Raw genomic sequence first — 52368 nt, forward strand, 5'->3', positions numbered from 1 at the left:
GGGCGGGGGGGGGGGGGGCGGCGCCCCCCCCCCCCCCCCCTACGGCTGCCGGCTTACCACATCAGATCGTCAGGAATCTTGTAAGCCGCGTAAGGATCGTCCTCCTCGACCGCCTGGCTGGGCTTCTTCACCTGCACCACCAGCGAGGCATCGCGTTCCGCGATCTTCTCGGCGATCACGCGCGGCACCAGTTCGAAGCCGCCCTTGTTGCCAACATTCGTGCCGACGATGACCAGGCGGCCGGCGACCAGGTGTTCCTGCACCTGGGGCGACACGTAGATGCGCTCGATCTTGGTGCCGAAGGTGAAGTTGTAAGGCACGTCGTCCTTGCCGTTCTTCGTCTTCGGCTGCTTGTTCTGCTGCACCATCTGCACGATTTGCGCCATGATGGCCTTCTGCGTCGCGGCCGCGTCGCGCTGGGCGTTCAGCTCGCGCGCACGCTCGGCGTTCTTGCGCTGCAATTCCAGAGCCGCCTCGCGCGACTCGTTCTTCGCTTCCGCGCCGGTGCGCAGTTCGATCTTGTGCTGCTTGCTCTTGTCCTGGTGAACCTGCTTGACCTTCTTCTTGTCGACCAGGCCCGCTTTCAATAATTGATCAGCCAGCGAAACCATGTTGTTATCCCTAGGGTGGTTGCATTCAAACCGCTAGCATAGCAAAGCCTCACTGCGCAGAGGAAGCCCAGGCATCCCAGGTGCCGACATGCCACACATGGCCTTCCGGATCGCGGCAGGCGAAGGTGCGGCCGCCGAAGGGCGCGTCGTCGATTTCCTGGACCACCGTGGCGCCGCTGTCGACCACGCGCGCGTAGACGTCGTCGGCGTCCGCCACCTGAACCCAGGTGGTCTGGGTCTGCACGCCGCCAACGCGATCCGGCGGAACGATGACCCCGGCCAGCCGGTCGTCCATGTGCGAACCGAGCATGACCATGCCGTCGCCGAGCACGAGCTCCGCATGCGCCACGCCGCCGCTCTTGTTCGGGATGACGGTGCGTTTCTGGAAGCCAAAATTCCGGCACAGCCAGTCGATGGCGGCATGCGCGTCCTGGTAACGCAGGCAGGGAATCAGGGTCGAACCCATGGCGGTCTCCTCGTGGTGGCGGCCTGGACATGGTACCGCAACGGGCTTGTCGAACTTGAATTTCGGGTCATGCACACAACATGATTCCTTATCGATGTCTAACGATGAGGAGCACCACCATGAGCCCATCCGATGCAAACATGCTTCACGATTTCCTGGGCCAGCTGGTCCAGGCCCGCGGTATCAAGAAAGACCCGCAAGCCGACGCCCTGATCCAGCGCGCCTTCGAGCAGCAGCCCGACGCGGCCTACCTGCTGGTGCAGCGCGCGCTGTTGATGGAACAGGCCCTGGACAGCGCCCGTGCCCGCATCGCGGCGCTGGAGAACCAGGTGAATTCCGCCCAGCAAAGCCGGGGTGGCGGTTTCCTCGATCACGTATGGGGACGCGGCCGGTCCCAGCCCACGCAGGCGCCGCAGCATTACCAGCATGCCTACCAGCCGAGCTATCAGCACGCGATGCCCGGCGGGATGAGCCGGGGAGGGGGCTTGCTGGGAACGATGGCGGCAACGGCGGCCGGCGTGGCGGCGGGCAGCTTCCTGTTCCATGGTCTCGATAACCTGTTCCATGACCACGACGGTGGAGGAGGCCAGCATCTGCTGTCGGATAACGATCAGTCCGGCAGTTCGCTGGCCGAACAGGCGGGACTCGGGGCGATCGGAGAGTCGGAAGGCTTTCTAGACAGCAACGACGACAGCCTGGGCGGTTTCTTCGATGGCGATGGCTCGGACGAAGGGCTGTTTGGGTAACGGAAGACCTCGTGGGGATGCGCGGACCATCCCCGTTCCTGCTCAACTCGCCAGGTGTCCGCTAGTATTGCGGCTCTGCCATTTCTGTAAAAGGCAGGGGTGCTTGCTCGGCTGGCCGGCCGGGTCGTCTGAACCTCCGCCGTTCGCGCTTGCGAAAGTGGTCCGGCGAGCACAGCACTCGAAGCGCGACGGGCCTGGGGACGCCGGCTTCTTCCAAAAAATCCAATGCGGGATTCACTCCATGCTGGCCGCAGATATGCAGCCCCGCGTCCACGATTTGTGCGGTTGCCCGGTCTTTGCGAGCGTCGTTCCTGCCGTGTTCACTCATGCGTCCCTCCAGAAGAAAAGGGATGCTATCAGACACGGTTTTGCACTTAAAGTAGTTTGTTAAGAGTTCATCCTAATGGGATGATTCTGTGCGGTTTATGCAAAGTTTACTACTTTGACATTGCACCATTTCTAATGTTTGGGGTAGGAAAAAGCCGGACGGAAATTTTTCCAGAGAGCGCTGCGGATTACATCTGCTGGAAGAGATAGGTGTGGTTGCGGCTCACCTCCAGCTCTCCCGCCCAGTTACGCAGGCGCAGCATTTGCCTTCCCCGCAAGTCGCGCGAGACTTCGCTGATCGCATCGACCCGCACCAGGGTCGAGCGGTGAATCCGCCAGAACTCATCCGGATCGAGTTCATCCGCCAGCTCCTTGAGCGTCTTGCGGATCAGCAGCTCGGCCGTGAGTGTCTGCACCCGTGTGTACTTGTCCTCGGACTGGAAGAACAGCACTTCGCGCGTGCTGATCATGCGCAGGCTGTTGCCCACCTGGGCCTGGATCCAGCGCAGGTAGTTCGGACGCGGTGCGCCAGCGCCGTCGCGCAGCAAGCCGCTCAGTTGCGCCAGCTGGGCGCCGATGTCCTGCGGCGGCCGGGCCAGCCGCTTGCCGAGCCGCGCGCGCGTGGTCGCCAGCCGTTCCGTCGTCACCGGCTTGAGCAGGTAATCGATCGCCCCCTGCTCGAAGGCGTCCACCGCATACTGGTCGTAGGCGGTGACGAACACGATATGGCAATGGCTGTAGAGCTGTTTGGCGGCGTCGATGCCCCCCATGCCCGGCATGCGGATGTCGAGGAAGACGATGTCCGGCTGCTGCACCTCGGCCATCGCCACCGCTTCCATGCCATTGGCCGCTTCCGCGACGATGCGCAGTTCGGGCCATGCTTCCTGCAGGCGCATGCGCAGCTGTTCGCGCATCGGCGCCTCGTCGTCCGCGATCAGTGCAGTCGGCGCGGCTGGACTCATCCTTCCTCCGTCATCTTGTAGGGCAGGCGGATCGAGGCGCAGGCGCCGCCGCCCAAGGGGGTCTCGATCACCAGCTCGGCCTGGGCGCCGTATAGCAGCGCCAGGCGTTCGCGGATGTTGGCCAGGCCCACGCCTTCGGGAGCATGCATGTCGATGCCGACGCCGTCGTCGCACACGTCCACGTGCAGGATGGCGCCGACCACGTGGGCGCGGATCACGATGGTGCCGCCCGCCACCTTGGGCTCCAGCCCGTGCTTGATCGAATTCTCGATCAGGGTCTGCAGCATCATCGGCGGGAAGGGCGAGCTGCCCAGGAAATCGGGAACTTCCCAGCGCACCATGAGCCTCTCCTTCATCCTGGCCTGCATGATGGCCAGATAGGCACGCGACAGTTCGACCTGCTTGCCCAGGGTGGCGCCGGTGCCGGCGCGCATCTGCGGCAGCGAAGAACGCAGGTACTCGACCAGGTGGGCGTGCACCCGCGCCGCTTCCTTCTGATCGGTCTCGATCAGCTGGCCGATCAGGGCCAGGGTGTTGAACAGGAAGTGCGGCTCGACCTGGGCCTGGAGCGCCGCCATCTTGGCTTCCATCAGGCGGCGTTCCAGGGTGGCGACGTTGGCCTTGTCCGAGGCTTCCTTGGCCATCAGCTCGGCGCGCCGCTTGCCGCCGGCCAGCACCTTGACGGCCAGCGAGATGACGACGAACCACACGGCTGCTTCGTTCAGGCGGAAGAAGACGCCGAAGGCCAGGACGAGGAACCAGATCAGGTAGAGCTGGCGCCACTCGACCATGGCCAGCCAGTCGAAGAAGCGCCACCACAGGGCGCTGGCCTCGCTGACGGCGTCGCGCACGAAGTCCACGGCGCGGTTGATCTGGGTGGCGGCCATGATTTACTCCACGTCGCGATGGGCGACCGGGCGCGGACGGCGGTCGAAGATGGCGTTGGCCACGTACTTGAACACCAGGAAGGCGATGAACAGGGTCACGGCCAGCGGAATGATGGTCAAGATACAAGCCAGCACGATGGCGGCAACGAGCAGGACCGGCCACGATTGCGCGGCCAGGGTGCGGCTGCCGGCGTTCACGGCGCGTGCGAAGCCGCGGCCTGCGACTTTGACGTCGGTGACGAAGGACTGGAAGCGGGTGTTGGTTTTCATGCGGTGCATTCCTTTCAGTGTGCGAATGGCTTTACTGTAGGCCCGCACAGGAGTGATCGCCAGCATCATCCGATGAAGTGCGCAAATGCCGGGATTAACGGTCGGGAGGGCGGATAAGCGGGAGTGCTGGAAAATAGGCCGCGAACTGCACGGTTGTAGCGCTGATAACGGTTAGTTAGCCGAATTACTACTCCAGCAACTTGAGCGCCTCGCGCCGCATCACATCCAGCATGCCTGCCTCGGGCGTGCGTGCGCAGGCCGCCACGGTGGCGTCCAGCACCGGCCCCATGCCGGGGAAGCTCTTGCTCTGGGTCTCGCGGTGCAGGGTGTAGATGAGCTTGCCGATCGACTCCACCATCACCGGCATGCCGCGCACGTCGCGTTCCGGGAAGGTGGCGGCCTGGTAGGCCGCGTCGACATTGAAATCGGCGCAGGTCTTGCCGGCGACCGTCGATGCGTGGTCCTTGCGGAACAGGACCTTCACCAGCCCGGTGCGCACACCCGCGACCGGGGTGGCGGCGTCGCTGCGTTCGGCGATGCGGGCGGCCAGGGTGTCCAGCTCGGCCGAACGCGACGAGGAACGCACCCGCGCCATGCGCCGGCCTTGCCCGTCCAGTGAGACTTCGACCAGGGCTTCGCCCTGCACGCCGCGCCGCGCCAGCTCGGCGGGATAGGCGCCGTCGGCCGGATAAATGACCAGCTCGCGCCATACCGGCACCGTGGCCTGGGCGGCTACCGACTGCTGGACACCCAGCAGGGCCAGCAGGGCAGTCACACCCGCAATGGCTTTCGGGTTCACGCAGCGCCTCCGCCCGCGCTGCGCTCCTCCCAGTAGCTGCGCAGGAGTCCGTAGTTCACCGTGTCGGCGTACTGGCCGTGCACCAGCCAGCGCTGCGGCATATAGCCTTCCTTGCGGAAGCCCAGCTTTTCCAGCACCTTGGCCGAGGCGCTGTTGCGCGGATCGATGTCGGCCTCCACCCGGTTCAGCTTGGCGGCGTGGAAGCCATGCTCGAGCGCGGCGGCGATCGCCTCGGTGGCGTAGCCCTTGCCCCAGTGCGGGCTGCCCAGCGCGTAACCGAGCTCGCAGCGGTTGTTCTGGTTGAAGAAGTGGTGCAGGTTGACCGTGCCGATCAGCTCACCCGTCTCCGCCAGTTCGATGGCGAAGCGGATGTCGGTTTCGTCGCGGTAGCTCTCCATCGCGCGCGCGATCGCGGTCTCGGCGAAGGAAATGTCGGTCCACGGGTCGGCGCTCCAGTAGCGCACCACGGCGGGGTCGGAAAAGACGGCGAACAGGGCGGGCGCATCCTGGTGGGTCAGCGGGCGCAGCACCAGGCGTTGGGTCGTGAGGACGGGAGTGGAATAGGTCGACATGTCTCAGTATTGTCAATGTTTTAACCGCAAGCATACCATTCCTGGCGCCAAAAGTCGGCGCGCCGCTCATGGTGATGCATAACAACATGCTATCGATATCACCGATTGATACTAATCAATATGGTCGTGTTCCGATTGCAAGGATGACCAAACTTGTTCACACTTTATCACCGCTCATCGCATGGGCCCATCAAGCCCCCGTTGCCGCGATGCCAAGGAGAAGCGCAATGAACGAGTCGAGACCCAGCTCGCTAGCGTCCTTTTGGATGCCTTTTACCAATAATCGCGATTACAAGAACGATCCGCGCCTGCTGGTCTCGGCCGAAGGCATGTATTACCGCGATGTGGACGGCAATCGCATCCTGGACGGCACCGCGGGACTGTGGTGCGTGCCCTGCGGCCATGCCCAGCCCCGGATCGTCGAGGCGATCGCCACCATGGCCGGCCAGCTCGACTTCGCCCCGACCTTCCAGATGGGCCACCCGGCCGCCTTCGAGCTGGCCGAGCAGCTGATGGAATTCAGCGGCCACAAGTTCGGCCACGTGTTCTACACCAGCTCGGGCTCGGAAGCCGTGGATACGGCCCTCAAGATGGCGCTGGCTTACCACAAGGCGCGCGGGGAGGGCGGGCGCACCCGCCTGATCGGGCGCGAGCGCGGCTACCATGGCGTCGGTTTCGGCGGGCTGACCGTGGGCGGCATCGGCCCCAACCGCAAGCAGTTCGGCCCGCTGCTGCCGGGCGCGGACCACCTGCCGCACACCCACAACCTGCTCAAGAACGCGTTCTCGCGCGGCGAGCCGGACTTCGGCGCAGAACTGGCCGACGAGCTGGAACGCCTGGTGGCGCTGCACGACGCGTCCACCATCGCCGCCGTCATCATCGAACCGGTATCCGGTTCCACCGGCGTGCTGGTGCCGCCGAAAGGCTACCTGAAGCGCCTGCGCGACATCTGCGACAAGCACGGCATCCTCCTGATCTTCGACGAAGTCATCACCGGCTTCGGGCGCCTGGCCACGCCCTTCGCGGCCGACTACTTCGGGGTCGAGCCGGACCTGATGACGGTCGCCAAGGGCATCACCAACGGCGCCGTGCCGATGGGGGCGGTGTTCTCCAGGCGCCACATCCACGACGCCTTCATGGACGCGCCGCCGGGCATCGAACTGTTCCACGGCTATACCTACTCGGGCCACCCGCTGGCCTGCGCCGCGGCCCAGGCCACCCTGCGCGTGTTCCGCGAGCAGGGCGTCATGGAGAACGCCAAGCAGATCCAGCCCTATTTCGAGGACGCCCTGCATTCGCTGCGCGGCCTGCCGCACGTGATCGACCTGCGCTCGGTCGGCGTGGTGGGCGCCATTGAACTTGAGCCGATATCGGGCAAGCCGGGCGCGCGCGCCTACAGCGCCCTCAAGAAAGCCTTTGCGGACGGCATCCTGATCCGCACCACGGGCGACATCATCGCGCTGTCGCCGCCCCTGATCCTGGAACGGCAGCACGTCGACGAACTGTTCGGCAAGCTGGCGACCCTCCTGAAAAACCTTGACTGAGCCGAGCGAAGCATGAGCGACACCCTGATTTCCCATTACATCGGCGGACAACTGGCGGAGCGCCCCGGCGCGCGCCACGCCGACGTCTACAACCCGGCGCGCGGCGAGCCCTGCGCGCGCGTGGCGCTGGCCGACCAGCAGGACGTGGACGCGGCGGTGGCCGCCGCCGCCGGCGCCTTCCCGGCCTGGGCCGCCACGCCGCCGCTGCAGCGGGCGCGGGTGCTGTTCAACTACCTGCAGCTGTGCCGCCAGCATGCCGACGAATTCGCGGCCATCGTCACGCGCGAGCACGGCAAGACCTTCCCTGACGCGAAGGGCGAGGTGGCGCGCGGCATCGAGGTGGTGGAGTTCGCGGTCGGCATTCCCCAGCTGCTCAAGGGCGAGTTCACCGACCAGGTGGCGCGCGGCATCGACGCCTGGTCGATGCGCCAGCCGCTGGGCGTGGTGGCCGGCATCACGCCCTTCAACTTCCCGGTGATGGTGCCGATGTGGATGTTCCCGGTCGCCATCGCCTGCGGCAATACCTTCGTGCTGAAACCCTCCGAGCGCGATCCCTCGGCTTCGCTGCTGCATGCGCGCCTGCTGAAGGAAGCAGGCCTGCCGGATGGCGTGTTCAACGTGATCCAGGGCGATAAGGTGGCGGTCGATGCGCTGCTCGACCATCCCGGGGTGGAAGCGATCAGCTTCGTCGGTTCGACCCCGATCGCCGAGTACATCTACGCACGCGGCTCGGCAAACGGCAAGCGCGTGCAGGCCCTGGGCGGCGCCAAGAACCACATGGTCGTCATGCCCGACGCCGACATGGAGATGGCGGTCGACGCCCTGGTCGGCGCCGCCTACGGTTCCGCCGGCGAGCGCTGCATGGCGATCTCGGTCGCGGTAGCCATCGGCGACGCGGGCGACCGCCTGGTGGCGGCGCTGGCCGAACGCACGGCAACGCTCAAGATCGGCGACGGCATGCAGGACGGCGCCGAGATGGGACCGGTGATCACCAGGGCCGCCAAGGAGCGCATCGAGCGCCTGATCGGCCAGGGCGTGGAGCAGGGCGCCACGCTGGTGGTGGACGGCCGTGGACACACGGTGGCGGGCTGCGAGAACGGCTTCTTCGTGGGCGGCACCCTGTTCGACCACGTGAAGCCCGAGATGACGATCTACAAGGAAGAGATCTTCGGCCCGGTGCTGTGCGTGGTGCGCCTGCCGGACGTGGGCAGCGCCGTGAAACTCATCAACGCCAACGAATACGGAAACGGCGTGGCCATCTTCACCCGCGACGGCGGCGTGGCGCGCGAGTTCGTGCGCCAGATCGAAGTCGGCATGGTGGGCGTGAACGTGCCGCTGCCGGTGCCGATGGCCTTCAACAGCTTCGGCGGCTGGAAGCGCAGCCTGTTCGGTGACCACCACACCTACGGCCCTGAAGGCGTGCGCTTCTACACGCGCCACAAGGCCGTGATGCAGCGCTGGCCGGACAGCGCCAGTTCCGGACCGCAGTTCGCGTTCCCGCAAATGACTTAGACGACCGGCAGCTTCGGTGGCGCCGCATCCCGCCCGAAGGATGCGAAACGGCTGCTCTAACGGAAGCAGCCGCGATGTCCAATACAACTATAAGAGAGTGGCATATGAAAGCACACTGCGTCGAGTCAGCAGTTACCGTGGCGGCGCCTGTCCTGCCGCGCGCACCGGCATCCTTCACCGGAAAGCACATCGCCGTGGTCGGCGCCGGACCGGCAGGCATGGCCTGCGCCCATCGCCTGGCCATGCTGGGCAATGCCGTCACCGTGTTCGAAGCGCGTTCGTACGAGCGCATGCAGTCGGCGCCGGTCCTGATGCTGGAGGAGGAGGGGGCGCAGCAGGAACTCGAGCGCCTGGCCGCCCTCGGGCGGGTGCGGATCGAGTACGGCTGCAAGCTGGGCCAGCACCGCGAGCTGTCGGCGCTGCACCTGTCGCACGACGCCGTCTTCCTGGGCGTGGGCCTGGCCTCGGGACGCGTGCTGGAGCTGACCGGCGCCGAGGCCCCCGGCCTGGTCGACGCCGGCAAGCACCTGGCGGCGGTGCACTCCACCGAAGACCTGCTGGCGCTGCCGGTGCCGCACCGCGCGATCGTGATCGGCGCGGCGCGCGGCGCGGTCGAGATGGCCGCGCGCCTCAAGCGCCTCGGGACCCAGGACGTGACCCTGGTCTACCGCCACGGCCTGGAAGCGGACGGCTACGAAGAACAGACGGCGCGCGCCAGCTACGTGCGCCTGCGCGCCTGGGCCTCGCCGCTCGAGGTGCTGCGCGACGAGCGCGGCGGCGTGCAGGCGGTGCGCTTCGAGCAGACCCGCCTGCTCGACGGCCGCCTGGTCGACACCGGCGGCTTCACCGAGATCGCCGCCCATGCCGTGTTCAAGGCGGTGGGCCGCGCCAGCGATGACGCCTGCCAGCGCGACGAGAGCGCCTGCCGCCTGTCGCAGGAGGGCGACAGGGTGCGCGTCGATCCCTTCATGCGCACCGCGCTGCCGGGCGTCTACGCCGGCGGCGATTGCGTGGCGCCGGGACATGGCATCGCCCTGGCCCTGCGCCATGGCGCGCTGGCCGCGCAGACCATTCACGCCGACCTGCAGTCCTAGGGCGGCGTTCGTCACGCGGGGCTCGATTGCGCTACACTCGCGCGCAAACCAACAAGGAGAGCCGCCCGTGACCAGCCCATCCACCCACAACGACCTCTGGAACGAGGACCTTGCGCCCACCGGCGCGCACCAGCGCACCTGGCGCTGGTACCACTTCGCCGCATTGTGGGTCGGCATGGTGATGTGCATTCCGGCCTACACGCTGTCGGCCAGCCTGGTGGAGGCGGGCATGTCGGCCTGGCAGGCGGTGCTGACGGTCTTCCTGGCGAACGCCATCGTGCTGGTGCCGATGCTGCTGATCGGGCATGCGGGCGCCAAGTACGGGATTCCCTATGCGGTGCTGGCCCGCACCTCCTTCGGTACCAGCGGCGCCAAGCTGCCGGCGCTGATGCGCGCCATCGTCGCCTGCGGCTGGTACGGCATCCAGACCTGGTTCGGCGGCAGCACGATCTATACGCTGCTGGGCGTGATGAACGGCGCGCCGATCGGCGGCGAAGCGATCGCCGGCCTCGGGATCAATCTTGCCCAGTTGCTGTGCTTCCTGGCCTTCTGGGCGATCCAGCTGTATTTCATCGTGCACGGCATGGACTCGATCCGCAAGCTCGAGACCTGGACCGCGCCGCTCAAGATCGCGATCTGCTTCGTGCTGCTCTGGTGGGTCTACGACAAGGCGGGCGGCTTCGGTCCGCTGCTGGAAAAGCCCTCGCAGTTCGTCGCGGGCGGCCCGAAGGAAGGGCAGTTCTGGACCACCTTCTGGCCCTCGCTGACGGCCATGATCGGCTTCTGGGCCACCCTGGCGCTGAACATCCCCGACTTCACCCGCTTCGCCAAGTCGCAGCGCGACCAGGTGGTGGGCCAGACGGTCGGCCTGCCGGTGCCCATGGGACTGCTGGCCGCGCTGGCGGTGATCGTCACCTCGGCCACCGTGGTCCTGTACGGCAAGGCGCTGTGGGACCCGGTCGACCTGGCGGCGCGCATGACCGGCATCGCGGTGCTGGTGGCGCTGATCGTGCTGCTGATCGACACCGTCAGCGTGAACCTGGCGGCCAACCTGGTCGGCCCGGCCTACGACTTTTCCGCGCTGGCGCCGCGCCGCATCAGCTACCGTACCGGCGGCTACCTCACGGCCGGGCTGGCGCTGGTAATGATGCCCTGGAAGATCCTGGAGACCACCCAGAACTACATCTTCACCTGGCTGGTCGGCTACTCGGCCCTGCTCGGCCCGATCGCGGGCGTGCTGATGGTCGACTACTACCTGGTGCGCAAGACGCGGCTGGACGTGGAGCAGATGTACCGCCACGACGGCATCTACTCGTACAAGAACGGTTGGAACATGGCGGCCATCGCGGCCTTCGTGCTGGGCGTGCTGCCGAATATCCCGGGCTTCCTCAACGCGGCCTTCCCGAGCGCCTTCCCGGACGTGGGCGAGGCCTTCAAGACCATCTACACCTACGCCTGGTTCGTCGGCGTGGCGATTGCCGCCGTTGTCTACGGCGTCATGATGCGCTCTGGTTCCCGAGGCTAGCGGCCAGTTCGCGCAGCCAGCGGGGCGCGCGCAGCGGGTTCCACACCAGCCGCACCTGCTCGGTCGACGAAAAGCCCAGGTCGACCACGCGGATGCCGACCAGGCCGTGTTCGCCGGCGGCGAAATCGGGCAGGTAGGCCAAGGCCCGGCCTTCGCGCACGAAGCCGAGCAGCACCTGCAGGTCGTCGGCCCAGTAGCGGATGGTGCGCGGCAGCAGGTCGTCGCGCCATCCGTCCGAGCGGCTGCCGCGGGCGACGCCGCAGAACAGCGAGCGCGCCGGCGAGGCGAATGGGTATTCCAGTACGTCCACGGCCTGCACCGGCTTGCGGCCTCGTTGTCCCATTTGTGCCAGCGGGTGCCTGCTGGCGGCGATCACGTTCAGGGCCAGCTCGCCCAGGTCGGTCGCATCCCACTCGGGCGACCAGTGCGGGCTGTCCAATGCCTCCTGCGTGACCAGGGCCGCGTGCAGATCGCCGCGCGCCAGGGCGGCCAGCGCCTCGCCTTCGAACAGGGGCCGCAGATGCAGGCGTGCGCCGGTGTAGGACTGCAAGCCCTCCGCCAGGCCTTCGCCATGGCGCCACAGCAGCACGGCCGGGCCGCCGATGCGGCAATCCATCTCCGCCCGTTCACCCTGCACGTCGAGGCGCGCCTGCTCGGCGAGATCGAGCAGGGTACGCGCCCGGCCCAGCAGCATGGCGCCGCGCTCGTTCAGGACCAGCTGGCGTGTGCTGCGGTCGAACAGCGGCAGGCCGAGTTCTTCTTCGAGGCGCCTGAGGGCCTTGGAAATGGCGGACGGCGTCAAGTGCAGCTCTTCGGCGGCCGCATTCAGCGAATCGTGGCGCGCGACGACAGTGAAGACGCGCAGGTCGGGGAGGTTCATGTTTCCTGTTGGGACACGAAGAGTGAAAATTGGTTGCTTCACTGGAAACGAAGTCCGGCGTACTATGCCCGACATTCGATCAAGGAACAAGCATGGTGAATCTACTTAGACGCGGTCTGCTGCTGGCCGGCCTGGCTGCCGCACTTCCAGCGATGGCGCACGACGCCAGCTATGGCTCGCACGGCATGGCCCTGTTCGGGGACAAGGACGGGCTGTACGCCTCGCACCTGCCCCTGTTCCGCGCGCCGCACGATGTCCAGGCCGTGCTGCAGGTACGCCTGGCCGACCCGCGGCAGGACAGCGAACTGCGCGCCCGCATGCAGGGCACGACTGCCCTGTGGACCATCGACCCCGAACACTTCGAACTCTCGCGCCTCGATCCCGCCAGCACGTCGCCGCTGCGCGCCTTCGGGGCCGACGTCTACAGCGGCCACTTCGAGCGTGGTGGACAGCGCCAGCTCGCACGGGTGCAGTTCGTCGTCGACAAGGTCGTCTACTTCAAGCGGCTCGACCCGGCCATGCGGCAGCGTGCCGAGGCCGAGTATCTGCCGGCGGGGAAGTACCTGTTCAAGCGCCTGGACAGCCGGCCCGACTACGACCACATCGTGAAGCTGGCTGCGCCCGCGCCGGGGCCGCTCAGGGTCGGCAAGCCGGACTTGTCCAATCCCGAAGCGGTGCTGGGCCGGCTGGCGCCGGTGGTCGGCACCGTCTACTTCGAAACCGGCGACCTGCGCTGAGCTGGAGCCGGTTGCAAAATCCTCAGCCTGGCAGGGCGGCGGCAATCCGCGCGGCCAGCGCACGCAGCTGGTCCGGGTCCGCCTGCTCGGCCGCGTGCGGCCTGAGCGGCGTCGCTTCGGTGCGCGGGACGATGTGGAAGTGCACGTGCGGCACGGTCTGGCCGGCCGCGCGGCCGTTGAACTGGGCGATCAGGACGCCCGGCGGCTGCAGCGCAGTTTTGACCGCCTTCGCCACCCTCTGGGTGGTGCGGATGCAGGCCACGGCGCTTGCTTCGGACAGCTCGAAGATCTCGGCGGCGCCTTCCTTCGGCAGCACCAGCACATGGCCTTCGGCCTGCGGCATGATGTCCATGATCGCGAGGGTCATGTCGTCTTCATAGACTTTCACGCATGGCAGTTCGCCGCGCAGGATCTTGCCGAACGGGTTCTGGGGATCGTAGCTCATGAATCGTCCTGTCGAATAGGTGAAGGGTTCAGCCCAGGTTGCGCAGGAAGTCCAGCAGCACCTGGCCCGCGATCTCGGCGTCGTCCGCCGTCATGGTCTCCAGCGGATTATGGCTGATGCCGCCGTTGCCGCAGCGTGTGAACAGCATCGCCACCTCCGTGATCGCGGCCATGCGCATCGCATCGTGGCCGGCGCCGGAGGGCAGGTCGAAGCGCGGCAGGCCGGCGCGTTCGACCGCTTCGCCCAGCCTGTCCATCAGGCGCGGGGCGCAGGGCACGGCTTCGGCTTCCACCAGCTTCCACAGCTTTTCCTCGATGCCGCGGCGGGCGCAGATGGCGCTGATGCCGGCCAGGATGTCGTCCACCGCCGCCAGGCGCTGGGCGTCGTCGGCGGCGCGGATGTCGAGCGACAGGCGGCAGGCGCCCGGCACCACGTTCACCGAGCCGGAGGGCACCTCCAACTGGCCGACCGTGCCGACCAGGGCGCCGCGGTTGCCGCAGCGCTGCTCGACCAGCAGCACGATTTCAGCTGCGGCGGCGGCTGCGTCGCGCCGCATGCCCATCGGGGTGGTCCCGGCATGGCTGGATACCCCCGCCAGTTCCACCAGGTAGCGTGAGCTGCCGGCGATCGCCGTCACCACGCCCAGCGGCAGCCCGTGCTGCAGCAGCACCGGCCCCTGTTCGATGTGGACCTCGACGAAGCCGAGCAGGGAAGCCGGATCGCGCGCGATGGCGGGAATGGACGCCGGATCGTGGCCGGCGGCCGCCAGGGCCTCGCGCATGGTGATGCCTTCCGCATCCTCCTGGTCCAGCAAGGCCATGTCGAAACTGCCCGTGACCGCGCTGCTGCCCAGGAAGGTGCTGCGGAAACGCACGCCTTCCTCTTCGGCGAAACCGATCACTTCCAGGTGGAAGGGCAGGCGCTCGCCGCGTTCGTTCAGGTGGCGCACCAGGGCGATGGGCAGCAGGATGCCGAGCCGGCCGTCGTACTTGCCGCCGTTGCGCACGGTGTCGTAGTGGGAGCCGGTGATGAGGGTTTTGGCATCGCCCTGCGCGGCGGTGTAGCGGCCCACCACGTTACCGACGGCGTCGATGTGGACTTCCATGCCTGCCTCGCGCATCCAGTCCGCGATCTGCGCGGCGGTGGCTTGGTGGGCCGGCGTCATGTAGGCGCAGGTCAGGTTCGATTCGCTGTCGCTGATGGCGCCCAGCTGCTCGGCCCATTCCATTACCCGCGGCCCGAAGGCGAGCGTGACGCCGAGCAGTTCGTTGAGGCGGATTTCGGCGATGCGGTGCACCTGGCGCAGGCATTCGCGCAGCTCGTCGTCACGCTGGTTCTTGAGGCGCCGCGCGAAGGTGTCGATCACCGCGCGCCGGCTCAAGCCGCGTCCGGTCGGGCCCTTGACGGCGAGGATGAAGGGGAAGCCGAACTTGTCCTTGTACTGGGCGTTGAGGTCCTGCAGCGCCGTGTACTCTTCCGGCGTGCAGCGGTTCAGGCCCGAGCTGGCCTGCTCGCTGGTCGATTCCGCCGTCAGTTCCCCGGCGATGGCGGCCTTGCCGGCCAGCTCGGGGTGGGCGCGCAGCAGGGCGAGCCGGGCGTCTTCGCCGGCCGTGTCGACCACGGCCTGCAGCGCCAGCTTGAGCGCGGCCAGGCTGGCGAAGGGCCGCTGCGCGGCCGCCCGTTCGGCGATCCAGGGGGAGTGTTCGTAGATGCCGCGCAGGCGCTCGACAAAGGCGGGCGCGTCGCAGGCATTGAGTTCGGTGAGTGTGGTCATGGCCGTCCGTCGTTCGAGCATTGGATGATAAATCCTGCAAGTCGCGCCTTTCATATGCCGTACCGCATACCCCTTATTTTGGCACCAGGGCCTTGGCCGCGCTACTAACCTGGTCGCGCAGCCACTTGTGCTCGGACGACTGGTGCACGCGCTGGTGCCAGAGCTGGTAGAAGCGCATCGGCGGGAACTTGATCGGCACCGTAAAGCTCTTCAGCGGCAGCGTCTTTTCATAGAAGCGGATGAACTGGCGCCCGGTCGTCAGCACCAGGTCGCTCTGGGTCAGCATATAGGGAATCACGCCGAAGTAGGGCGACTCGACCGCGACCTTGCGCTGCATGCCCTGGCGCTCCAGGAAGGCATCGATCACCCCATGGTAGCCCGGCAGCATCTGGGTCGGGGCGACATGGGGCAAGCTCAGGTAATCCTCGACCGTCATCGCATCGGCGGCCGTGCGCTTCGCGTAGGGGCTGTCGGCGCGCATGGCGCAGATGATCGGGTCCTCGAACAGCTTGGAGATGTGCAGGTGGGGCGGCGGTTCGTCCCAGTTGGCGATCACCAGGTCCATGTCGCCGTCCGACAGCATGCGCAGGTAGTCCGTGCCCGGTCCCAGGCTGTGGATCACCACCTTGCTGTTGGGCGAGCCGCGGCGCAGGGCAGCCACCACGTTGGGCAGGAACTGGGTGTCGAGGTAGTCGGGCGCGGCGATGTGGAAGGTGCGCGCCGCCTGCTCGGGCACGAAGGGTGACTTCTTGACGAACAGGCTTTCGGCCTCGTCGAGGATGCGCTTGGCCGGGTTCAGCAGGCTTTCGCCATGCTGGGTGGGCACCATGCCGCGCGCCCCGCGCACCAGCAGCGGGTCGCCGGTCAGCTCGCGGAGTTTACGCAGCGAGGCCGAGATCGAGGGCTGCGGCTGGTTCAGCTTGAGCGCGACGCGCGACACATTCTTTTCTACCAGCAACAGATACAGGATGCGGATCAGGTGCAGGTCGAGGTGCTGGGGCAGGCTGGACATCGTTGCGTATATCAAGACGGATATGTCGAATATACGCTAGTTTTCATGTTGCTGAAAATGAAATCGGTTTATTGTCGAGGCATTCCATCAACAGGAAGCTCCATGGACGTGTTCGGCTATTTGACCCCGTATGCACTCGAGTGGCTGAACCTGCTCGTACGCTGGCTGCATATCATCACCGGCATCGCGTGGATCGGCGCGTCCTTCTATTTCGTCTGGCTCGACAACACCATCCGCCCGCCAGCGCCCGGCTCCGAACTGGCGAAGAAGGGCGTCTCGGGCGAGCTCTGGGCCGTGCACGGCGGCGGCTTCTACAACCCGCAGAAATACCTGGTGGCGCCCGCCGAACTGCCGAAGGAACTGCACTGGTTCAAATGGGAAGCCTATTCGACCTGGCTGTCGGGCTTCGCGTTGCTGTTCATCGTCTACTACTTCAACGCCCAGGCCATGATGGTCGACCGCAGCGTGGCCGATCTGTCGAGCTGGCAGGCGGTGGGCGTCGGCCTGGGCAGCCTGGTGGTCGGCTGGGTGGTCTACGACCTGCTGTGCCGCTCGCCGCTGGGCAAGCGCGACCTGCTGGTGGGCGTGCTGATCTTCCTGTTCCTGCTCGCCAGCAGCTGGGCGCTGACCCACCTGCTCAGCGGACGCGCCGCCTACCTGCACGTGGGCGCGATGATCGGCACCATGATGGTGGCCAACGTGGCGATGGTGATCATCCCCGGCCAGCGCACGATGGTGAACGCCATGCTGGCGGGGCAGAAGCCCGATCCCATTTACGGCATCAAGGCCAAGCAGCGCAGCGTCCACAACAACTACTTCACCTTGCCGGTGCTGTTCATCATGATCAGCAACCACTACGCGATGACCTACCGCCACGAGCACGCCTGGGCGGTGCTGGGCACGATCATGCTGGCCGGTGTGCTGATCCGCCACTTCTTCAACCTGCGCCACAAGGGGCGCATCGAATGGAAGTACCCGGCGGCCGGCGTGGCCCTGTTGCTCGGGCTGGCCGTGGCGATCGCGCCGAAGGCGCCGGTGCAATCCAGGACCGCGGCCGGAGAAGACGCGGCGGCCCGCTTCGCCGCCGTGCGCACCATCGTCGACCAGCGCTGCGTGGCCTGCCACGCCCAGCAGCCGACCCAGCCCGGCTTCGCGACCGCCCCAAGCGGCGTCATGCTGCATACCCCGGAACTCGTGCACCAGAATGCCGCGCGCATCTACCAGCAGACCGTGCAGACCAAGGCGATGCCGCTCGCGAACCTCACCAACATGACCGACGCCGAACGCGCCCAGATCGCCGCGTGGTTCGAGTCCGGCGCCAAGACAGGGAACAACTAATGGACACACAGCTGCGGGAGCGTCTGCTGCAATGGATCGACGCGCATTTCGACGAAGAGGTCGGCTTTCTCCAGCAGGTGGTGCGCATCCCGACCGATACGCCGCCGGGGAATAACGCGCCGCATGCGGAGCAGGTGGCCGCCCTGCTTGGCGGCTTCGGCTGGCAGGCCGAGAAGCACGCGGTGCCGGCGCAGGAAGTGCGCGACTACGGCATGGAGAGCATCACCAACCTGATCGTACGCCGTCCCTATGGCGCGGGCGGGCCGACCCTGGCGCTCAACGCCCACGGCGACGTAGTGCCGCCGGGCGAGGGCTGGACCCGGCCGCCCTACGACGCGGTGGTGGAAGACGGCTTCCTGTACGGGCGCGCCGCCGCGGTGTCCAAGAGCGACTTCGCTACCTATGTGTACGCGGTGCGCGCGCTGGAAGCGCTGGGCGTGCCGCTCAGGGGCGCGCTGGAGCTGCACTTCACCTACGACGAGGAATTCGGCGGGCTGCTGGGGCCGGGCTGGCTGCTGGAGCAGGGCCTGACCCGTCCGGACTACGTGATCGCGGCGGGCTTCGCCTACAACATCGTCACCGCCCACAACGCCTGCCTCCAGCTCGAGATCACCGTACACGGCAAGGCCGGCCACGGCGCCATGCCGGAGACGGCGGTCGACGCCCTGCAGGCCGCGACCCGCATCCTGAACGCGATCTACGGCCAGCTGCCGGAACTCAAGAAGATCAAGAGCAAGGTGCCGGGCATCGATTCCCCGACCATGCTGGTGGGCCGCATCGACGGCGGCACCAATACCAATGTGGTGCCGGGCAAGGTGGTCATGAAGATGGACCGGCGCATGATTCCGGAGGAAGACCCGGTGGCGGTGGAAGCCCAGGTGCGCGCCCTGGTCGAGGAGGCGGTGCGCGGCTTGCCCGGGATCCGCCTCGAGATCCGGCGCCTGCTGCTGTCGCATGCGCTGCGCCCGCTGCCGGGTTCCGAGAAGCTGGTGGCGAGCCTGCAGCAGCACGGCCGCGCCGTGATGGGCGAAGAGATCACGGCCCAGGGCACGCCGCTGTACGCCGATGCCCGCCTGTACGGCGAGCGCGGCATCCCGGCGGTGCTGTACGGCGCAGGGCCGCGCACGGTGCTGGAATCGAACGCCAAGAAGGCCGACGAACGCCTGCTGCTCGACGACCTGCGCAAGGCCACCAAGGTGGTGGCGCTGACCCTGCTCGACTTCCTCGGTCCGCAGGCCTGAACGCGGCTCTGAGCGTGGCTATTTTGTGCGCGGCACGATGGCGAACTGCGGACCGGCGCCGAAGTTCGGCTTGAAGCTGCGCGCCATGAACTGGCGCCATGCCTTCCAGCCCTCGTCCCCGAGGGTATCGGCGGCATAGGCCAGGGCGGGCTGCATGTTGGCGGGAGAGGCCGAGGTGCCGCTCGAGTAGCCCAGCATTTCGCCTGGCTTGCGCTTGAGCGCAGCCATCATGGCGTCGCTGGCGCAAGGCAGGTCTCTTGCCTGTTCCGGCAAGCTGGCGCGGACCATCTCGCCAATCGTCGGGTAGAAGGGTCCATCCGGCTTGTCGCGCACCATCCACGCATAGCTGGACGCGGCGATCCAGCAGCTTCCTTCGCCCACCATGCGCCTGGCCGGAAAGCGCGCTTTCCAGGCGAGCAGGGTCTTGGCCTTGCCGAAGCCGAGTTCCGCGGCGTGGCCGACGGCGGAGGTGAAGAAGTCGTCCTGCCAGGGCGCGATGCCGCGTCCGCGCTCGTAGACGATGGCATAGCCAAAGGTGAGGAAGCCCTGTTCGGGAGCGCGCGGGTTGTTGGTGTACTCGGTGTTGTACCAGTCGAGGTTATGGTCGAGCAGGGACAGGAAGTGCGGCTTGAGCGGATGCTTGTCCGGCGTGATGTAGGCCGCCTGGGCCAGTGTGCGCAGCGACCACGCCTGGCCCCTTACCTGGTCCCATTTCAGGACGCCTTTGCCGTAGAACCGGTAGGGAGGATTCGAGGCGAACACGTTGTACATGGCCCAGAACTGCAGTTCCTCGAGGTAGTAATGATCCCCTGTGAGCAGATAGGGAAGGTAGGCGAAGCCGGGTTGATGCGAGGTGTCGTGCAGATTCGGCGTGCGGCAGGCCTCCGGGCGCACGCAGTCGGGAAAGGCTTCGCTGCGCTTGGCCACCGGGTTGAACTTCACCGACGGACCTCCGAGCGTGGAGAGGTAAGGATAGTCGACCAGGCTGACCGGCAGATCGGTGCGCCGGTCGCGGTAATGCATGGACCAGCTGCCGGCCAGGTCGGCGGTCCCGAAGGTGATGTCGCGCGCGCGCGGATCCATGCCCAGCAGGTACATCACCGCCCATCCCGGCAGCAGGCCGATGTCCGGCCTCCCGCCGGTGGTGGGCATGGCCGGCAGCGCCGCGCCGACACCCATCGGTTCGGTCTTGGGGCCGGACCAGGCCTTGTGCATCGCCGTCAGCGCGCTGTCGTCGATCCGCACCGAAGCGTCGTAGTTCGGCAGCGCGCGCGAGGCCAGCAGCTGGGCGGTGTCGTGGCGCACGTGGATGGCGGGGGCTCCTCCCGTCCAGGCGAGCTTGCGCCAGCGCGCGTGATGGTAATGCACCAGCTCCGGCTGGCGGAACACGGTGTCCCCGTTCACGGCCAGTTCGGCGTCGTAGGTCAGGTTCGACGGGTTCGGTTCGAAGGCCCAGTCGTTTTCGACCGTCAGGTCGACCCGCGCCTTGCGCAGCTCGGGATACCAGCGCAGCGCGAAGCGGGCGCTCAGATGCGGGTGGGGGCGTCCCGCCGCGTCGGCAAGAGGGATCGCGGCCACCCATTCCTGGACCACGGGACCGGCGAGCCAGCTGCGCGGCTTGCCCTTGGCGAAAGCCCGCGCCAGCGTCGCGACCCAGGGCTTGCCGTCCAGCGTGGCGGTAAAGGTGGCGCTTACGCCTTCCGGCAGCGCCGGCGCGCCGCCGGCTTGCGGCGCGGCCCCCGAAGCAGGCAGCAGGCCCAGCGCAAGCGGATGCTTGCTTGGCACGGGCAGGATGGCGGAGACGACGGCATGACGCAGCGAGCCGTCGGGATGGCGGGCCTTGACGTCGACCTGCAGCGGGACGCGGCTGCCGTCGGCCAGCTTGCCCGCCAGTCCGGCCCCGCCCGCGACCGCGCCCGGAGCGAATACCTGTCCAACACTGACGGGCACGCGCTTGTCCTCGGTGGCGCCCGTGGATTCGATGCGCAAGGTGGCAAGCGCTCCTTCGATCGCAGCCGGCGCGGACCCGCTTTCGGCGGCCGCGGAAGCCTTCCCGTAGCGGGCGTCGAGCACGCGCTGCGGATCGAATCCGCCGCCGGCCGGCAGGCCCTGGAAGGCCTGCGCATGCAGCAGCGAGGAGGACGCGGCCGTGATGGCCAGCAGGAGAGTGCAGGCGAGTCTGGGAAGAATTGCGGCGGGAAGGGTCATACGCAGCCGGTGAGGAAGTTAGAAAGGCGCCCGGAGGCGCCTTTCATCTTACCGTTTTACTGCTTGAGGGTGCGCTCGAACAGCTTGTAGATGCGGCGGTACTGGTCGAACCAGGCTTCCGGCTGCACGTAGGCGTGGCGCTCCAGCGGATAGCTGGCCAGTTCCCAGTTGTCCTTTTTCAGTTCGATGAGTCGCTGGGCCATGCGCACCGAGTCCTGGTAGAACACGTTGTCGTCCACCATGCCGTGCGAGATCAGCAGGTTGCCCTTGAGGTTCTCGGCGTACTCGATCGGCGACGACACCTTGTAGGCCTGCGGGTCGATGTCCGGCGTGTTCAGGATGTTGGCGGTGTATTCGTGGTTGTAGGTGGTCCAGTCGGTCACCGGGCGCAGCGCCGCGCCGGACTTGAACACCTCGGGTGCGCGCATCAGGGCCATGAAGGTCATGAAGCCGCCGTAGCTGCCGCCGTACACGCCCACATTCGCGGCGTCGCCCTGGTGGTTCTTGACCATGTAATTCACGCCGTCGATGTAGTCCTGCAGTTCAGGATGGCCCATCTGGCGGTAGATCGCGTTGCGCCACTTGGCGCCGTAGCCTTTCGAGGCGCGGTAGTCCATGTCGAGCACCACGTAGCCCTTCTGCACCAGCAGGTTGTGGAACATCTGCTCGCGGAAGTAGTTCGGGTAGCGCTTGCTGACGTTCTGCAGGTAGCCGGCGCCGTGCACGAACATCACGACCGGGTACTTCTTGCCCGCTTCCAGCTGGGCCGGGCGGTACAGCTTGGCCCAGACCGGGTCGCCGCCGGCGCTCGAGGGCACGGCCACGTATTGCGGCTCGATCCAGGTGCGCGCCTTGAAGTCCGCCGTGCGGGTGTCGGTCAGCCTGGTGGCCGCGCCGCCGGAGACCGGAACGGTCGCGATCTGCACCGGGGTGTAGCTGGCCGACCAGTGCAGCAGCAGCTTGTCCTCGCCCGGCGATAAACGGAAGCGCTCGACGCCGTCGAGCTGGGTCACTTCGCGCACGGCGCCGGTCCTGGCGTTGACCGCGCAGACTTCGTAATCGCCCGGAGTGGCGCGGTTGCACATGACGTAGGCGGTGCCGCCGTCGCGGGTCCAGCGCACGTCCGAGGCTTCCCACTTGCCCTGGGTGAGGGCACGGATGCTGCCGGTCGCGGTGTCCGCCGTGTACAGGTGCGAGTAGCCGCTTTCCTCGGACAGGAACCACAGGCTGCGGTTGTCCGGCAGCCAGCCGAATTCGTTGTTGTCGTAGTTGACCCAGGCGTTGTCCGTCAGGCGGTGCAGCGGCTTGAGCTTGGCGCCGTCCAGGTCGACGGTGGCGATCCAGCGGTCCTTGTTGTCGACCGCGCGCAGCATCACGGCCACGCCGGCGCCGTTGGCGCTCCAGCTGATGCCGTCGACGCCGTCGATCACGCGCAGCGCGCGGTTGCCCTTGAGCGGATCGCGCTTGGCGGCGGCGCGCAGCTCGGCCAGCGGGTCCTGGTTCACGCCCGGCAGCACGTCGAAGGAGAGCTCCTGCACCTTGTTGGTGCGCAGGTCGACCAGCTTCAGTGCATGCGGCGCCGGCATGTTGCGTCCCACCCGGGTGCGCTGGTCGTCGAATTCCTCGTAGCCCGACTCGGTCACGTAGCGCGGCATCTTGCCGACGCGGCCCTTGTCGCTGCCCTTGGGCGCGGTGGCGACGATCAGCCAGCGGCCGTCCGGGGACAGGCTGCTGTTCTCGATCTCGACCTTGTCGCCGAAGTACACGGGAGCCGGCGCCATGCTCGGGTCGATGCGGCGCAGTTCTTCGGTACGCGCGCGCATGGCGTCGCGCTCGTCCTTCTGGCGCTTGAGGGTCGTGATCAGGCGCAGCTGCATGGTGCGCAGCGCGTCGTCGTCGGTAGCCGCCGGGTCCTTGGCGGCGCGCGGCAGCGCGGCCGGGCCGACCACCTTGGATGCGCGGTCCCACAGGTACCAGTCGTTGCCGATGCGGTACTGCACGCCGCGGCCGTCGGCCGTGAACTGGGCGGCGTCCAGCTTGCTCGCGCCGCGCGTGATCTGGACCAGGTCGCCGTTCTTCAGGCTGCGTTCGAACAGGTCGCCGTTGCGCAGCACCAGCATGCGGCTGCGGTCCGGGCTATAGAACACATCCGGGCTGTCGACCTTCGCCAGTTCGGTGTCGGCCACCAGGCGCGGCTTGGCGCCGGCCTGGAAGGTGTCGCGCAGGGGCGAACCGGTGCGCTTCTGCTTGTAGTAGACCTGCTTGCCGTCCCAGCTCCACCATGCGGCTTCCACCGGCGTGCCGATCCAGTCCGGGTGGTCCATGGCCTGGTCGAGGGTGATGGGCGTGGAGGCCGCCGCCGGCAGCGCGATCAGCGCCGCGAGAATCGTGGGGAAGAAGGGTGGTCGCATCGTAATCATGGTGAGGTGGGTGAACACATGCTTGCCTTGGTAAGGCGAGTGCATTCTAGCTCAGCCACTGCTGGCGACGGCGTCAATACAGGCAGGTTTTTTTGCCGTAACGACAAACGCCGATCACACATATGTATGACCGGCGTCGGGAAGATATCTATGCTGCACCGCAACGGTGCGCGGCGATCTCAGATCGCCTTGTAGGGACCTTTCGGTGCGCGCGGCAGGAGCATGGCGATGCGGCCGGCGACGGCCAGTGCGGCCAGGGCCACCAGTGCGTATTCGAACAAGTCCATGCTCAGCCTCGCACGGAGGGAGCCCAGCCGCCGTGTGCGGCGTAGAGTTCTTGCGAGAAGCTGCGGATGGCGGCCAGTGCGGCGGCGATGAAGCTGGTGGTAGCGGTCATGTCGAATCTCCGATAAATACTGCGATGTTGCGTTGCAGTATAGAACCGTTTTCGTCATAAACAAACTTTAGATTCGTGATTCCATCGATACATAGCGTGAATAATTGTCGCTCCGGCTCGAAAGCAGATATGTGTTGCGCGAATGTCTCGCCAGACGCGGCGTGAATAAGAGGGGCATGCCGGGGGCGTCGAAAAGCGAGGTGGTGCGAATCTTGCATGAACAGTTGGCATGAAATCGCCAGACAGTGCTTCATCCCCTTTGCGTATCGTCGTGGTGCTCCCCGCCACAGCGCCCGACGCCGGTTCGGACGCCATGCACGCCGAGCAGGCCCGGCGCAGCGCCGCGCTGCGCATCGGCTTGCTGGAATCGGGTTACGACCTGGTCGCTTCGCTGCCGGCCGACGTCTTCCTGCCCGAGCGCATCGCCCAGCTGCAGCCGGACCTGATCATCGCCGACAGCGAGCTCGATGCGCGCGACATCCTGGAGCACATCGTGATCGCCACCCGCGACGAGCGCCGTCCCATCGTCCTGTTCACCGAGGACGATGCGCCGGCCAGCATGGACGCGGCCATGGCGGCCGGGGTCTCCGCCTATATCGTGGCGGGGCTGCAGCCGGAGCGGGTCAAGCCGGTGCTGGACGTGGCGCTGGCGCGCTTCCGGCGCGAGCAGAAGCTCCTCGACGAACTCTCCGACACGCGCCAGAAGCTGGCCGAGCGCAAGCTGCTCGACCGCGCCAAGGGGCTCTTGATGACGCGCTACCGGCTGAGCGAGGAGCAGGCCTACCAGCGCCTGCGCAGCCTGGCCATGAACAAGAACATGAAGCTGGCGGAGATCGCCCAGCGCATCCTCGACGTGGAAGACCTGCTGGGCTGAGCGCGGCAGGCGGAAGGAAACTATGGAAAGCAAGCACGCATGGGCCGCGGGCTCGGACAAGCCCGAGATCGAGACGATCAGGATCGGCTTCATGCCGCTGGCCGACTGCGCGCCGGTGGTGATGGCCTCGGTGCTGGGACTGGACGAACGATACGGGATCAAGTTCGCGCTCAGCCGCGAACTGTCCTGGACCGGCATGCGCGAGCGCCTGCTGGGCGGTGAGCTGGACGCGGCCCATGTGCTGTACGGGCTGCTGTATGGGGTCCATACAGGCATCGGCAGCCAGCAGCGCGGCATGGCGGTGCTGATGAACCTGAACCAGAACGGCCAGAACATCACGCTCTCGCGGCGACTCGCGGCCTTCGCGCGGGAGCCCGCGCTGCTGGCGCGGCTGCTGCACGAGGAACGCCGCCGGCTCACGCTGGCCCACACCTTCCCGACCGGGAACCATGCGATGTTCCTCTATTACTGGCTGGCGGCGGCGGGCATCGATCCCTTGCGCGACTGCCAGATGGCGACCGTGCCGCCCGGCCAGATGGCGCCGAGCCTCGCGGCCGGCCACATCGACGGCTTCTGCGCCGGCGAGCCCTGGGGCCAGCGCGCGCTGCGCGAAGGGGCGGGCTTCCTGGCCGCCTCCAGCGAGCGGATCTGGCCGAACCATCCCGGCAAGGTGCTGGGCACGCGCGCCAGCTTCGCGGATGCGCATCCGAACGCCTGCCGCGCCATGGTCGCGGCCCTGCTGGATGCGGCGCGCTGGCTGGACGCGGCGCGCGCCAACCGCGAGGCGGCGGCCGAGGTGCTGGCCAGCCCGGCCTATGTCAACGCCGGGCGCGAGCTGCTGCAGTACTGCCTGGCCGGGCGGCAGCCGGAGGGCAGCGCCTGGCGCGGCCACAACGGCCTGCGCTTCTATGCGGACGGGGAGGCCACCTTCCCCTGGCTGTCGGACGGCATGTGGTTCATGACCCAGCACCGCCGCTGGGGACTGCTCAGGAGCGATCCCGACTACCTGGCCGTGGCGCGCGAGGTCAACCGCGTCCAGCTGTACCGCGAAGCGGCCGAGCGCACCGGCACACCGCTGCCCGCGGAGGAGATGCGCAGCTCGGTCCTGATCGACGGCGCGGTCTGGGACGGGCGCGTCGCCTTGGGCGCGCTGTAAAGACGCACGCGCATGCATCATTCTGGGGAATGGTGCACTGCAATGTAGCGTCACCGGCCCCGGTTCCGCGGCCTTCCCCTTGTAGCCGGGCTGGCACGGCTCTTGCAATTACCCCAAGCAGGATCAAAGGCGATCCTCTTCATTTCAACGCCGGCCTAACGAGGGGCCGGCACCTGGACAACGGCGTCCGCAGCTCCTGCCTCCGGCAGACAGCGCGGACGCCGTTTTGTTTTTCAAAGGGATAAAACATGGCCAGCAAAGCGGACAGCATCAAGCTCTTCTCGTTCACCGGCGCGCCGATGCGCGCCTTCCACCTGACCTGGGTGGCCTTCTTCGTCTGCTTCTTCGCCTGGTTCGCCTGCGCACCGCTCATGCCGGTGATCAAAGGCGAATTCGGGCTGTCGATGGAGCAGATCGCCAACATCAACATCGCCGCAGTCGCCATCACCATCTTCGTGCGCCTGCTCGTCGGCCCGCTGTGCGACCGCTTCGGCCCGCGCAAGACCTATACCGGCCTGCTGCTGCTGGGCTCCATCCCGGTGCTGGGCGTGGCGATGGCGCAGAGCTACGAAAGCTTCCTGCTGTTCCGCCTGGGAATCGGCGCGGTCGGCGCCAGCTTCGTGATCACCCAGTACCACACCTCGGTGATGTTCAGCTCCAGGGTGGTCGGCACCGCCAACGCGGCCGCCGCCGGCTGGGGCAATGCGGGCGGCGGTGCGGCCCAGGCCCTGATGCCGCTGCTGCTGGGCGCCGTGGTCATGCTGGGCGTGAGCGAGGCGCTGAGCTGGAGGGTGGCGCTGGTGGTGCCGGGCGTCCTGATGATCGTGATGGCCTTCGTCTACTGGCGCTATACCCAGGATTGCCCGGACGGTAACTTCGACGAACTGCGCAAGGCCGGCATGCTGCCGGAAGGTTCGGGCAAGGGCGGCTGGTCCAGCTTCGTCGCCGGCTGCAGGAACCACCGCGCCTGGCTGCTGTTCGTCACCTACGGCGCCTGCTTCGGCATCGAGATCTTCATCCACAACATCGCCGCCGTGTACTACGTCGAGCACTACGGCCTGTCGCTGGGCGCGGCCGGCCTGGCCGCCGGCAGCTTCGGCCTGCTGGCCCTGTTCGCCCGCGCCCTGGGCGGCTGGGTATCGGACCGCGCCGCCCGCGCCGGCACCCTGAACAGCCGCGTCACCGTGCTGTTCGTGCTGATGATCGGCGAGGGCCTGGGCCTGCTGTGGTTCGCCAACGCCGACGCCGTCACCTACGCCGTGATCGCCATGCTGATCTTCGGCCTGTTCACCCACATGGCCTGCGGCGCCACTTATGCGCTGGTGCCTTTCGTGGCGCCCAAGGCGCTGGGCGGCGTGGCCGGCATCGTCGGTGCGGGCGGCAACGTCGGCGCGGTGGCCGCCGGCTTCCTGATGAAAGGCACGGGCGACGTGCGCCAGACCCTGATGATCCTGAGCGTGCTGGTGCTGGTCTCGAGTATCTGCGCGATCGCCGCGCGCTTCACCATGACGGCCGCCGACAGCGCGCCCGCCGTCTCTGCAGCATAAAGGAGTCAGCAATGCATATCGTCGTCATCGGCCACGGCATGGTCGGCCACAAATTCGTTGAAACCCTGGCCCAGGAAGCGCGTCCGGGCGTGCGCGTCACGGTACTGGGCGAGGAGCCGCGCCCGGCCTACGACCGGGTTCACCTGTCGGAATTCTTCTCCGGGAAAAGCGCGGATGAGCTGTCGCTGGTCGAACCGGGCTTCTTCGAGCGCGAGGATGTGGTCCTGCGCCTGAACGCGAAGGTCGTGGCGGTCGACTGCGATGCGCGCACGGTTTCCCTGGCCAGCGGCGAACAAGTCTCGTACGACAAGCTGGTGCTGGCCACCGGCTCCTATCCCTTCGTGCCGCCCGTGCCCGGCGCGGACCGCAAGGATTGCTTCGTCTACCGCACCATTGAAGACCTGGAAGCGATGCAAGAGTGCGGTTCGCGCTCGCGCACCGGGGTGGTGGTCGGCGGCGGCCTGCTCGGCCTGGAATGCGCCAAGGCCCTGCGCGACATGGGCCTGGCCGCCCATGTGGTCGAATTTGCGCCGCGCCTGATGGCGGTGCAGGTCGATGATCCGGGCGCGCGTGTGCTGCGCGCCAAGATCGAAGAGCTGGGCGTGGGCGTGCACACGCAAAAGAACACCCTTGCCATCATCGACGGCGAAGACGGCACCCACCGCATGCAGTTCGCCGACGGCAGCCACCTGGACACCGACATGATCGTGTTCTCGGCCGGCATCCGTCCGCGCGACGAGCTGGCCCGCAAGGCCGGGCTGGCGATTGGCTCGCGCGGCGGCATCGTCATCGACAACAGCTGCCTCACCACTGACCCGCACGTCTACGCCATCGGCGAATGCGCGCTGTGGAACGGCCAGCTGTTCGGCCTGGTGGCGCCGGGCTACGACATGGCGCGCACCGCCGCGCGCCACATCCTCGGCACGGATGCAGCGTTTGCCGGCGCCGACATGAGCACCAAGCTGAAGCTGATGGGCGTGGACGTGGCCAGCATCGGCGACGCCCACGGCGCCACGCCGGGCTCTCGCAGCTATCAGTTCCTGGACGAGCGCAAGCAGGTCTACAGGAAGATCGTTACTTCGGATTGCGGCAAGTACCTGCTGGGCGCGGTGCTGGTCGGCGACGCCGCTTCCTACGGCTCATTGCTGCAGACGGCGCTCAACCGTATCGAGCTGCCCGAATCTCCGGAATTCCTGATCCTGCCGGATGGCGGTGGGGCCGAACGTCCCGCTATCGGCGTCGACAAGCTGCCCGCCGGCGCCCAGATCTGTTCCTGCAACGACGTCTCGAAAGGTGCGCTGTGCCAGGCGGTCGCGGATGGCGCGACCACGGTCGGCGCGCTCAAGAGCTGCACCAAGGCCGGCACCGCCTGCGGCGGCTGCGTGCCCCTGATGACCCAGGTGATGAACGCGGAGTTCAAGAAGCTGGGCGTGGCCGTCAACAACCACCTGTGCGAGCACTTCCCGTACTCGCGCCAGGAGCTCTACCACCTGGTGCGCGTGGAAGGCATCCAGAGCTTCGGCGCGCTGCTGGAGCGCCATGGCAAGGGCCTGGGCTGCGACATCTGCAAGCCCACGGCCGCCAACATCCTGGCCTCGGTCTGGAACGACTTCGTGCTGAAACCCAAACACGCGAGCCTGCAGGATTCGAACGACTACTTCCTCGGCAACATCCAGAAAGACGGCACCTATTCGGTGGTGCCGCGCATGCCGGGCGGCGAAGTCACGGCCGACGGCCTGATCGCCGTGGGCCAGGTGGCCAAGAAATACGGCCTGTACACCAAGATCACCGGCGGCCAGCGCGTCGACCTGTTCGGCGCCCGCGTGGAGCAGCTGCCGGCGATCTGGGAAGAGCTGATCGCGGCCGGCTTCGAATCCGGCCACGCCTACGGCAAGTCGCTGCGCACCGTGAAGTCCTGCGTCGGTTCGACCTGGTGCCGCTACGGCGTGGGCGACAGCGTCGGCTTCGCCATCGCGCTGGAGAACCGCTACAAGGGCTTGCGCGCCCCGCACAAGATCAAGTTCGGCGTCTCCGGCTGCACCCGCGAATGCGCGGAAGCCCAGGGCAAGGATGTGGGCCTGATCGCTACCGACAAGGGCTGGAACCTGTACGTGTGCGGCAACGGCGGCATGAAGCCGCGCCACGCGGAACTCATCGCCTCGGATCTCGACGACGCCACCGTGGTGCGCTATATCGACCGCTTCCTGATGTTCTACGTGCGCACCGCCGAGCGCCTGCAGCGCACCAGCGTGTGGCGCGAGAACCTCGAAGGCGGCCTGGATTACCTGAAGCAGGTCGTGATCGAGGACAAGCTGGGCATCGGTCACGAGCTCGAGGCCCAGATGCAGCACGTGATCGACACCTATGCCTGCGAATGGAAGGAAGCCGTCACCGATCCGGCCGTGCGCCGCCGCTTCCGCCACTTCGTCAACAGCGAGCAGGGCGACGACAACGTCGTGTTCGTGCCGGAGCGCGGCCAGATCCGCCCGGCCGACCCGATTGAGCGCCGCCGCGTCATTCCCATTGCCAGCGCAGCTTAAATAGGAGAACCATCATGCACCGTGATCTTCAACTGGATAACTGGACCGCCATCTGTGCCATCGACGAGATCGTCCCCGATACCGGCGTGGCCGCGCTGCTGAACGGCCGCCAGGTGGCCGTGTTCCGCCTCGGCGAAGAGCAGCCGCGCGTATTCGCCATCGACAACTACGATCCGAATTCGGAAGCCGCCGTGCTCTCGCGCGGCCTGGTGGGCAGCATCGGCGAGCGCATCGTGGTCGCTTCGCCGATCTACAAGCAGCACTTCGACCTGCAAAGCGGCGAATGCCTGGAAGCGCCCGAGCGCTCGGTAGCCAGCTACCCGGCGCGCCTCGAAGGGGGCAAGGTATGGATCGCAGCGTAAAACCTTCTCTCGTCGTGGTGGGCAACGGCATGGCCGGCATGCGCACCGTCGAGGAATTGCTGGCGCTCGCGCCAGGCATGTACGAGATCACCGTGTTCGGCGCGGAGCCGCGGGTGAATTACAACCGCATCATGCTCTCGCCCGTGCTGGCCGGCGAAAAGGCCTTCGACGAGATCGTGCTGCATACCCGCGAGTGGTATGCGGAGAACGGCATCACCCTGCATGCGGGCGACCCGGTGGTGGCGATCGACCGCCGGCGCCATCGCTGTACTGTGCGCGCGGCCAGCGGGCGCGAAGTCGCCTATGACCGCCTGCTGCTGGCGACCGGCTCCCAGCCTTTCATCGTGCCGGTGCCGGGCGCCCAGCTGCCGGGCGTGGTGGGCTTCCGCGACCTGGACGACGTCGAGACCATGCTGCAGGCAGCGCGCGATGGCGGCCGCGCGGTCGTGATCGGCGGCGGCCTGCTGGGCCTGGAGGCGGCCAGCGGCCTGCTGCGGCGCGGGATGGAAGTGACTGTGGTTCACCTGACCGGCAGCCTGCTCAACCAGCAGCTCGACAGCGACGCCTCGCTGCTGCTGAAGGGTGCACTGGAAAACCGTGGCCTGCACATCCTGCTCTCCAGCCAGACCGAGGCGATCCTGGGAAGCGAGAAGGTCGAGGGCGTGCGCTTCAAGGACGGCAGCGAGTGCGCGGCCGACCTGGTGGTCATGGCGGCCGGCGTGCGCCCGAACGTGGCGCTGGCGGTCGATGCCGGCCTGCACGTGGAGCGCGCCGTGGTGGTCGACGACACCCTGCAAACATACGACCCGCGCATCTACGCGGTGGGCGAATGCGTCCAGCACCGCAAGAACACCTTCGGCCTGGTGGCGCCGATCTGGGACCAGGCCCGCGTCTGCGCGGCCCACCTGGCGGGCCTGGGCCACCGCCGCTACGTGCAGCAGGCCACCGCGACCAAGCTCAAGGTCACCGGCATCGACTTGTACTCGGCGGGCGACATCGTCGGCGGCGCGGGCAGCGAAGACCTGGTGCTGCGCGACCGCCGCTCGGGCGTCTACAAGCGCCTGGTGCTGGCGGGGAACCGCGTCACCGGCGCGGTGCTGTACGGCGACGTCTCGGACGGCCCTTGGTACTTCGAGCTGATCCAGCGCGGGGCCGACATTACCGCTTTCCGCGACCGGCTGCTGTTCGGGCCCACACTCTGCGAAGCCGCCTGAAGGAATCAATGATGGAAATGCACCTCCAACCCGTCCGCACCACCTGTCCCTATTGCGGCGTCGGCTGCGGCGTCAAGGCCACGCCCGCCGGCGGGGCCGGAGCGCTGATCGAAGGCGACGTCCTGCACCCGGCGAGCCGCGGCCGCCTGTGCGTCAAGGGCTCGGCCCTGGGCGAGACCCTCGGGCTCGAGGGGCGCCTGCTGCATCCGGCGATCCGGGAGGGGGGCAAGCTGCGCCAGGCCAGCTGGGACGAGGCGCTCGACAGCGTGGCCGGCAAGCTGTCCGCCATCATCGCCGAGCATGGCCCGGACGCGGTCGCCCTGTACGTCTCCGGCCAGCTGCTGACCGAGGATTACTACATCGCCAACAAGTTCATGAAGGGCTACGTCGGCAGCGCCAACATCGACACCAATTCGCGCCTGTGCATGTCCTCCGCCGTGGCGGGACACAAGCGCGCCTTCGGCGAAGACGTGGTGCCGGGCTGCTACGAAGACTTCGAGCTGGCCGACCTGATCGTGCTGGTCGGTTCCAATGCCGCCTGGTGCCATCCGACCCTGTTCCAGCGCATCGCCAAGGCCAGGGAGACGCGACCTGGACTGCGCATCGTCGTGGTCGACCCGCGCCGCACCGCCACCTGCGAGCTGGCCGACCTGCACCTGCCGGTCAAGCCGGGCACCGACGTCTGGCTGTTCAATGGCTTGTTGAGCTACCTGGCGCAACATGGCCTGACCGATAAGGCCTACGTTGAGGCGCATACGGAAGGGCTGGACGGCGCCCTGGCCGCAGCGGGCGATCCCGAGCTCGCGGCGGTCGCATGCGGCCTCGATCCCGCGCTGGTGCGCGAGTTCTACGCCCTGTTCGCCGCGACATCCAGGACCGTCACCGCCTTCTCGATGGGCGTGAACCAGTCGACCAGCGGCACCGACAAGGTCAACAGCATCATCAACTGCCATCTGCTGACGGGCCGCATCGGCCAGCCCGGCATGGGCCCGTTTTCGCTGACCGGCCAGCCCAATGCGATGGGCGGACGCGAAGTCGGCGGCCTGGCCAATATGCTGGCGGCGCACCTCGATATCGACAACCCGGCGCACCGCGAGGCCGTGCGCAGCTTCTGGGACTCGCCCCGCATCGCAGCCAGGCAGGGCCTGAAGGCGGTCGACCTGTTCCGCGCGGTGGAGGAGGGGAAGGTCAAGGCGGTCTGGATCATGGCCACCAACCCCGTGGTCAGCCTGCCCGACGCGGACCAGGTGCGGCGCGCACTCGATGCGTGCGAACTGGTCGTGGTGTCCGACGTGGCCGGCGACACCGATACCGCCGCCCATGCCGATGTGCTGCTGCCGGCCCTGGCCTGGGGCGAGAAGGACGGCACTGTCACCAACTCGGAGCGCTGCATTTCGCGCCAGCGCGCCTTCCTGCCTGCGCCGGGGGAGGCGCGCGCGGACTGGCAGGCATTGTGCGGCGTGGCCCAGCGCATGGGCTACGCGGGCTTCGACTACCTGGGTGCGCACGAGATTTTCGACGAGCATGCCCGCCTCTCGGTGTGGCGCAACGAAGCGGACCAGCTGCCGCGCGCCTTCCGCCTCGATCCGCTGGTCGGCATGGACCGCAGCGCCTACGATGCGCTCGAACCGGTCCAGTGGCCCCTGGGCACGGTCCGCATGTTCTCCGAAGGCGGCTTCTCGCATCCTGGCGGCCGCGCGCGCTTCGTGCCGACCGCGCCACGCCTGCCCCGGAACGCGCCGGGCGGCGAATTCCCGCTGGCGCTCAACACCGGCCGCCTGCGCGACCAGTGGCACACCATGACGCGCACCGGCAAGTCGCCGCGCCTGGCCGGCCACGCACCGGAACCCTTCGTCGACCTGCATCCGCACGACGCGCTGCTGGCCGGCGTGCGCGAGGGCGAACTGGCGCGCGTCACCAGCCAGTGGGGCGCGATGGTCGCGCGCGTGGCCCACGGCGGCGGCATCGCGCGCGGCTCGGCCTTCGTGCCCATCCACTGGAACGGCCAGACTGCTTCGGATGCGCGGGTCGGCGCCCTGGTCAATCCGGAAGTCGACCCGGTCTCCGGCGAGCCGGAATTCAAGCACACCCCGGTGCGGGTGGAGCCCTTCGGCGTGGCCTGGCACGGCTTCATCCTCAGCCGCGAGGAGCTTGGCCTGGAACGCATCGCCAACTGGACCCGGGTGCGCGGCAGCGGCTTCGTGCGCTATGAGCTGGGCGGACGCGAGCCGGTGTCGCCGGCATGGGCGCGCGCCTTGTTGAACGCGGACGAGGACGCCGACTGGATCGACTACGAAGACAAGGCCGAAGGCATGCTGCGCGCCGCCCTGGTGGTCGACGGCCGCCTGCAGGCCTGCCTGTTCGTCTCGCGCCGGCCGGACCTGCCGTCGCGCGCCTGGCTGGGCGGCTTGTTCGCCCTGGAGCAACTGGGCGCCCTGGAACGCGCCACCTTGCTGGCGGCGCGGGCGCCCAGGCAGGGACCCGATCCGGGGCCGACCGTGTGTTCCTGCTTCGGCGTCGGCCGCAACACCATCGTGCTGGCGATCAGGGACAAGGACTTGAAGACCTCCGGCGAAGTCACCGCCTGCGTGCGTGCCGGCGGCAACTGCGGATCCTGTGTGCCGGAGATCCGCAAGCTGCTGGAGGAAGTCCGCTGCGCCGAAACTTGAGGGTCCGGCGCAGCGGACCGGCTCAGGCGGCCGCCTGCTTGCAGGCCTCGGAGCGCGCGCGGGTGACGACGGCTTCCGTGCCGAACAGCGGCAGCTCCAGGTAGGGCCGTTCGGTGGCGTGCACCGCGATGATATAGGCCTGGCGTTCCAGCTTGTGGCGCAGTCCGACCTGGGCCACGAACACGGGCGCCAGCAGGCGCTGGGTCTTGCGCCTGCCCGTGTCCAGGTAGCCGAACTGCATGGTGGCGCTCTCGATCACGTCGGGCGGCAGCGGATCTTTCGCCCGCCCGAGGAGGCTGAGCAGGCGCTCGACGACCTGGCGCGCCGCCTGTTCCTGGCTAACGATCGTTGCGTTGTCCAGGCTCTCGCCCAGCAGCGGGCGTACGTTCACCGACAAGCCGTCGACCCGGCCGTCGCCGGCCAAGGTCAGCGCCACCGAGGCCGCGCCCAGCACCGGAATCCCGGCGAGCGCATGGCGCCAGGCGCCGGTGGCGCGCACCAGCAGCTGCGGCGAAACGCGCTCCTCGCGGTCCGCGCCCTGCGCCTTGGTCTGCCACAGGCGCTCGAAGGCGAGGCTGCCGCCTTCCTCGCTCCAGGACGTGAGCTTCAGGCGCTGGGCCGCCTCGCCCAGCTGGCGCACCAGGAAGCCCGGTTCCTCCAGCCGCTCGAAGGGCGCCGCGAAGGGAGCCAGGCCGGAGCGGTACTCCAGCGCGCCCGAGGCGTGGTAGGCGACGGCGCGCGCGCCTTCCGGCAGGTGCACGACGCTGCGCTCGCCGCGTTCGAGCACGTGGGCGCGGTCCGTGGGACAGTGGCCGCTGTCCTGGAGCGTGTTCAGGAAGCGGCTGACGCGGGAGCGGGTCTCGTCCTGGGTCAGCTGGCGCAGCGCGACGATGTCGGCCCGCGCGGGCAGGGCGCCGGCACTGGCCTGTGATTGGCACAGGCTGTCGATCAGGTGTTGGTGGTTCATGCTCAGCCCTCCGTCCACATCCACAGGAGACATGCCTGCTGGGCAGGCGCCAGGTCGGGGTCGACATTGCCTTCGCCCCACAGGTGGTCGCGATTGAGGTAGGAACGGTCCCAGCGGATGTTGCCGCCGTTCCAAGTGGCGGCGTCTCCCACGCACACGGTGACCGGGTGGTTGTCGACCCACCAGTCGGCGACCCCGTTGTGCCAGGCGTGGCAGACGGTGTCGCCGTCGACCAGGTTGTCGGCCACGTCCTCGCCGCATTCGTCGGTGGTGATGCCGTCGTACATATTGCCCCAGGCGCCGCAGTAGATGTGCATGCGCGCGAAGATGTTCCACAGGCCGGTGACGCGGTTCAGGTCCACCGTCTCGCAGGAATAGGCCATCACCCATTCGTTGTTCCAGTCCTCGCCCAGCTGCCACTGGTTGGAATAGGTGCGCCAGTTGGTGTGGGCGGTGTCGTACAACATGCGCGCATTGCCATTGGTCTCGTGGCCGCCGTGGGTCTCGATCCAGAACAGGTCGACGTTGTCGACCCAGTTGCGGTCGTCGCCGCCCTGGTCGGTGTCGCGGATGTCGGTTTCCCAGACGTTGGTGTTGGCCCAGTAGAACGAGCGCGTATGCCCGGCGGAACGCAGCTTCGCATCGAAGCCGTTACTTCGGTTGAAGGTGTAGCTCAGGTCCCCCGCCGTGCTCACGCCGGCGGCGCGCGCATGATTGAAGTACCGGATCGCTTCCACTCCGAAACTTGCCATGGAGTTCTCCTTTCGTGTCGGTGGGCTACATTGACGTCCCGTCGCAGGCGCATCAGGCGGTAGCAGCCGATACAGTAGAGCGCGCCTGATGAGCGGACTCTGGCGTAGTTCAAGAAAGGCGGAAGTTGTGGGGGGCGGGGCAGGGCGGCGGCGCCGCGGCTTGCGTGGCGTCGAAAGGATGCGCCGCCCGGCGGGACTGCACGGGCGGCCGGAAAAGTGGATGCTTAGAAGGTTTCCCAGCCGTCGGCGGCGGCCGCAGCCAGTTGACGTTGCGGCGCGGGCCTGGGCGCCGGCTGCGGACGGGAAGGCCTGGACGCCTTGACGGTGGGCGGTGCGGACTCCTGCATGCCATCCAGGCGGAACACGCTGACGGCTTCGCTCAGGCGCCCGGCCTGCACCTGCATGGTTTCCGCGGCCGCGTCCATGCGCGGCTGCGCCAAATAATTCCGTGTGACAACATATAAATACTCTCCAAATCTATCCGTGTCGATGAGCTTTGCATAACGAACGGCAAAAAAAAGCCCATCTGCCGGCTTCGCGGGCGAACAAGCGGAAATTGCGCGGATAGTCTGTTGTGCCCTGGCGACGCCGCGCTCAATGCAAGGTGCGCGCAAAGAAGTCCTCGGTGCGGCTATTGGCCAGGCTGGCGGCGGCCGCATCGAAATGCTTGCCGCCGGGACGGGCGAAGGCGTGATGGCAGCCCGGATAGGTATGCACTTCGGCATGCGGCTTGCCGGCCAGGGCGGCATGGATGCGGTGGCGCGCCTCCTGGTTCATGTACTCGTCGGCGCCGGCCAGGTGGTAGAGCAGGGGTGCGCCGATGTTGTCGGCCTCGTCCAGGTAACGCTCGGTGCCGCCGCCATAGTAGGCGGCGAAGGCGTCGCCATCGGTGCGCGCGGCGCTCAGGAAGGTCATCAGGCCGCCCAGGCAATAGCCGGTGACGCCGACCTTGCCGCTGGAACCCTCCATGCTGCGCGCGGCGCCGATGGTGGCGGCGATGTCCTGCACCCCCCAGTCGAGATTGTAGGACTGGTAGAGCTGGGCGCCCCTGGCCCAGTCGCCGTCCTTGTCCTCGGACAGCGACAGGCCGGGCTCGGCGCGCCAGAACAGGTCGGGACAGAGCGCCAGGTAGCCCAGTGCGGCGTAGTGGTCGGCGATGCTGCGGATCCCGGCGTTCACGCCGAAGATTTCCTGCAACACGATGATGACGGGATGCGGGCCGGCCGCCGCGGGACGGGCGAGGTAGCAGTCGAAGTGGCCGGCGGGGGTATGGACGGAGTAGGTCTCGGACATGGTCTTCCTTTCGGCGAAAGGTGGAGGCAGTCCATGATACGGCTTTGAAGGCGGCGGCGGCACGCAGCACGGCGCCTGTTGCGCGGACGTTCGCTAAACAAGCGCAACAGCGCGTCCGACCGCGCCATGCATCCTGAATAGGCAATTTGTAAGTGATTGTATTTACTCGGGGAAATTGAAATTTAGCGCTAACTTTTTTGCTAAAAAGCCGGGCAAATCCGCCGCTTCTGATGTAAATGCGCAACAATCTTGTTTAGGAAAACGGGGCTAAACTGCGCGTGTTTATTGAAAGTTTGTTGAGTTCCCACCATCGAATTTGTATAACTCCCTCAGGCTGAAGCGCTATACCGAGGTGTCAGGAGTCGCCGGCAGGTCGTTTAGTAAATGTCGCCGCATCTGGACCCGTCGGCTTGCGCCAGAACCTCCCTGGTCGATCGGCCATGTTCGACCAGGAACAGTTCCAAGGCGGTTGGTGCCGGCCATTCATGTCCCAATCCAGGGCTGCCACCGAGTGCGCTTTGGCGGAAGACCCTCTGTAGCGCCATAAAAGAGCCCATCCATAGGGCACGATAAGGAGATCTCAAAATGATGTTCAGGAAAGTTCTTGCTTCGCGTCAGGTCGTGCGCACCACGCCGATTGCCACGGCGGTTGCCCTGGCCCTGTTGAGCATGAGCGCCGCTCACGCGCAGACCGCGCCCGCCGGCGAACAGGCCGGGCAGACGGCCGACGCCGGCCAGCCGGCCCAGGTGGTCGTGACCGGCTACCGTTACGCGATCGAGAAGAGCCTCGACCAGAAGCGCAACGCCAATTCGATCGTCGAGGTGATCACCGCCGAAGACGTCGGTAAATTCCCAGACAAGAACGTCGCCGACGCGCTGCAGCGCGTGCCGGGCGTGGTCGTCACCCGCAGCGGCGGCGAGGGCAAGAACGTCAGCGTCCGCGGCCTGTCCTCGGAACTGACCCTGACCCAGCTGAACGGCAACTACGTCGCCACCGCCGAATCGAACGGCGATCCGACCCGTTCGTTCAACTACATGCTGATGCCCTCGAACATGCTGTCGAGCGCCGAGCTGTACAAGACCCCGGAAGCGCGCCTCGACGAAGGCGGCATCGGCGGCACCGTCATCCTGAAGACCCGCCGTCCGCTGGACGTGCCGTCGGGAAGCGGCTTCGTCAACGCCGAAGGCACCTGGGCCGACACCACCAAGAAGGCCGACGGCCAGTTCTCCGGCCAGTACGCCTGGCACGACGAGAGCAACCGCTTCGGCGTGCTGGTCGGCCTGACCCAGCAGAAGCGCACCACCCGCACCATGGGCGCCGACACCGAAAACTGGCAGTGGTACGGCGACAACTACCGCACCAACCCGGCCACCGACGTCAACGGCAAGGAATCGGACCTGACTTCCTACTGGTGGGGCCAGTCGGGCTTCTACGACCAGAACGGCAAGTACTACACGAACTTCATGATGCCGACCTCGGTCAACCTGAACGTCAAGGAAGAAGAGCGCGTGCGCAAGGGCGGCCAGCTGACCCTGCAGTTCAAGCCGATGCGCAACCTGAACCTGACCGCGAACTACTTCCGCTTCGACCTGAAGCAGAACTCGCAGACCAATACGCTCAAGGTCCCGGAATGGAACCTGGCGCGCTATGACGGCGACGGCAACTGGCCGGGCGGCCGCCTGCTGGACGGCCTGACCTTCGACCCGAGCGGCACCATCGTCACCGGCGCGCAATACAGCGTCCATCCGAACAAGACTTACTACTGCAGCGGCGAACAGGCAGCAGCGGGCGGCCTGACCAATACCGGCGGCTTCGGTCCGGACGACTGCACCATCCCGACCCCGCAGATCACCGGCAGCTACAACCGCGAGAAGGCGCGCTCGCAAGTCTTCGACTTCACCGCCGAATGGAAGGGCGAATCGCTGGACGCGTCGTTCACCGCTGGCCGTACCTGGGCCACCGGCGGTCCGGAAATGCAGTTCGGTATGCCGATCAAGCCGCGCCGCCAGAACGCGGACGGCAGCTGGGCACTGGGCAACACCGCCAGCGCCTGGACCACCAACGGCACGCCGACCATGACCTTCGCGCCGCAGCTGATGACCAACCTGATGAACGGCATCGGCGAAATCGACCTGGGCTCGACCTCGTCCTCGTGGACCAAGAACAGCACCCAGCAGAAGTACGCCCAGGCCGACTTCGTCTGGCACACCGACAGCTCGTGGCTGGATTCGGTGCAGTTCGGCGCCAAGTACCGCGACGGCGGCACCAGCCGCAGCACCGGCAACAACTACTGGGTTTGCCAGGGCGCCGATCCGAGCGACTACGACAAGCGCTACCAGGCCGGCTGCGACCCGACCGCCAACCGCTTCCAGCCGTCCTTCCTGTATGGCGAATCGCTGGGCAACCTCACCGGCGGCATCAAGGCCAGCGCTTTCCCGGCGATTAACTATCCGGCCTATATCGCGCACCTGAATGCGACCTACGGCGACATGCAGACCCGTAACGAAGACAACTTCGTCTACCACGTCGACGAGAAGATCTCGGCGCTGTACTTCCAGGGTAACTTCAAGACCGACCGCATGCGCGGCAACGTGGGTGTGCGTTATGTGCGCACCAAGCAGCACGCGGATTCGACCGACCAGGTCGAGAGCTACAACGACTACTTCTACAACGTGAACGGCGCACCGGCGCCGTGCCAGGCGGGCGGCTTGCCGGCTGCCGGCGCACCGGCCGGCTCGGGCTGCACCAGCGGCTTCACCAGGCTGCCGGACAGCACCGCGCGCGTGTCCTCGTTCGAAGTCAGCTCGCTGGACCGCACCTACAACGATGTGCTGCCCAGCCTGAACATCGCCTACGACCTGAGCGACACCCTGCTGGTGCGTGCGGCGGCGTCGAAAGTGGTGGCGCGTCCAAGCTACGGCGACATCGCCTTCCCGGGCGGCCTGAACTACTACAGCCAGGAATACGTCAACGACCGCCGCCTGATCGGTGGCGGCGACCAGCAGGGCTGGTTCGGTTCGGGCAGCAACAAGAACCTGGAAGCGTACAAGGCCACCCAGTACGACCTGGGCCTGGAATGGTACTTCGACCGCGGTTCGGTGCTTGGCGCCGGCGTGTTCCGCAAGAACGTCAGCAACTTCGCCGTGCCGGTCGTGATGGACATGAACATGACCATCGGCGGCGAGAACGTGACGGTGCAGAACTACTCCACCAGCGCCGGCGGCCGCGACGCGGTGTCGGAAGGCGTCGAACTGTACGCGCAGCACACCCTGGATTCCGGCCTCGGCTTCCAGTTCAACTACACGTACAACAAGACCAACCAGGCAGCCATCACCCTGGAAGACGGCACCGAGATCGGCAAGTCGCCGCTGGTCGGCAGCGCCAAGAACCAGCTCAACCTGACTGTGTTCTACGAGACCGACAAGTTCCTGGCGCGCGCGTCGTACAACCGCCGCGGCGAAGTGGTGAACGGCCTGGTCAACGGCTTGAACGTGTATCAGGAGCCGTTCAGCCAGGTCGACGTGAACTTCGCGTACAACTTCTCCAAGCAGCTCAGCCTGACCGCGTCGGTGCTGAACCTGACCGAGGAAGAAAGCCGCTCGCACCTGGGTAACGACACCAAGGCGCGCTTCTACTCCAACAGCTACGCCGGCCGTGTCGTGTACGCGGGCCTGAACTACAAGTTCTAAGTTCGGGTCTTTCACGACCTTCCCCGATCCCTCCGGATCGGGGAGCTCTCTTCAAAAGGCTTTGTCCGGTCCTCGGACAAAGCCGTCTTTCGTTGGGCGACGCAATGGATACGCAAAACCGGATCCGCAACATCACGGTCGTCGGTGGAGGCAGCGCGGGCTGGATGGCCGCCGCGGCCCTGGCCACCTACCTGGGCAAGGGCGCCTCGATCCGCCTGGTCGAGTCCGAGGAAATCGGCATCGTCGGGGTCGGCGAGGCCAGTGTCCCGCACATCAAGATGTTCAACGGGCAGTGGCTGGGCATCGACGAGGCGGAATTCGTCAAGCGTACCCAGGGCACGATCAAGCTCGGCATCGAATTCAACAACTGGAGCCGCATCGGCGACAGCTACATCCACGGTTTCGGGGCCATCGGCCGTTCGCTGGGACCCCTGCCTTTCCACCAGTTCTGGCTCAAGCTGCACCAGTCGGGCCGCGCGGGTCCGATCGGCGACTATTCGCCGCAGACCGTGATGGCGCCGCAGGGCAAGTTCGCCCCCGGCGACAGGAACGCGCCGCCGGGCTCGCCCCTGGCCGACATCGCCTACGCCTACCACTTCGACGCCACCCTGTACGCGCGCTACCTGCGCGAGCTGGCGGAGCAGCGCGGCGTGCGCCGCATCGAAGGCAAGATCGTCGGCGTGCAGCAGCGCGCCGGCGACGGCTTCATCGAATCGGTGACCCTGGAAAACGGGGAAAGCGTCGGCGGCGACCTGTTCATCGACTGCTCGGGCTTCCGCGGCCTGCTGATCGAACAGACCCTCAAGACCGGCTACGAAGACTGGTCGCACTGGCTGCCCTGCGACCGCGCGATGGCCGTGCCCAGCGAAGGCGTCGATCCGATCACCCCTTACACGCGTTCGACCGCGCTGGCGGCGGGCTGGCAGTGGCGCATTCCGCTGCAGCACCGCGTCGGCAACGGCTATGTCTATTCCAGCCGCCATATCAGCGACGACGAAGCGGCGGCGACCCTGCTGGCCAACCTGGACGGGAAGGCGCTGGCCGAGCCGCGCTCCCTGCGCTTCGCCACCGGCATGCGCAAGAAGTTCTGGAACAAGAATGTGGTGGCACTGGGCCTCGCCAGCGGCTTCCTCGAGCCGCTCGAGTCCACCAGCATCTACCTGGCCCAGTCGGGCATCACCCGCCTGCTGGCGCTGTTCCCCCAGCGCGACTTCAGTCCGCTGCTGAGCGAGCGCTTCAACCGCGAATCCGCCTTCGAATACGAACGGATCCGCGATTTCCTGATCCTTCACTACAACGCGACCGAACGCGACGACACGCCGTTCTGGGACTACTGCCGCACGATGCCAATCCCGGACAGCCTGCGCAAGACGGTCGAGCTGTTCCGCGCCGACGGACGCTACTTCCGCAACGGCGAGGACTTCTTCGCGCTGCCGAGCTGGGTGCAGGTGATGCTGGGCCAGCGCATCGTCCCGCAGGGCTACCACCCGATCGTGGACGAGATGCCCGAGGACAGGCTGGTCGAGGTCGTCGAAGGCTTGCGCGCGAACCTGAAGCAGGCCGTCGCCACCATGCCGACCCACCAGGAGTGGATCAACCGATACTGGAAGGCTCCCGCACCATGAGCATGCAATCCCTGTTGCGCTTTTTCCTGGGGCTCTGCGCCGCCCTGGCGACGGGTGCGGCCATGGCGGCCGCGCCCGGGCAGTTCGTGATCGACAAGGGCTGGAGCTTCCGCCTCGCGCCCGGCAATGCGCAGCTTGATACGCATCCGGAAGCGGCGGCCTGGCGCGCCGCGGCGGTGCCTGGCACCGTGCACGGCGACCTGTTCGCGAACAAGCTGATTCCCGATCCCTACGTCGGCGCGCCGGAAGCGGCCCTGCAGTGGATCGGCCTGGCCGACTGGGAATACCGCACCCGCTTCGACGCGCCGCGCAGCGCCATGAGCGCCGCGCGCAGCGACCTGGTGTTCGCAGGGCTGGATACTTTCGCCGAGGTCTGGCTCAACGGCGAGAAGCTGCTCGACGCGAACAACGCCTTCCGCACCTGGCGCGTGCCCGTGCAGGGCAAGCTGCGCGCCAGGGACAATGCATTGCGCATCGTGCTGCGCTCGCCGATCGCCAAGCTGCTGCCGCAGGTGCAGGCGATGCCGAACAAGATCGCCGGCAACTATCCCTCGCCCTACGGCGACGAGCCGAAGGATGCGATGACCGGCAACTTCGCGCGCAAGCCGGGCTACCACTACGGCTGGGACTGGGGTCCGCGCTACGTCACCGCCGGCATCTGGAAGCCGGTCGTGCTGGAGAGCTGGGATGCGCTGCGCATCGACGACCTGCAGCTGCGCCAGGACCGCGTCGAGGAAGCGCGCGCCGACATCGCCGCCATCGTGACGGTGGACGCGGTGCGCGAGGGCGCGCAGGAAGTGCGCCTGTGGCAGACCGCGCCGGACGGCAAGCGCTCGCTGGCGGCCCAGCGCCGCGTCGAACTGCGCGCCGGCGCCAACCGCATCGAACTGCCGGTGCGGATCGAGCGCCCGCAGCGCTGGTTCCCGGCCGGCTACGGCGCCCAGCCGCTGTACCGTTACGAGGTCGAGCTCGGCGGCGTCAAGGCCGGCGCGCGCACCGGCCTGCGCAAGGTCGAACTGCGCCGCGACGCCGACGACAAAGGCAAGAGCTTCTATTTCGCCGTGAATGGCATTCCCGTGTTTGCCAAGGGCGCGAACTCCATCCCCTTCGACATGTTCCAGCCGCGCGTGAGCAAGGCCAAGCTGCGCCGCGTGCTGGAATCGGCGCGCGACGCCAACATGAACATGGTGCGCAGCTGGGGCGGCGGCTATTACGAGAGCGACGAATTCTTCGACCTGGCCGACGAGCTGGGCCTGATGGTCTGGCAGGACTTCATGTTCGGCGGCGGCATGCAGCCGGCTTATGACGACGCCTTCCGCGCCAATGTGGTCGCGGAGGCGCGCGACCAGGTGCGCCGCCTGCGCAACCATCCGAGCATCGTCCTGTGGTGCGGCAACAACGAGGAAGAGATCGCGTGGAAGTACTGGGGCCACGGCAAGACGCTGAAGGAGGCCGATCCGGCCTTCGCCGACAAGGTGTGGAAGGGCTATGTGCAGCTGTTCGGCACGGACCTGCGCAAGGTGGTGGCGGAAGAGGGCGGCGGCATCGCCTACTGGTCCAGCTCCCCCGGCGACGACCTCGCGGAAGTGGCGAATACGCCCGCCAGCGGCGACATGCATTACTGGGAAGTGTGGGGCAACCCGGCGCATCCGCCTTCGAAGTACCTGGAGATCACGCCGCGCTTCATGTCCGAGTACGGCCTGCAGGCCTGGCCGGTGCAGCGCACCATCGACGCCTTCGCGAAGCGCAGCGAGCAGGGCATCGCCAGCCCGGTGATCGAGGCGCACCAGAAATTCCTGGCCGGGAAGGGCAATGAGCGGCTGATGAAGTACGTGGACTATGAATTCGGCGAGACCAGGGACTTCGCCGATTTCGTCTACCTGGGCCAGGCCGCCCAGGCCGAGGGCATCGAGCTGGCCGCGCTGCATCACCGCGCCAGCCGTCCGTTCACGATGGGGTCGCTCTACTGGCAGCTCAACGATGTGTGGCCGGGCGCGTCCTGGTCGAGCGTGGACTGGTTCGGGCGCTGGAAGGCGCTGCACTTCCATGCGCGCCGCTTCTACGCGCCGGTGGCGGTGGCCGCGCTGCGCACTCCCGAAGGCAGGACCTCGGTCAGCCTGCTGAACGACCGCACCCGGCCGCTCAAGGGCGAGTTGCGCCTGCGGGTGATGAGCCTGGACGGCAAGCTGCTGCGCGACGAGCGCACGCCGGTCGAGCTGGCGCCGCTGTCGGCGGCCAGGGTGGCCGCCTACCAGGATGCCGATTTGCTGGGCCAGGCCGATCCGGCGGCCACGGTCGCCGTGTTCGAGCTGAAGGCCGAGGGCGAACCGGCTTCGCGCCGCGTGGTGTATTTCAAGGCCGCCAAGGACCTGCGCTGGCCGGAGCCCGCGCTGCGCGCGAGCCTGCGCCGCGACGGCAAGCACTATGTGGTCGACCTGCAGGCCGCGACGCTCGCGCGCGGCGTATGGGTGGATTTCGGCGACCTGGACGCCGAGGTCGCCGACAACGCCTTGACCCTGCTGCCGCAGGAGCGGGTCTCGCTGCGCGTGTCGTCCAAGGCAGGCCTGGCGGCGCTGCGCAAGGCCTTGAAGCTGCGCTCCGTGGCCGACTTGCTTGCCGCGCCGGCCAGCGCCAAACGCGCGTCCCAGGCCCTGCCGGCCGCCTGGCTGAGGCTGGATGCCCTGAGCGCCGGACGGCGCAGGGCAGGGGTGACGCCACCCTGAAAACCGCCCAGACGGCGCGGGAGTCTGTTTAGTAAAACACGCGAAAATGCACCCTGTTTGCGTGCCTTTGGTTGACTGCCCCGAAACGCGACTGATATAAAACTCAGCTATCGTCAGCTATGAAGCAGGCGCAGCCCGGCACCCGCCGGCAAGCGCCGGAAAACGCCGCCAGACGCGTTTATTAAAACGGAACTTTGGAGACTCTCATGCACTTGATTTCGAAGGGGCAACCGTGAGCCAGGTCACCCTGCGCGACATCGCGGAAACCACCGGCCTGTCCATCGGCACGGTTTCGCGCGCACTGAAGAATCAGGCCGGCATGACCGAGGTCACCCGCGACAAGGTGCGCGATGCCGCCATCCGGCTGGGCTATGACTTCGGCCAGCTGAAAAAAGGCCGCATCCGCCGCATCGCCTTCCTGCTGCACAGCCAGCACAACACCCTGTCGTCCAGCCCCTTCTTCTCGCCGGTGCTGCATGGCGCCGAGGAAGCCTGCCGCCGCGAGGGCATCGCCCTGTCCTTCATCGCGGTGGGCCCGGCGGAGCCGGTGCTGGGCCAGATCCGCCTGCACCAGCCGGATGCGATCCTGTGCGCCGGCTTCTTCGAGCCGGAAGTCCTGAGCGCCCTGCAGCAGGTCGGCAAGCCGATGGTGCTGGTCGACATGCACCGCCGCGGCTTCACCTCGGTCAATCCCGACAACATGCGCGGCGGCTACCTGGCCACCCAGCACCTGCTGCGCTGCGGCCGCAAGCGCATCGCCATGCTGTCCGGCTCCCTGGCCCACTACAGTATCCAGCAGCGCAACCGCGGTTTCCGCCAGGCGCTGTTCGACGCCAAGGTCCACGCCGACCCGGACCTGGAAGTCATCGTCCCGACCATGGGCGATGGCGACGAAGCCGTGGCGGAAGCCATGCGCACCCTGCTCAGCCTGCCGAAGCGGGCCGATGCCGTGTTTTGCTACAACGACAGCACCGCGCTGGCGGCCATGAAGTACTGCCTGAACGAAGGCATGAAGATCCCCTACGACATCGCCATCGTGGGCTTCGACGACATCGCCGCCGCCTCCGCCGCCATCCCCCCGCTCAGCACGATCCGCGTGGACAAGGAAGCGCTGGGCCGCGCCGGGGTCGAACTGCTGCTCCAGAAACCCGAAGACAACCCCTCCCAAATCACCCTGCCAGTCGAGATGATCGTGCGCGAAAGCAGCTGCGACGACTAATGCACTTCACCCTGCCCAACATGAACAATTTCCCGAACTTCCGCAGCCCGGCCGTCCTGCTCGACCATGCGCACCACACCATGCGCTTCTACCACCCGCGCGCAATCGACCCGGCCGGCGGCCTTTTCCATTATTTCAAGGACGACGGCGCGGTCTACGACGCCCAGCATCGCCACCTGGTGAGCAGCACGCGCTTCGTGTTCACCTATGCCATGGCCTACCGCCATTTCCAGGACCCGGCTTACCTGGAAGGCCTGAAGCACGCCCTGCGCTTCGTGCGCGATGCGCACCGCGCCCCCGACGGCAGCGGCTACGCCTGGATGCTGAATGGCGGCCAGATCGAAGACGGCACCAACCACGCCTATGGCCAGGCCTTCGTGCTGCTGGCCTACGCCCACGCCACCATGGCGGGCCTGGACGAGGCGCGTCCCTGGATCGAGGAAACCTTCAACCTGATGGAGCGCCGCTTCTGGGACGCCGAAGCCGGCCTGTATGCCGACGAGGCCAGCCAGGACTGGAGCGAGCGCTCGACCTACCGCGGCCAGAACGCCAACATGCACGCCTGCGAAGCGCTGCAGGCGGCCTGGCAGGCCACCGGCGAGCTGCGCTACCTGGAACGCGCCTACACCATCGCCTACAACATCACCCAGCGCCAGGCCGAGCGCTGCGGCGGCTTGATCTGGGAGCACTACGACGAGCAGTGGCGTCCCGACTGGCGCTTCAACTTCGACGATCCGGAAAACCTGTTCCGCCCCTGGGGCTACCAGCCGGGCCACTTCACCGAGTGGGCCAAGCTGCTGGTGCAGCTGGAAGAGCGCGGTGACGTGCTGGGGAAAGACCTGGGCTGGCTGCTGCCGACCGCGGAAAAGCTGTTCACCGTCGCGGTGGAGAAGGGCTGGGACCAGGAAAACGGCGGCCTGTGCTACTCGCTGGCGCCGGACCTGACGATCTGCGACTGGCACAAGTATTTCTGGGTCCAGGCCGAAAGCGCGGCGGCCGCCGCCATGCTGGCCGAGCGCACCGGCAAGGCCGAATACTGGGACTGGTACCAGCGCCTGTGGGAATACAGCTGGACCCATTTCGTCGATCACCACAACGGCGCCTGGTGGCGCATCCTGGACCGCCAGAACCGCAAGCTGAGCGACGAGAAGAGCCCGGCCGGCAAGGTCGATTACCACACCATGGGCGCCTGCTATGACATCGTGCGCGTGCTGAAGGAGCCGGGCCATGCGTGATGCGCCTTTGATGCTGTGCGCCGGCGAGGCGCTCATCGACATGATCGACCAGGGCGACGAGCGCTGGGTCAGCCGCGTGGGCGGCTCGGTATGGAACGTGGCGCGCGCGCTGGCCGTGCTGGGCGAACCGACCGCCTTCGCCGGCGCCATCAGCCGCGACCGCTTTGGCGACGCCCTGTGGCAGGCCAGCGAAGCCGTGGGCCTGGACACCCGCCTGCTGCAGCGCGTCGAGCGCTCGCCGCTGCTGGCGATCGTGGAAAAGTGCGAGCCGCCCCGCTATTTCTTTATTGGCGACGACAGCGCGGACCTGCATTTCGATCCGACGGCATTCCCTGCCGGCTGGTCTGACGGGCTGCGCTGGGCGCACTTCGGCGGCATCAGCCTGGCGCGCGAACCGCTGGCCTCGACCCTGGTGGCCCTGGCCCAGCGCCTGAAGGACCAGGGCGTGACGATCAGCTACGACCCCAATTACCGCAACCTGATGGAAGAGGGCTACGAACCGACCCTGCGCCGCATGGCCGCGCTGGCGGACGTGATCAAGGTGTCGGACGACGACCTGCGCGGCCTGTTCCCTCGTGTCGAGCTGGACGTCGCGCTGGAGCGCGTGCGCGCCTTCAACCCGGCCGGCTATTGCCTGTTCACCCGCGGCGGCCAGGGCGCCAGCCTGTTCCACGGCGCCCAGCGCGCCGATGCGCGCGCCCCCCAAGTGGCCGTGGTGGACACGGTCGGCGCCGGCGACGCCAGCGTGGCCGGCCTGCTGCACAGCCTGGCGCGCCACCCCGGCCGTCCGCTGCAATCTCACCTGCACGCCGCACTGGCTGCCGGTTCCGCCGCCTGCCTGCAGGCCGGCGCCACCCCGCCGCAACCGGCGGCCATGCACCAATTGTTCGAACAGCTCGAAGGAGAGGGAAAGTGATGCGTCGACTCCAAGTGGGGGCCCTGCTGGCGGCTCTCGTACTGCCCGTGGCCCTGCAGGCCGCGCCGGCGGACAACAGCATGCCGGTGAACACCTTCATCGGCACCCAGGACGAAGGCAATACCTTCCCCGGCGCCTCGGCTCCCTTCGGCATGATCCAGGTCGGCCCGATCACCGACCACTACGCCGGCTACCGCTACAGCGACAAGAAGATCCGCGGCTTCGGCCACTCCTTCCTGTCCGGCGCCGGCTGCTGGGAGCAGGGCGGCCAGCTGTCGGTGCTGCCGGTCACCGGCACCATCGGCCCGGGCGGCAACTTCGACACCAAGAAGCCGGACACCTTCAACCACAAGACCTATGCCGCCGAGTACACCCATGAGGGCGAAGTCGGCCAGGCCGGCTACTACAAGGTCAAGCTGACCAGCTACGGCGGCATCACGGCCGAGGCGACCGCGCTGACCCGCGCCGCCGCCGAGCGCTACACCTTCGACGCGAAAGCCGGCGCCGGCCACGTGCTGCTCAACCTGGGCCAGGCCAACGAGCGCCATTCCGTGATCGGCAGCGAAGTGCGCGTCGTGGGCGACCGCGCCGTCGAAGGCCGGATCATCACCAGGAGCTTCTGCGGCGGCGCCAAGTACGCCACCTGGTTCCGCATGGAGTTCGACCGTCCCTTCGCCGCGCGCGGCATCTGGGACGACCGCGCCGGCTGGGCCAACGTGGACGGCCCCAGCCAGCAGGGCGAGGCCAAGCCGCACGGCGTCTGGCTGAGCTTCGACCTCAAGGACGGACAATCCGTCACCGCCGTCAGCGCGATCTCGCACGTGGACGCGGAAGGCGCGCGCATCAACCTGAAGGCCGAAGGGATGGAAGGCGGCAAGCCGATGAGCTTCGACGCCATGAAGGCCAAGGCGCAAGCCAACTGGCAGCGCGAACTGGGCAGCGTGCGCATCGAGGGCGGCAGCAACGACGACCGCACCGTGTTCTACACCGCGCTCTACCACGCGCTGCTGCAGCCGCTGACCGGCAACGACGCCGACGGCCGCTACCGCGGCTACGACGACGTGGTCCACACCGCCAAGGACTGGACCTATTACGAGTTCTTCTCGCTGTGGGACACCTACCGCGCCCAGAACCAGCTGCTGGCCCTGCTGCGTCCGCAGCGTGCGCGCGACATCGCCAACTCGGTGCTGAAGATCCGCGAGCAGAGCGGCTGGCTGCCGCGCTGGGGCTACGCCAACTTCGAGACCAACATCATGACCGGCGACCCGGTCACGCCTTTCCTGGTCGACCTGTGGCGCTTCGGCGCACTGAAGGGCCGCGAGCGCGAAGCCTACACGGCGCTGCGCGAGAACGCCTTCGGCGTGCCGGCCTTCGGCATCCGCCCGCAGGGCCGTTCGGGCAATCCGAGCTACCTGCGCCAGGGCTTCGTCCAGTATGACCGCGGCTTCATTTCCAAGGGCATGGACACCGACCCGCACCACGGCGCCTCGGCGACCCTGGAATACGCGCTGGCCGACAGCTCGCTGGCGACCATGGCCAAGGCCCTTGGCCACACCAAGGATGCCCAGGTGCTGGCGCAGCGCGCCCTGAACTGGAAGAAGGTCTGGGACCCGAACGTCGTCGACGAGCCGACCGGCCAGCGCGGCTTCCCGCGTCCGCGCCTGCTGGACGGCAGCTGGTTCGCCGACGTCGGCAGCGGCTTCGACCCGCGCGGCGACCATGGCTTCCACGAAGGCACCGCATGGCAGTACCAGTGGCTGGTGCCGCAGGACGTGCCGGGCCTGGCCGCGGCGATGGGCGGCACTTCCCAGGCGCTGCGCCGCCTGGACCAGTTCTTCGACTACGAGGCGCTGGTGGCCGATCCGGCCGCCGTTCGCAAGTCGTGGGTGGTGGGACCGTACAGCTACTACAGCCAGTTCCGCTACAACCCGAACAACGAACCCGACCTGCATTCGCCCTGGATGTACACCCTGATGGGCCAGCCGTGGAAGACCACCACCGTGCTGCGCGCGGCCGAGACCCTGTTCGGCAACGGCCCGAGCGGCGTGACCGGCAACGACGACCTGGGCACCATGTCGGCCTGGTACCTGTTCAGCGCGCTGGGCATTTATCCGGACGTCCCGGGCAGCGGCCGCTTCCTGCTGCATGCGCCGCGCTTCTCGCGCGCCGAGATCGACCTGGCGCCGGGCCGCGTCCTGCGCATCGAAGCGCCGGAAGCCAAGCCGGGTGAGCGCCGCTACGTGCAGTCGGTGAATTACGCAGGCCGCCCGGTCTCGCGCGTCTGGCTGGACTGGGAGCAGCTGCAGTCCGCCGGCACGATCAGCTACAAGCTGGCGCCACAGCCGGACACCGCGGGCTGGGGCACGCGCGCCGCCGACCTGCCGAAGGCCCCCGCAGGCCTGGCCCGCTAAGGCAACACATAAAAAATAGTTAGGAGACTCCACATGGAACACATTTCGCAGCCAGTGCGGCTGCAGCAAACGCAGGCGCAAGCCGGGAACACCGGCCCGCTGATCATCGTCACTCTCCTGTTCTTCATGTGGGGTCTGCTGACGGCGCTGAACGACGTCCTGATTCCGCACTTGAAGGAGCTGTACACGCTCAGCTACGTGCAGGCGATGCTGGTGCAGTTCTGCTTCTTCGGCGCCTACTTCCTGGTGTCGCTGCCGGCGGGCGCCCTGATCAAGAAGATCGGCTACCAGAACGGCGCCGTCGCCGGCCTGGTGATCGCGGCCATCGGCTGCGCGCTGTTCTACCCCGCCTCCCAGAGCGGCTACGGGCTGTTCCTGTTCGGCTTCTTCGTGCTGGCGGCCGGCATCACGGTGCTGCAGGTGGCGGCCAATCCCTACGTGACCGTGCTGGGCGACCCGCGCAACGCGTCGAGCCGCCTGAACCTGACCCAGGCTTTCAACTCGCTGGGCACCACGATCGCCCCGGCCCTCGGCGGCTTCCTGATCCTGTCGGGCAGCGTGCTGGGCGCGGCGGAACTGGCGCAGCTGCCGGCTGCCGAGCAGCTTGCCTACCGTGCGGCCCAGGCGGCCAGCGTCCAGGGACCTTACCTGGCCCTGGCCGGCGCGCTGCTGGTGCTGGCGCTGCTGTTCGCCTTCGCCCGCCTGCCGAAGATCGAGCACACCGACGACGCCACCGCCGCTACCGGCGCCGCCGCCAAGAGCTCGGTGCTGGCGCATCGCCACCTGGTGCTGGGCACCATCGGCATCTTCCTGTACGTCGGCGCCGAGGTCAGCATCGGCAGCTTCCTGATCAACTTTTTCGGCGAGCCGCAGATCGCGGGACTGAGCCATGCCGCCGCGGCCCACTACGTCAGCTATTACTGGGGCGGCGCCATGATCGGCCGCTTCATCGGCTTCGCGGTCATCCGCTACGTCAGCCCGGGCAAGGCGCTGGCCTTCAACTCCGCCGCCTCGGTCGCGCTGGTAATGGTCGCCATCTTCGGCCAGGGCCAGGCCGCCATGTGGGCGATCATCGCGGTCGGCCTGTTCAACTCGATCATGTTCCCGACCATCTTCAGCATGGCCCTGTACCGCCTCGGTAAATTCACCGGCCAGGCTTCGGGCATCCTGTGCATGGCCATCGTCGGCGGCGCCGTGGTGCCCTTCGCTCAGGGCCTGCTGGCCGACACCATCGGCCTGCAATGGTCCTTCGTGGTGCCGGCGGCATGCTACGCCTTCATCCTGTACTTCGGCCTGAAGTACGCGGGCCTGTACCAGCAGGGCGAACACGCCTGATTGATCGGGGGGGGGGGGGGGGGGGGGGGGGGGGGGGGGGGGGGGGGGGGGGAAAAAAACACCCCCCGGGGGG

The 52368-nt window shown here is 67.2% G+C and carries 40 protein-coding genes; 23 read left to right on the plus strand and 17 right to left on the minus strand.

Annotation, left to right across the window (positions count from 1 at the left end; all coding sequences use genetic code 11):
* Positions 1-53: 53 nt before the first annotated feature.
* Together KBW95_RS20640 and KBW95_RS20645 are read right to left on the minus strand one after the other, a co-directional pair.
* Entirely contained in the window at positions 54-611 is a 558-nt protein-coding gene (locus tag KBW95_RS20640) for a DUF2058 domain-containing protein (RefSeq protein WP_211524250.1), read from the minus strand.
* Positions 612-660: 49 nt separating this feature from the next.
* Complete coding sequence (locus KBW95_RS20645) at positions 661-1077, minus strand: VOC family protein (RefSeq protein WP_211524288.1); 417 nt, start codon at positions 1075-1077, stop codon at positions 661-663.
* Between the two features lie 119 nt (positions 1078-1196).
* Here KBW95_RS20645 and KBW95_RS20650 point away from each other — a divergent pair, with 119 nt between their 5' ends.
* Positions 1197-1823, plus strand: coding sequence for a DUF2076 family protein (locus KBW95_RS20650; protein ID WP_211529203.1), 627 nt, complete (start codon positions 1197-1199; stop codon positions 1821-1823).
* A 515-nt stretch (positions 1824-2338) separates the two neighbouring features.
* On the opposite strand, the gene KBW95_RS20655 is transcribed toward KBW95_RS20650, so the two are convergent.
* From KBW95_RS20655 to KBW95_RS20675, 5 genes are all read right to left on the minus strand, one after another.
* Positions 2339-3112 (minus strand): LytTR family DNA-binding domain-containing protein, encoded by a 774-nt coding sequence (locus KBW95_RS20655; RefSeq protein WP_211524252.1) that lies wholly within the window; start codon positions 3110-3112, stop codon positions 2339-2341.
* The gene (locus tag KBW95_RS20660) at positions 3109-3999 is read right to left on the minus strand and encodes a sensor histidine kinase (RefSeq protein ID WP_211524253.1); all 891 of its coding nucleotides are present in this window, start codon (positions 3997-3999) and stop codon (positions 3109-3111) included. Before KBW95_RS20660 ends, KBW95_RS20655 begins: the two co-directional genes overlap by 4 nt.
* Positions 4000-4002: 3 nt before the next feature.
* Positions 4003-4269, minus strand: a complete 267-nt coding sequence (locus KBW95_RS20665; RefSeq protein ID WP_229429917.1) for a hypothetical protein — start codon at positions 4267-4269, stop codon at positions 4003-4005.
* A 187-nt stretch (positions 4270-4456) separates the two neighbouring features.
* Positions 4457-5068 carry a TonB family protein gene (locus tag KBW95_RS20670; RefSeq protein WP_211524254.1) on the minus strand — a complete coding sequence of 204 codons (612 nt, stop codon included), beginning with the start codon at positions 5066-5068 and terminating at the stop codon, positions 4457-4459.
* Positions 5065-5640, minus strand: a complete 576-nt coding sequence (locus KBW95_RS20675) for a GNAT family N-acetyltransferase (protein WP_211524255.1) — start codon at positions 5638-5640, stop codon at positions 5065-5067. Before KBW95_RS20675 ends, KBW95_RS20670 begins: the two co-directional genes overlap by 4 nt.
* 227 nt (positions 5641-5867) lie before the next feature.
* On the opposite strand from KBW95_RS20675, the gene KBW95_RS20680 reads away from it, so the two are divergent.
* The 4 genes from KBW95_RS20680 (at position 5868) to KBW95_RS20695 (ending at position 11315) form a co-directional block, all read left to right on the plus strand.
* Entirely contained in the window at positions 5868-7184 is a 1317-nt protein-coding gene (locus tag KBW95_RS20680; protein WP_211524256.1) for an aspartate aminotransferase family protein, read from the plus strand.
* Between the two features lie 12 nt (positions 7185-7196).
* Positions 7197-8696 (plus strand): CoA-acylating methylmalonate-semialdehyde dehydrogenase, encoded by a 1500-nt coding sequence (locus KBW95_RS20685; protein ID WP_211529204.1) that lies wholly within the window; start codon positions 7197-7199, stop codon positions 8694-8696.
* 104 nt (positions 8697-8800) lie between these two features.
* Complete coding sequence (locus tag KBW95_RS20690) at positions 8801-9790, plus strand: FAD-dependent oxidoreductase (protein ID WP_211524258.1); 990 nt, start codon at positions 8801-8803, stop codon at positions 9788-9790.
* 67 nt (positions 9791-9857) lie between these two features.
* Positions 9858-11315 (plus strand): NCS1 family nucleobase:cation symporter-1, encoded by a 1458-nt coding sequence (locus KBW95_RS20695; RefSeq protein ID WP_211529205.1) that lies wholly within the window; start codon positions 9858-9860, stop codon positions 11313-11315.
* Here the strand turns inward: KBW95_RS20695 and KBW95_RS20700 are convergent.
* The gene (locus KBW95_RS20700; RefSeq protein ID WP_211529206.1) at positions 11287-12195 is read right to left on the minus strand and encodes a LysR family transcriptional regulator; all 909 of its coding nucleotides are present in this window, start codon (positions 12193-12195) and stop codon (positions 11287-11289) included. The two genes, KBW95_RS20695 and KBW95_RS20700, sit on opposite strands and share 29 nt — an antisense overlap.
* A 92-nt stretch (positions 12196-12287) precedes the next feature.
* On the opposite strand from KBW95_RS20700, the gene KBW95_RS20705 reads away from it, so the two are divergent.
* Positions 12288-12932 carry a hypothetical protein gene (locus tag KBW95_RS20705; RefSeq protein WP_211524261.1) on the plus strand — a complete coding sequence of 215 codons (645 nt, stop codon included), beginning with the start codon at positions 12288-12290 and terminating at the stop codon, positions 12930-12932.
* Between the two features lie 22 nt (positions 12933-12954).
* On the opposite strand, the gene KBW95_RS20710 is transcribed toward KBW95_RS20705, so the two are convergent.
* The 3 genes from KBW95_RS20710 to KBW95_RS20720 form a co-directional block, all read right to left on the minus strand.
* Positions 12955-13377 carry an HIT family protein gene (locus KBW95_RS20710; RefSeq protein WP_211524262.1) on the minus strand — a complete coding sequence of 141 codons (423 nt, stop codon included), beginning with the start codon at positions 13375-13377 and terminating at the stop codon, positions 12955-12957.
* 28 nt (positions 13378-13405) lie between these two features.
* Positions 13406-15151 (minus strand): allantoate amidohydrolase, encoded by a 1746-nt coding sequence (locus tag KBW95_RS20715; protein ID WP_211529207.1) that lies wholly within the window; start codon positions 15149-15151, stop codon positions 13406-13408.
* A gap of 73 nt (positions 15152-15224) precedes the next feature.
* Complete coding sequence (locus KBW95_RS20720) at positions 15225-16163, minus strand: LysR substrate-binding domain-containing protein (protein WP_211529208.1); 939 nt, start codon at positions 16161-16163, stop codon at positions 15225-15227.
* A 102-nt stretch (positions 16164-16265) separates the two neighbouring features.
* Here KBW95_RS20720 and KBW95_RS20725 point away from each other — a divergent pair, with 102 nt between their 5' ends.
* Both KBW95_RS20725 and KBW95_RS20730 read left to right on the plus strand, forming a co-directional pair.
* Positions 16266-17501, plus strand: a complete 1236-nt coding sequence (locus KBW95_RS20725; RefSeq protein WP_211529209.1) for a urate hydroxylase PuuD — start codon at positions 16266-16268, stop codon at positions 17499-17501.
* Positions 17501-18742: a M20/M25/M40 family metallo-hydrolase gene (locus KBW95_RS20730; RefSeq protein WP_211529210.1), complete on the plus strand. Its 1242-nt coding sequence runs from the start codon at positions 17501-17503 to the stop codon at positions 18740-18742. The genes KBW95_RS20725 and KBW95_RS20730 overlap by 1 nt, the downstream gene beginning before the upstream one ends.
* Positions 18743-18760: 18 nt before the next feature.
* Here KBW95_RS20730 and KBW95_RS20735 read toward each other — a convergent pair whose 3' ends face one another.
* Together KBW95_RS20735 and KBW95_RS20740 are read right to left on the minus strand one after the other, a co-directional pair.
* On the minus strand, positions 18761-20950 hold the full coding sequence (locus KBW95_RS20735; protein WP_229429918.1) for a hypothetical protein: 2190 nt from the start codon (positions 20948-20950) through the stop codon (positions 18761-18763).
* 56 nt (positions 20951-21006) lie between these two features.
* Positions 21007-23361: a prolyl oligopeptidase family serine peptidase gene (locus KBW95_RS20740; RefSeq protein WP_211529228.1), complete on the minus strand. Its 2355-nt coding sequence runs from the start codon at positions 23359-23361 to the stop codon at positions 21007-21009.
* 635 nt (positions 23362-23996) lie between these two features.
* Here KBW95_RS20740 and KBW95_RS20745 point away from each other — a divergent pair.
* The 7 genes from KBW95_RS20745 to KBW95_RS20775 all read left to right on the plus strand — a co-directional run bounded on the left by KBW95_RS20745 (position 23997) and on the right by KBW95_RS20775 (position 34129).
* The gene (locus KBW95_RS20745; protein ID WP_211529211.1) at positions 23997-24641 is read left to right on the plus strand and encodes an ANTAR domain-containing protein; all 645 of its coding nucleotides are present in this window, start codon (positions 23997-23999) and stop codon (positions 24639-24641) included.
* 22 nt (positions 24642-24663) lie between these two features.
* Positions 24664-25797 carry a CmpA/NrtA family ABC transporter substrate-binding protein gene (locus tag KBW95_RS20750; RefSeq protein WP_211529212.1) on the plus strand — a complete coding sequence of 378 codons (1134 nt, stop codon included), beginning with the start codon at positions 24664-24666 and terminating at the stop codon, positions 25795-25797.
* A gap of 248 nt (positions 25798-26045) precedes the next feature.
* Entirely contained in the window at positions 26046-27344 is a 1299-nt protein-coding gene (locus tag KBW95_RS20755) for an MFS transporter (RefSeq protein WP_211529213.1), read from the plus strand.
* 11 nt (positions 27345-27355) lie between these two features.
* Positions 27356-29884: a nitrite reductase large subunit NirB gene (gene nirB, locus KBW95_RS20760; RefSeq protein ID WP_211529214.1), complete on the plus strand. Its 2529-nt coding sequence runs from the start codon at positions 27356-27358 to the stop codon at positions 29882-29884.
* Between the two features lie 14 nt (positions 29885-29898).
* A complete protein-coding gene (gene nirD / locus KBW95_RS20765) occupies positions 29899-30246 on the plus strand; it encodes a nitrite reductase small subunit NirD (RefSeq protein WP_211524271.1) in 348 nt (115 codons plus the stop codon).
* Positions 30231-31460 (plus strand): NAD(P)/FAD-dependent oxidoreductase, encoded by a 1230-nt coding sequence (locus KBW95_RS20770; RefSeq protein WP_211529215.1) that lies wholly within the window; start codon positions 30231-30233, stop codon positions 31458-31460. Before nirD ends, KBW95_RS20770 begins: the two co-directional genes overlap by 16 nt.
* Positions 31461-31477: 17 nt before the next feature.
* On the plus strand, positions 31478-34129 hold the full coding sequence (locus KBW95_RS20775) for a molybdopterin-dependent oxidoreductase (protein WP_373888836.1): 2652 nt from the start codon (positions 31478-31480) through the stop codon (positions 34127-34129).
* 22 nt (positions 34130-34151) lie between these two features.
* Here KBW95_RS20775 and KBW95_RS20780 read toward each other — a convergent pair whose 3' ends face one another.
* The 4 genes from KBW95_RS20780 to KBW95_RS20795 form a co-directional block, all read right to left on the minus strand.
* Entirely contained in the window at positions 34152-35096 is a 945-nt protein-coding gene (locus KBW95_RS20780) for a hypothetical protein (RefSeq protein ID WP_211529217.1), read from the minus strand.
* A 2-nt stretch (positions 35097-35098) separates the two neighbouring features.
* Entirely contained in the window at positions 35099-35848 is a 750-nt protein-coding gene (locus KBW95_RS20785; RefSeq protein ID WP_211529218.1) for a DUF6345 domain-containing protein, read from the minus strand.
* A gap of 224 nt (positions 35849-36072) precedes the next feature.
* On the minus strand, positions 36073-36273 hold the full coding sequence (locus tag KBW95_RS20790) for a hypothetical protein (RefSeq protein WP_211529219.1): 201 nt from the start codon (positions 36271-36273) through the stop codon (positions 36073-36075).
* Positions 36274-36442: 169 nt separating this feature from the next.
* On the minus strand, positions 36443-37141 hold the full coding sequence (locus KBW95_RS20795; protein WP_211529220.1) for a dienelactone hydrolase family protein: 699 nt from the start codon (positions 37139-37141) through the stop codon (positions 36443-36445).
* 585 nt (positions 37142-37726) lie between these two features.
* Between KBW95_RS20795 and KBW95_RS20800 the strand changes: the two genes are divergently transcribed.
* The 8 genes from KBW95_RS20800 (at position 37727) to KBW95_RS20835 (ending at position 52295) form a co-directional block, all read left to right on the plus strand.
* The gene (locus tag KBW95_RS20800) at positions 37727-40831 is read left to right on the plus strand and encodes a TonB-dependent receptor (protein WP_211529221.1); all 3105 of its coding nucleotides are present in this window, start codon (positions 37727-37729) and stop codon (positions 40829-40831) included.
* Positions 40832-40935: 104 nt separating this feature from the next.
* A complete protein-coding gene (locus tag KBW95_RS20805) occupies positions 40936-42456 on the plus strand; it encodes a tryptophan halogenase family protein (RefSeq protein WP_211529222.1) in 1521 nt (506 codons plus the stop codon).
* Positions 42453-45179 (plus strand): glycoside hydrolase family 2 protein, encoded by a 2727-nt coding sequence (locus KBW95_RS20810; RefSeq protein WP_211529223.1) that lies wholly within the window; start codon positions 42453-42455, stop codon positions 45177-45179. Before KBW95_RS20805 ends, KBW95_RS20810 begins: the two co-directional genes overlap by 4 nt.
* A 232-nt stretch (positions 45180-45411) precedes the next feature.
* Positions 45412-46398, plus strand: a complete 987-nt coding sequence (locus tag KBW95_RS20815; RefSeq protein ID WP_211524280.1) for a LacI family DNA-binding transcriptional regulator — start codon at positions 45412-45414, stop codon at positions 46396-46398.
* Entirely contained in the window at positions 46398-47633 is a 1236-nt protein-coding gene (locus tag KBW95_RS20820) for an AGE family epimerase/isomerase (protein WP_373888837.1), read from the plus strand. Before KBW95_RS20815 ends, KBW95_RS20820 begins: the two co-directional genes overlap by 1 nt.
* The gene (locus KBW95_RS20825; protein WP_211529224.1) at positions 47626-48549 is read left to right on the plus strand and encodes a carbohydrate kinase; all 924 of its coding nucleotides are present in this window, start codon (positions 47626-47628) and stop codon (positions 48547-48549) included. The genes KBW95_RS20820 and KBW95_RS20825 overlap by 8 nt, the downstream gene beginning before the upstream one ends.
* Entirely contained in the window at positions 48549-50960 is a 2412-nt protein-coding gene (locus KBW95_RS20830) for a GH92 family glycosyl hydrolase (RefSeq protein ID WP_211529225.1), read from the plus strand. Before KBW95_RS20825 ends, KBW95_RS20830 begins: the two co-directional genes overlap by 1 nt.
* A 33-nt stretch (positions 50961-50993) precedes the next feature.
* Positions 50994-52295, plus strand: coding sequence for a sugar MFS transporter (locus tag KBW95_RS20835; protein ID WP_211529226.1), 1302 nt, complete (start codon positions 50994-50996; stop codon positions 52293-52295).
* Positions 52296-52368: the final 73 nt, after the last annotated feature.

The sequence above is a fragment of the Massilia sp. ZL223 genome, assembly GCF_018119395.1.
Classification (GTDB): Bacteria; Pseudomonadota; Gammaproteobacteria; order Burkholderiales; family Burkholderiaceae_D; genus Telluria.

Excerpts from the sequence above, each read along its gene's own strand:
- KBW95_RS20820 (WP_373888837.1), top strand. The coding sequence starts at position 46,398 with ATGCACTTCACCCTGCCCAACATGAACAATTTCCCGAACTTCCGCAGC.
- KBW95_RS20715 (WP_211529207.1), bottom strand. The coding sequence starts at position 15,151 with ATGACCACACTCACCGAACTCAATGCCTGCGACGCGCCCGCCTTTGTC.
- KBW95_RS20660 (WP_211524253.1), bottom strand. The coding sequence starts at position 3,999 with ATGGCCGCCACCCAGATCAACCGCGCCGTGGACTTCGTGCGCGACGCC.
- KBW95_RS20690 (WP_211524258.1), top strand. The coding sequence starts at position 8,801 with ATGAAAGCACACTGCGTCGAGTCAGCAGTTACCGTGGCGGCGCCTGTC.
- KBW95_RS20810 (WP_211529223.1), top strand. The coding sequence starts at position 42,453 with ATGAGCATGCAATCCCTGTTGCGCTTTTTCCTGGGGCTCTGCGCCGCC.
- KBW95_RS20640 (WP_211524250.1), bottom strand. The coding sequence starts at position 611 with ATGGTTTCGCTGGCTGATCAATTATTGAAAGCGGGCCTGGTCGACAAG.
- KBW95_RS20655 (WP_211524252.1), bottom strand. The coding sequence starts at position 3,112 with ATGAGTCCAGCCGCGCCGACTGCACTGATCGCGGACGACGAGGCGCCG.
- KBW95_RS20720 (WP_211529208.1), bottom strand. The coding sequence starts at position 16,163 with ATGTCCAGCCTGCCCCAGCACCTCGACCTGCACCTGATCCGCATCCTG.
- KBW95_RS20755 (WP_211529213.1), top strand. The coding sequence starts at position 26,046 with ATGGCCAGCAAAGCGGACAGCATCAAGCTCTTCTCGTTCACCGGCGCG.
- KBW95_RS20685 (WP_211529204.1), top strand. The coding sequence starts at position 7,197 with ATGAGCGACACCCTGATTTCCCATTACATCGGCGGACAACTGGCGGAG.
- nirD (WP_211524271.1), top strand. The coding sequence starts at position 29,899 with ATGCACCGTGATCTTCAACTGGATAACTGGACCGCCATCTGTGCCATC.
- KBW95_RS20705 (WP_211524261.1), top strand. The coding sequence starts at position 12,288 with ATGGTGAATCTACTTAGACGCGGTCTGCTGCTGGCCGGCCTGGCTGCC.
- KBW95_RS20730 (WP_211529210.1), top strand. The coding sequence starts at position 17,501 with ATGGACACACAGCTGCGGGAGCGTCTGCTGCAATGGATCGACGCGCAT.
- nirB (WP_211529214.1), top strand. The coding sequence starts at position 27,356 with ATGCATATCGTCGTCATCGGCCACGGCATGGTCGGCCACAAATTCGTT.
- KBW95_RS20675 (WP_211524255.1), bottom strand. The coding sequence starts at position 5,640 with ATGTCGACCTATTCCACTCCCGTCCTCACGACCCAACGCCTGGTGCTG.
- KBW95_RS20770 (WP_211529215.1), top strand. The coding sequence starts at position 30,231 with ATGGATCGCAGCGTAAAACCTTCTCTCGTCGTGGTGGGCAACGGCATG.
- KBW95_RS20735 (WP_229429918.1), bottom strand. The coding sequence starts at position 20,950 with ATGACCCTTCCCGCCGCAATTCTTCCCAGACTCGCCTGCACTCTCCTG.
- KBW95_RS20805 (WP_211529222.1), top strand. The coding sequence starts at position 40,936 with ATGGATACGCAAAACCGGATCCGCAACATCACGGTCGTCGGTGGAGGC.
- KBW95_RS20795 (WP_211529220.1), bottom strand. The coding sequence starts at position 37,141 with ATGTCCGAGACCTACTCCGTCCATACCCCCGCCGGCCACTTCGACTGC.
- KBW95_RS20775 (WP_373888836.1), top strand. The coding sequence starts at position 31,478 with ATGCACCTCCAACCCGTCCGCACCACCTGTCCCTATTGCGGCGTCGGC.
- KBW95_RS20785 (WP_211529218.1), bottom strand. The coding sequence starts at position 35,848 with ATGGCAAGTTTCGGAGTGGAAGCGATCCGGTACTTCAATCATGCGCGC.
- KBW95_RS20790 (WP_211529219.1), bottom strand. The coding sequence starts at position 36,273 with ATGGACGCGGCCGCGGAAACCATGCAGGTGCAGGCCGGGCGCCTGAGC.
- KBW95_RS20665 (WP_229429917.1), bottom strand. The coding sequence starts at position 4,269 with ATGAAAACCAACACCCGCTTCCAGTCCTTCGTCACCGACGTCAAAGTC.
- KBW95_RS20725 (WP_211529209.1), top strand. The coding sequence starts at position 16,266 with ATGGACGTGTTCGGCTATTTGACCCCGTATGCACTCGAGTGGCTGAAC.
- KBW95_RS20650 (WP_211529203.1), top strand. The coding sequence starts at position 1,197 with ATGAGCCCATCCGATGCAAACATGCTTCACGATTTCCTGGGCCAGCTG.
- KBW95_RS20830 (WP_211529225.1), top strand. The coding sequence starts at position 48,549 with ATGCGTCGACTCCAAGTGGGGGCCCTGCTGGCGGCTCTCGTACTGCCC.
- KBW95_RS20835 (WP_211529226.1), top strand. The coding sequence starts at position 50,994 with ATGGAACACATTTCGCAGCCAGTGCGGCTGCAGCAAACGCAGGCGCAA.
- KBW95_RS20710 (WP_211524262.1), bottom strand. The coding sequence starts at position 13,377 with ATGAGCTACGATCCCCAGAACCCGTTCGGCAAGATCCTGCGCGGCGAA.
- KBW95_RS20780 (WP_211529217.1), bottom strand. The coding sequence starts at position 35,096 with ATGAACCACCAACACCTGATCGACAGCCTGTGCCAATCACAGGCCAGT.
- KBW95_RS20800 (WP_211529221.1), top strand. The coding sequence starts at position 37,727 with ATGATGTTCAGGAAAGTTCTTGCTTCGCGTCAGGTCGTGCGCACCACG.
- KBW95_RS20825 (WP_211529224.1), top strand. The coding sequence starts at position 47,626 with ATGCGTGATGCGCCTTTGATGCTGTGCGCCGGCGAGGCGCTCATCGAC.
- KBW95_RS20700 (WP_211529206.1), bottom strand. The coding sequence starts at position 12,195 with ATGAACCTCCCCGACCTGCGCGTCTTCACTGTCGTCGCGCGCCACGAT.
- KBW95_RS20680 (WP_211524256.1), top strand. The coding sequence starts at position 5,868 with ATGAACGAGTCGAGACCCAGCTCGCTAGCGTCCTTTTGGATGCCTTTT.
- KBW95_RS20740 (WP_211529228.1), bottom strand. The coding sequence starts at position 23,361 with ATGCGACCACCCTTCTTCCCCACGATTCTCGCGGCGCTGATCGCGCTG.
- KBW95_RS20750 (WP_211529212.1), top strand. The coding sequence starts at position 24,664 with ATGGAAAGCAAGCACGCATGGGCCGCGGGCTCGGACAAGCCCGAGATC.
- KBW95_RS20645 (WP_211524288.1), bottom strand. The coding sequence starts at position 1,077 with ATGGGTTCGACCCTGATTCCCTGCCTGCGTTACCAGGACGCGCATGCC.
- KBW95_RS20745 (WP_211529211.1), top strand. The coding sequence starts at position 23,997 with ATGAAATCGCCAGACAGTGCTTCATCCCCTTTGCGTATCGTCGTGGTG.